Annotated in this window: 37 protein-coding genes, 1 tRNA gene and 5 pseudogenes; 20 read left to right on the plus strand and 23 right to left on the minus strand. The window is 69.0% G+C overall.

The window, feature by feature from the left end:
• Positions 1-288 precede the first annotated feature (288 nt).
• On the minus strand, positions 289-1,674 hold the full coding sequence (locus AB0C46_RS11460; protein WP_362827576.1) for an amidohydrolase: 1,386 nt from the start codon (positions 1,672-1,674) through the stop codon (positions 289-291).
• A 210-nt stretch (positions 1,675-1,884) separates the two neighbouring features.
• Here AB0C46_RS11460 and AB0C46_RS11465 point away from each other — a divergent pair, with 210 nt between their 5' ends.
• Together AB0C46_RS11465 and AB0C46_RS11470 are read left to right on the plus strand one after the other, a co-directional pair.
• Positions 1,885-2,916, plus strand: a complete 1,032-nt coding sequence (locus tag AB0C46_RS11465) for a methyltransferase (protein WP_362827577.1) — start codon at positions 1,885-1,887, stop codon at positions 2,914-2,916.
• Between the two features lie 145 nt (positions 2,917-3,061).
• A pseudogene (locus AB0C46_RS11470) lies at positions 3,062-3,244 on the plus strand (low temperature requirement protein A); the annotation flags it as partial.
• Between the two features lie 482 nt (positions 3,245-3,726).
• On the opposite strand, the gene AB0C46_RS11475 reads toward AB0C46_RS11470, so the two are convergent.
• Complete coding sequence (locus tag AB0C46_RS11475) at positions 3,727-4,635, minus strand: radical SAM protein (protein ID WP_362827578.1); 909 nt, start codon at positions 4,633-4,635, stop codon at positions 3,727-3,729.
• 906 nt (positions 4,636-5,541) lie between these two features.
• Here AB0C46_RS11475 and AB0C46_RS11480 point away from each other — a divergent pair.
• Positions 5,542-6,756: a helix-turn-helix domain-containing protein gene (locus tag AB0C46_RS11480; protein WP_362827579.1), complete on the plus strand. Its 1,215-nt coding sequence runs from the start codon at positions 5,542-5,544 to the stop codon at positions 6,754-6,756.
• 1,659 nt (positions 6,757-8,415) lie between these two features.
• Here the strand turns inward: AB0C46_RS11480 and AB0C46_RS11485 are convergent.
• The 3 genes from AB0C46_RS11485 to AB0C46_RS11495 form a co-directional block, all read right to left on the minus strand.
• The gene (locus AB0C46_RS11485) at positions 8,416-8,916 is read right to left on the minus strand and encodes a hypothetical protein (protein WP_362827580.1); all 501 of its coding nucleotides are present in this window, start codon (positions 8,914-8,916) and stop codon (positions 8,416-8,418) included.
• A 1-nt stretch (position 8,917) separates the two neighbouring features.
• Complete coding sequence (locus AB0C46_RS11490) at positions 8,918-9,154, minus strand: hypothetical protein (protein WP_362827581.1); 237 nt, start codon at positions 9,152-9,154, stop codon at positions 8,918-8,920.
• A gap of 1,077 nt (positions 9,155-10,231) precedes the next feature.
• A complete protein-coding gene (locus tag AB0C46_RS11495) occupies positions 10,232-11,986 on the minus strand; it encodes a recombinase family protein (RefSeq protein WP_362827582.1) in 1,755 nt (584 codons plus the stop codon).
• Between the two features lie 250 nt (positions 11,987-12,236).
• Between AB0C46_RS11495 and AB0C46_RS11500 the strand changes: the two are divergent.
• The 3 genes and pseudogenes from AB0C46_RS11500 to AB0C46_RS11510 form a co-directional block, all read left to right on the plus strand.
• Positions 12,237-13,205: pseudogene (locus AB0C46_RS11500) on the plus strand (low temperature requirement protein A); the annotation flags it as partial.
• Between the two features lie 454 nt (positions 13,206-13,659).
• The gene (locus AB0C46_RS11505; RefSeq protein WP_362827583.1) at positions 13,660-14,493 is read left to right on the plus strand and encodes a hypothetical protein; all 834 of its coding nucleotides are present in this window, start codon (positions 13,660-13,662) and stop codon (positions 14,491-14,493) included.
• Entirely contained in the window at positions 14,486-15,607 is a 1,122-nt protein-coding gene (locus tag AB0C46_RS11510) for a P1 family peptidase (RefSeq protein ID WP_362827693.1), read from the plus strand. The genes AB0C46_RS11505 and AB0C46_RS11510 overlap by 8 nt, the downstream gene beginning before the upstream one ends.
• A 349-nt stretch (positions 15,608-15,956) precedes the next feature.
• Here the strand turns inward: AB0C46_RS11510 and AB0C46_RS11515 are convergent.
• Positions 15,957-16,672, minus strand: a pseudogene (locus tag AB0C46_RS11515) (VIT family protein).
• An 83-nt stretch (positions 16,673-16,755) separates the two neighbouring features.
• Between AB0C46_RS11515 and AB0C46_RS11520 the strand changes: the two are divergent.
• Entirely contained in the window at positions 16,756-17,379 is a 624-nt protein-coding gene (locus tag AB0C46_RS11520) for a YIP1 family protein (protein ID WP_362827584.1), read from the plus strand.
• Between the two features lie 187 nt (positions 17,380-17,566).
• Here AB0C46_RS11520 and AB0C46_RS11525 read toward each other — a convergent pair whose 3' ends face one another.
• Positions 17,567-17,932, minus strand: coding sequence for a hypothetical protein (locus tag AB0C46_RS11525; RefSeq protein ID WP_362827585.1), 366 nt, complete (start codon positions 17,930-17,932; stop codon positions 17,567-17,569).
• A 294-nt stretch (positions 17,933-18,226) separates the two neighbouring features.
• On the opposite strand from AB0C46_RS11525, the gene AB0C46_RS11530 reads away from it, so the two are divergent.
• The gene (locus AB0C46_RS11530; RefSeq protein WP_362827586.1) at positions 18,227-19,561 is read left to right on the plus strand and encodes a CaiB/BaiF CoA-transferase family protein; all 1,335 of its coding nucleotides are present in this window, start codon (positions 18,227-18,229) and stop codon (positions 19,559-19,561) included.
• A gap of 82 nt (positions 19,562-19,643) precedes the next feature.
• The gene (locus AB0C46_RS11535) at positions 19,644-20,990 is read left to right on the plus strand and encodes an Ig-like domain-containing protein (protein ID WP_362827587.1); all 1,347 of its coding nucleotides are present in this window, start codon (positions 19,644-19,646) and stop codon (positions 20,988-20,990) included.
• Positions 20,991-21,156: 166 nt separating this feature from the next.
• Here the strand turns inward: AB0C46_RS11535 and AB0C46_RS11540 are convergent.
• The 3 genes and pseudogenes from AB0C46_RS11540 to AB0C46_RS11550 form a co-directional block, all read right to left on the minus strand.
• A pseudogene (locus AB0C46_RS11540) lies at positions 21,157-21,539 on the minus strand (Scr1 family TA system antitoxin-like transcriptional regulator); the annotation flags it as partial.
• Positions 21,540-21,821: 282 nt separating this feature from the next.
• Positions 21,822-22,568 (minus strand): hypothetical protein, encoded by a 747-nt coding sequence (locus tag AB0C46_RS11545; protein WP_362827588.1) that lies wholly within the window; start codon positions 22,566-22,568, stop codon positions 21,822-21,824.
• 199 nt (positions 22,569-22,767) lie between these two features.
• Complete coding sequence (locus tag AB0C46_RS11550; protein ID WP_362827700.1) at positions 22,768-22,965, minus strand: hypothetical protein; 198 nt, start codon at positions 22,963-22,965, stop codon at positions 22,768-22,770.
• A gap of 251 nt (positions 22,966-23,216) precedes the next feature.
• Between AB0C46_RS11550 and AB0C46_RS11555 the strand changes: the two genes are divergently transcribed.
• Complete coding sequence (locus AB0C46_RS11555) at positions 23,217-23,678, plus strand: NUDIX domain-containing protein (RefSeq protein ID WP_362827589.1); 462 nt, start codon at positions 23,217-23,219, stop codon at positions 23,676-23,678.
• Between the two features lie 94 nt (positions 23,679-23,772).
• Here the strand turns inward: AB0C46_RS11555 and AB0C46_RS11560 are convergent, their stop codons facing one another.
• From AB0C46_RS11560 to AB0C46_RS11585, 6 genes and pseudogenes are all read right to left on the minus strand, one after another.
• The gene (locus AB0C46_RS11560; RefSeq protein ID WP_362827590.1) at positions 23,773-24,879 is read right to left on the minus strand and encodes a helix-turn-helix transcriptional regulator; all 1,107 of its coding nucleotides are present in this window, start codon (positions 24,877-24,879) and stop codon (positions 23,773-23,775) included.
• A gap of 77 nt (positions 24,880-24,956) precedes the next feature.
• Positions 24,957-25,967, minus strand: coding sequence for an IS481 family transposase (locus tag AB0C46_RS11565; RefSeq protein WP_362827591.1), 1,011 nt, complete (start codon positions 25,965-25,967; stop codon positions 24,957-24,959).
• Entirely contained in the window at positions 25,964-27,142 is a 1,179-nt protein-coding gene (locus AB0C46_RS11570; protein WP_362827592.1) for a Cmx/CmrA family chloramphenicol efflux MFS transporter, read from the minus strand. The genes AB0C46_RS11565 and AB0C46_RS11570 overlap by 4 nt, the downstream gene beginning before the upstream one ends.
• A gap of 1,000 nt (positions 27,143-28,142) precedes the next feature.
• Positions 28,143-28,388, minus strand: a pseudogene (locus AB0C46_RS11575) (PfkB family carbohydrate kinase); the annotation flags it as partial.
• Complete coding sequence (locus AB0C46_RS11580) at positions 28,385-29,167, minus strand: DeoR/GlpR family DNA-binding transcription regulator (protein WP_362827694.1); 783 nt, start codon at positions 29,165-29,167, stop codon at positions 28,385-28,387. The gene AB0C46_RS11580 and the pseudogene AB0C46_RS11575, both read right to left, overlap by 4 nt.
• A 261-nt stretch (positions 29,168-29,428) precedes the next feature.
• Complete coding sequence (locus AB0C46_RS11585) at positions 29,429-30,430, minus strand: sigma-70 family RNA polymerase sigma factor (protein ID WP_362827593.1); 1,002 nt, start codon at positions 30,428-30,430, stop codon at positions 29,429-29,431.
• A gap of 186 nt (positions 30,431-30,616) precedes the next feature.
• Between AB0C46_RS11585 and AB0C46_RS11590 the strand changes: the two genes are divergently transcribed.
• The 3 genes from AB0C46_RS11590 (at position 30,617) to AB0C46_RS11600 (ending at position 32,555) form a co-directional block, all read left to right on the plus strand.
• Positions 30,617-31,297, plus strand: a complete 681-nt coding sequence (locus AB0C46_RS11590; protein WP_362827594.1) for an N-acetyltransferase family protein — start codon at positions 30,617-30,619, stop codon at positions 31,295-31,297.
• Positions 31,298-31,428: 131 nt separating this feature from the next.
• Positions 31,429-31,992: a hypothetical protein gene (locus AB0C46_RS11595; protein ID WP_362827595.1), complete on the plus strand. Its 564-nt coding sequence runs from the start codon at positions 31,429-31,431 to the stop codon at positions 31,990-31,992.
• 50 nt (positions 31,993-32,042) lie between these two features.
• Complete coding sequence (locus AB0C46_RS11600) at positions 32,043-32,555, plus strand: PPOX class F420-dependent oxidoreductase (protein ID WP_362827596.1); 513 nt, start codon at positions 32,043-32,045, stop codon at positions 32,553-32,555.
• Positions 32,556-32,591: 36 nt separating this feature from the next.
• Here the strand turns inward: AB0C46_RS11600 and AB0C46_RS11605 are convergent, their stop codons facing one another.
• Positions 32,592-33,146 carry a pyridoxamine 5'-phosphate oxidase family protein gene (locus AB0C46_RS11605; protein WP_362827597.1) on the minus strand — a complete coding sequence of 185 codons (555 nt, stop codon included), beginning with the start codon at positions 33,144-33,146 and terminating at the stop codon, positions 32,592-32,594.
• Between the two features lie 297 nt (positions 33,147-33,443).
• On the opposite strand from AB0C46_RS11605, the gene AB0C46_RS11610 reads away from it, so the two are divergent.
• The gene (locus tag AB0C46_RS11610; protein ID WP_362827598.1) at positions 33,444-34,493 is read left to right on the plus strand and encodes a questin oxidase family protein; all 1,050 of its coding nucleotides are present in this window, start codon (positions 33,444-33,446) and stop codon (positions 34,491-34,493) included.
• Between the two features lie 328 nt (positions 34,494-34,821).
• Positions 34,822-35,319: a MarR family transcriptional regulator gene (locus AB0C46_RS11615; RefSeq protein WP_362827599.1), complete on the plus strand. Its 498-nt coding sequence runs from the start codon at positions 34,822-34,824 to the stop codon at positions 35,317-35,319.
• Between the two features lie 318 nt (positions 35,320-35,637).
• Here AB0C46_RS11615 and AB0C46_RS11620 read toward each other — a convergent pair whose 3' ends face one another.
• Positions 35,638-37,176: an MFS transporter gene (locus AB0C46_RS11620; RefSeq protein ID WP_362827600.1), complete on the minus strand. Its 1,539-nt coding sequence runs from the start codon at positions 37,174-37,176 to the stop codon at positions 35,638-35,640.
• Positions 37,177-37,467: 291 nt separating this feature from the next.
• Positions 37,468-38,130 (minus strand): helix-turn-helix domain-containing protein, encoded by a 663-nt coding sequence (locus tag AB0C46_RS11625; protein ID WP_362827601.1) that lies wholly within the window; start codon positions 38,128-38,130, stop codon positions 37,468-37,470.
• 490 nt (positions 38,131-38,620) lie between these two features.
• Here AB0C46_RS11625 and AB0C46_RS11630 point away from each other — a divergent pair, with 490 nt between their 5' ends.
• Positions 38,621-39,868: a M6 family metalloprotease domain-containing protein gene (locus AB0C46_RS11630; protein ID WP_362827602.1), complete on the plus strand. Its 1,248-nt coding sequence runs from the start codon at positions 38,621-38,623 to the stop codon at positions 39,866-39,868.
• A 60-nt stretch (positions 39,869-39,928) separates the two neighbouring features.
• Here AB0C46_RS11630 and AB0C46_RS11635 read toward each other — a convergent pair whose 3' ends face one another.
• Positions 39,929-40,597: a TetR family transcriptional regulator gene (locus AB0C46_RS11635; protein ID WP_362827603.1), complete on the minus strand. Its 669-nt coding sequence runs from the start codon at positions 40,595-40,597 to the stop codon at positions 39,929-39,931.
• Between the two features lie 103 nt (positions 40,598-40,700).
• Here AB0C46_RS11635 and AB0C46_RS11640 point away from each other — a divergent pair, with 103 nt between their 5' ends.
• The 3 genes from AB0C46_RS11640 to AB0C46_RS11650 all read left to right on the plus strand — a co-directional run bounded on the left by AB0C46_RS11640 (position 40,701) and on the right by AB0C46_RS11650 (position 41,467).
• Positions 40,701-40,865, plus strand: coding sequence for a hypothetical protein (locus AB0C46_RS11640; protein WP_362827604.1), 165 nt, complete (start codon positions 40,701-40,703; stop codon positions 40,863-40,865).
• Positions 40,862-41,176: a hypothetical protein gene (locus AB0C46_RS11645; RefSeq protein WP_362827605.1), complete on the plus strand. Its 315-nt coding sequence runs from the start codon at positions 40,862-40,864 to the stop codon at positions 41,174-41,176. The genes AB0C46_RS11640 and AB0C46_RS11645 overlap by 4 nt, the downstream gene beginning before the upstream one ends.
• Before the next feature lie 215 nt (positions 41,177-41,391).
• A tRNA-Arg gene (locus tag AB0C46_RS11650) sits at positions 41,392-41,467 on the plus strand.
• A gap of 158 nt (positions 41,468-41,625) precedes the next feature.
• Here AB0C46_RS11650 and AB0C46_RS11655 read toward each other — a convergent pair.
• The gene (locus tag AB0C46_RS11655) at positions 41,626-42,276 is read right to left on the minus strand and encodes a response regulator transcription factor (protein WP_362827606.1); all 651 of its coding nucleotides are present in this window, start codon (positions 42,274-42,276) and stop codon (positions 41,626-41,628) included.
• Complete coding sequence (locus AB0C46_RS11660) at positions 42,273-43,433, minus strand: histidine kinase (protein WP_362827607.1); 1,161 nt, start codon at positions 43,431-43,433, stop codon at positions 42,273-42,275. The genes AB0C46_RS11655 and AB0C46_RS11660 overlap by 4 nt, the downstream gene beginning before the upstream one ends.
• A 131-nt stretch (positions 43,434-43,564) precedes the next feature.
• Here AB0C46_RS11660 and AB0C46_RS11665 point away from each other — a divergent pair, with 131 nt between their 5' ends.
• Positions 43,565-44,326, plus strand: coding sequence for a methyltransferase domain-containing protein (locus AB0C46_RS11665; RefSeq protein ID WP_362827608.1), 762 nt, complete (start codon positions 43,565-43,567; stop codon positions 44,324-44,326).
• A gap of 154 nt (positions 44,327-44,480) precedes the next feature.
• Here AB0C46_RS11665 and AB0C46_RS11670 read toward each other — a convergent pair whose 3' ends face one another.
• Complete coding sequence (locus AB0C46_RS11670; protein ID WP_362827609.1) at positions 44,481-46,877, minus strand: excinuclease ABC subunit UvrA; 2,397 nt, start codon at positions 46,875-46,877, stop codon at positions 44,481-44,483.
• Between the last annotated feature and the right edge of the window lie 40 nt (positions 46,878-46,917).

The raw sequence follows: 46,917 nt of genomic DNA on the forward strand, positions 1-46,917 counted from the left end.
CGTCGCGCGGCGCCGTGCCCCCGCTTCCGTCCACCCGACCGCCCTCCTCGCGCGGCGCCGTGCCCCCGCTTCCGTCCACCCGACCGCCCTCCTCGCGCGGCGCCGTGCCCCCGCTTCCGTCCACCCGACCGCCCTCCTCGCGCGGCGCCGTGCCCCCGCTTCCGTCCACCCGACCGCCCTCCTCGTACCGGACGCCTCGCCCGGTACGGCCGATGCTGGGGCTTGCCCCAAGGACAAGGTCAACGACTGCCGCCGGCGCGGTCGGCCCGGCCTGCCCCGCCGCCGCCGTCACCTCCGCGGTATCGCCGTCTCCGCCGCGTCCGTCGAGTCCGTCGCCCCCGTCGCGTCCGTCGCGTCCCTCGCCTCCGTCGCCGCGGGAGCCAGCCGGTTGAGTGCCGCGGCGGTCAGGGCCTCGACGCCCGTGGTGAGGGTCGGCCGGACCACGGGGACGAAGTGCGGCGAGTGGTTGGACGGGATGTCCTGTGCGAGCCGCCCGGCCGCCAGCGCCGTCCGGAACTCCTCCGGGTCCCAGCCGCCCAGCCACCAGTAGTAGAGCGGGGCCCCGGCGGCGGTCGCCAGCAGTCCGGCGTCCTCGCTTCCGGTGGCCGGTCCGTAGGTGAACAGCCGCTGCTCACCGAAGAGTTCGGTGAACTGCTCATTGACCGCCCGCAGGGTCGTGGAGTCGTTGACGGTGACGGGGAAGGAGTCCAGGACCTCGGTGTCCGGCGCGCGGTCCGCCCCGGAGGCGGCGGCCTCGGCACGCGCGATGCGGTCGATGGCGGCCAGCACGGCGGTGCGGACCGTCTCGTCGAAGGTGCGGACGCTGAGCCGTACGACGGCCCGGTCGGGGATCACATTGGCGGTGTCCCCGGCGTGGAAGGAGCCGACCGTGACCACCGCCTGGTCCTTCGGGGCGACCTCGCGGGCCACCACGGACTGCACCCGCTGGACGAAGGACGCCGCCATCAGGATCGGGTCGACGGTGGTCTCGGGGCGCGAGCCATGGCCGCCGGTGCCGTGGAAGGTGATCTCCAGGCTGTCGGCGGCCGCCATGCAAGGGCCGGGGCAGTAGGCGATCAGCCCGGCACCGAACGGGGCGACATGCTGGGCCAGCACCACATCGGGGGTGGGGACCAGGTTTTCGCTGTAGAGGCCGGCGTCGAGCATGGCGCGGGCGCCGCTGCCGACCTCCTCGGCGGGCTGGAAGAGCGCGATCAGGGTGCCGGACCAGTGGTCGCGGCCCGCCGCGAGCAGGTCGGCGGCGCCCAGCAGACAGGTCACATGGACGTCGTGCCCACAGGCGTGCATCCGGCCGGGGACCGTGGAGGCGTAGTCCAGTCCGGAGTTCTCGGTGACGGGCAGCGCGTCCATGTCGGCGCGCAGCAGGACCACGGGTCCCGGGCCGTTGCGCAGTACGCCGACGACGCCGGTCCCGGCGATGCCGGTGGTGACGTCATAGCCGCTGCCGGTCAGCCGGCGGGCGGCCTCGGCGGCCGTACGGGTCTCCTGGAAGCCGAGTTCGGGATGGCGGTGCAGGTCTTCGTAGAGGGCCACGAGGTCCGCGAGGCGGTCGTCGAGCGGGGCCAGGACGGCGGCGGCGGGGGCGAGGGCGGGGGCGGCGCTGCCGCGGGGGCCGGCGCTAGCGGTCGTGCCTGTCGTGTCGCTGTCGCTCATACACGCATTCGACCATGAACGGCCACCCCGCAACGAGCGACGGCCCCCGGCATACCCCGGAACCTTCCCCTAAGGGCGCCCCGCCCGTTCCTGGCCGGACTTCGCGGTTCCCACTCCCCCCGTCCGTGACACCGGGGCCCGCGGCTGCAACCGTGGATCACCGCCTGCGACCGGGACCAGCAAGCCCAAGCCGATGACTGGAGGCTGACGTTGGCCACTTCACCCAACCGACCGACCGGCGAGCCCCGCGACCTCACGGCTCATCTGATGGACCAGGCCATGGGCCATCTCTTCTCCGCCGCCCTGCGCACCGCGGTGCGGCACCGCATCGCCGACCATCTCGCCGAGGGCCCGCGCACCGCCGAGCAGCTGGCCGCCACCACCGGCACCCACGCCCCGCATCTGCGCCGCGTACTGCGCTATCTCGCCACCCGCGGCATCTTCCGGGAGGACGCCGCGGGCGCCTTTCAACTGACACCGGGCGCCCAGCCCCTGCGTACGGACGTCCCCGATTCGCTGCACGCAGCCGTGCTGATGATGACCGACGAGCTGTTCCTGCGGACCTCGGCCGCCATGCCGGAGGCCGTGGAGCACAGCGGCGCGTCCTTCGAGCGGATCTTCGGGGCGCCCCTCTTCGAGCATCTGCGGTCGGACCCGGCCACCCGCCGGCTCCTCGACGACGGGATGTCGTCGCTGTCCGCCCCGGTCGACGAGGCGGTGGCCGCCACCTACCCCTTCCCCGCGACCGGCACGGTCGTGGACATCGGCGGCGGCCGCGGCGGCCTGCTGCGCGCCGCGCTGCGCCGCCACCCGCAGCTGACCGGGGTGCTCTTCGACCAGGCGCCGCCGCTGGCCCACCACCTCCTGGACGGCGACGAGTTGAAGGGCCGCTGGCGCACCCAGGAGGGGGACTTCTTCGAGTCCGTACCGGAGGGCGGTGACCTCTATGTCCTCAAGCACGTCCTGCACGACTGGCCGGACGAACCGTGCCGGCGCATCCTGCGCAGCTGCCACCGGGCGATGGCGACCGGCAGCCGGCTGCTGGTCATCGACTCCGTGCTGCCGCCGGGCAACGGCCCGCACTTCGGCAAGACCATGGACGTCGCGATGATGGCGGTGGTCGACGGGCAGGAGCGCACCGCGGAGGAGTTCGCCACGCTGCTGTCGGCGGGCGGGTTCCGGCTGACGCGGGTGCTGCCGACCTCGGCCTTCCCGTCGATCGTGGAGGCGGTCGCCGAGTAGCCGCCACCCCGGGGCGACACTCCGCACCTCGCTCCCCTCGTGGCGACACGCCGCGCCTCGCTCCCCTCGTTGGCCGCACCGCCCGCCCGCGCTGTACTGAGGGCGGCCGCATCGGCCGACGAGAGGAGCTGACGTGCCGGTCCTCATGCGGGCGCGCCGCCGCGACGAGGAGCACCGCGCCGCCACCCCGCTGGAGCTCTTCTTCGACCTGTGTTTCGTCGTGGCGATCGCCCAGGCCGGCCGCCAGCTGACGCATGCGCTCGCCGAGGGGCAGCCGGGGCACGGCATCTCCGGCTATCTGATGCTGTTCTTCGCCATCTGGTGGGCGTGAACCAACGCAGCAACACGTTACCTCGCACAGGTCACCAACGACTACAAGCCAACATGCAGAAGCCCCGCCCATGCGCCACGGGGGCAGCGCACGGACGGGGCCGCTCTGGTCAGTGCGTGGGGTGCACTGGGGGGTTCTGGGCTCGCAGCTCTGCCAGTCTCCTTTGGTACAGGGGTCCGGCAACGTGTGCTGCCCGTGCCTCAGATGGGGCCGCCTCTTCAATGAGGTGATGCGCAATGGCCTTGAGGTGAGCCGACCACGCCAACACATGCTGCTGAGCACCCCGGCCGCATTCCTGCGGCTCACCCGGAAGGCACAGGGGCAGGTCCGTGCTCAGCTTGTTCGCAGCGTGTCGCACGTATCGGGCGATGGCCAACCACTGCTCCTCAGACCGCTGAACACCCCCGTGCCCCTCCTGAAACCACCGGCCGAAGTCGTCTCCGTGGTCGTCCATTTGCGCGCTCCTGCGGGCCTCTGAGTTATGCGGGTGCGGCGATCGTAGCCGCACCCACCGACGCGTCTGCCTCTCTCGGGTCACAGTGACCCACGGAAGGGGGACAAGGACCGCACGGCCCGCACATGGGGAGGAATTGCGGGGGCGTGCACCGTGCGCGTCCCTCCCCGTGCACGGCGGTAATGTCAGCCGTCACCTTGGCCATTTGCGCGCCGCCCCAAATCTCGGAAAGCGGGGTGACCAGCACATTGCCGATGTTGAGGAACCGGCCGAGAACACACGGCCACACGTCGCCGTTCGGACCGATTGCACATTTCTCATGTGCGCAGTGTCCGCACAGGTCGGCGATAGTCGGGGAAGCCCCCTTGCTGGCACGGCCGAAGGCCCGTGTCCGGTCTCCGCCGACCATGCCCACACCGAGCGTTTCAAGGTCCCGTGCAGCCTCCTGGACGCGCTGCCCGGACTGCACAGCTACGACACCGCCACGCAGCGGGATATCTAGGCTTAGTGCCTTTTCGACGTTCGCCCGGGTTTTCCGGTGTGAACCCCGGAGCCTGGTCACACTGTCGTGCTCCTCCGCTGTGTCGGAGTAGTACGACGTTGCGAGCTTGACCCCGCAGTCCGTGAAGGTCTCCCACAGGTCGTCCCGGATGTGGGTCATGTTGGAGAAGACTTCCACGGAGAGGCCGGAGCCGTGCGCGTGCCGGATGAGTTCCGGCAGATGCGGGTACAGCGTCGGTTCTCCGCCGATGAACTGGACGTCGCGCGTTCCCATTTCCGCAAGCTGATCAATGGTGTGCTGCCAGTTCACCATGGTCATGGTTCCGTGCGTCCCCTTGGGCGACGAGTCCGCGTAGCAGTGATCGCAGAACTCGTTGCAGAGCCCCGTCACTTCGAGCCACGCGAATAACAGTCGGTTTGCGGTAGCCGTCATTGTGCTCTCCTTGGTTGGCGGGAAGTGGGCCGGTGGGGCTCACCATTTGATGCGCTCCGCGTCTCCGCCGACGCATACAGGGCAAGGGCGTTTTCGGCTCTGTTTGCACTGGGCACACCCAGTGAACCCGCAGCATCCGTCACACCAAATCTCGCGGTGGTCGGCGCACATTCCGCAGTAGGACGCTGAGCTAGTTGGCTCTGCGGGTTTAGACGTTGGCACCTTCTGGGGTCGTCTCCGGGGCCTATTCGGGGCCAGTGGCACCTAGTGCCCCTCGGGATGCTTCCGCAGGTATTCGTTGCAGTAATGCACGCTGGTGGCGTCACCACCGGTTCGTGCACGGTCCCGCGTTTTCGCCAGCTCCAGACAACCGGCACAGCCGGGCACAGGCATGGGCTCCAATTGGCCGACCAGCTCCGGCAACGTCTTCTGCACTTCGCTGCGCTCTACGGCCATTGCAGCGCCCCCGGAAGATCCACACCTGTGGTGGCCACAACGAGCCCTTGCCGACGCTTCTGCCGCAGTGCCGCCACGCGCCGCTCGTGAGCGACTAGGTAGGGCCGGACAAGCCCAATGTCCTCACCCCTCAGCGCGGGAACGCGGGGCCTGCTGGCGGGCTCAGCGGCCGGGGCTCCGGTCGTGACCCGATGACGTCCCTCAGCGGGCAGTAAGAGCCGCAGCACCAGCCTGAGCAATCGAGCTGTAGCGTGGAACATGTCGTCAACCTCCCGGGGTTGATGGCCACGCCCCCGGACGTTCGCCGCGTCGCGGGGGTACTTGCATCGGCCCACGGAACCGTGCGAGCCAGGGCAGCGCCACAGCAGAAAAGCCGCAGTCATGCCGCAAGTTGGCCGCACTGGCTACGCTGACCAGGGCAGACACCCGGACGGGAGAGGACGGGCCAGGATGACCAGCAAGCGGCGTCGGTTGGCAGAGTGCCGGAAAGCATGCGGATTTAATCAAGAGGAATTCGCGGAAGCGGTCGGAGTGGACCGTTCTACCGTTCAGCGCTGGGAGAACGGAAAGACCGACCCTCAACCTTGGCAAAGGCCAAAGATCGCTAAGGTTCTGGAAATCTCCGCTAGCGCACTCGACGCACTACTGATCCCGGACGCTTATGCGCCGCCGCAGCCTCCTAACACCTGGCTTGCCGTGGCCCCTCCGGCCAGCGATGACGAATTCGAAGCCTATGAACTAGCGCGACGAGTGGGAGCAAGTAATGTAGGCAAGGAGACCTTGAGGCGACTCGAAAATTCCTTTGACGAGTTGGCCATGAAGTATCCAGTTTCTCCGCCCCAAGAATTGCTAGAGCGCGTGCGGAAGCACTCCACCTACGTGGCGCAGCTCATGGACGCACGTATGACCATCGCTGAACAGCGACGCCTATATATCGTCGGTGGCTGGTTTCAACTCTTGGGCGCCACGCTCCATATCGATCTCAACCAGGATCACGCGGCTACGGCACGATTGCAGACAGCCGCCACGCTTGCCCAACACGCCGAGTTCCGAGAAATTGAGGCGTGGTGCTACGAGACGGACGCTTGGCGAGTTCTCACGGATGGTGACTATAGTCGCGCGCTCGAACTATCCCAGGTAGCTCAGCAGCTAGCCCCATCAGGAAGCTCGGTCGCCATTCAGGCGACTGCCCAAGAGGGAAGGGCACGAGCACGTCTCGGAGAAAGGGCGGAGACTTACGCTGCTATAAACCGCGTCCAGCAAATGTCGGGGGCACTGACTCCGCGAAAGAGAACGGAGCACCATTACCAGTACGACCCCGGCAAGTCATTGGCGTACACCGCAACCACTCTCGCATGGGTCGGAGATCCGACAGCAGAGACCTACGCGCGAGAATTGATTGCCAGACTTGCCCCCACTGATGACATTCACAAATGGCCGCGTCGTGTCGCGTCGGCAAATATCGACCTGGCTCTAACTTTGCTAGGTGGCGACCGGCTAGACGAAGCGTGCGACGCTGCCCAGCGCGCTATTCTGTCCGGCCGCATCGTGCCGTCCAACTATTGGCGTGCGCTGGAGGTCGTCAAGGCTGTGGAGGCCCGGCAACTGCCCGAATCGTCGGATCTCCGCGAGGCATACCAGGGGCTCACGGCTCTTGAGGGCTAGCCTCAGCAGCGATCACGTTGCGTATACGGCATCCTTCAGCCGGCCGGGGCCTCATGGGCAACAATGTCCGTTTCTCTACCACGCTGCGTAATCGGAACGCCGAAAGCCCCCGACGACCACCCAGCGCGGGCAGTTATAGGGGGTGGGTTCAAAATTGCTGAGACAGATTTCAGTACGAACTGGTCCGGCAGACTCGCCCCCTGCGCTGCGATCAGCCTCCACATCAGTCTTCGTCATCATCGCCCGACGAATGGATTCCCGCGCGAGCGCTCAGCCGGTCACGGTCGGGCGACCGCCACGCAATACTCAATGACTGTCTTTCGCTGCGGGTCGCTGAGAGCAGCGGAATGCACCAGGGCGGGAATCGTCCCCGCCCACACGTCCGCAGCCTTTTCCCGCACGCCTTCGGCGGAGTCGCCCGGCAACAGCTCGGACCAATCTGGCTCGACCGGGGGCACCGGGGCGAACGTCGCCCCCCTCCCGGAATTGGGAGCAGGGCAAAAGGTGCCTTCCCTGACAGCCGTATATGCGGTTTGGGATTTTTCCCAGGAACAGCCTCGGAATGTCACTCCACAGAAACAGTCTAATTGACCATGAGAGTTTTTTGCCTCCCTGCCGTTCTGGCAGGCGAGGGGAGGGGGCCACCCCCCTGGTCGAGCTGTGCCCTATGACCGAATTGGCTTCGCATTCGCAGCAGCCCAACCGCCCGGTTGCCGCGTAGCGGTCTCGCGGTTGTGGCACTGCGTGCACAGCGGACGCAGACGACTCGACGCGTCAGGATCGGCGACCCCTTGCGCCACCAACTCGCGTCGCGACAAAGGGAAATGGTCAGCGACCGTCGCCATGCGACCGCACAGCAGACACCACGGGTTCCGGTACAGGTACGCCTTACGGATGCGCTGCCACCGTGTCCCGTAGCCGTTGGCGGCACTCGTTCCGCGCTGCTGCTCTGCCTCGCGTCGGTGCGTCTCGCAGCGCCCGCCCGTGGTCAGCTCGGGGCACCCGGGGACAGAGCACGGGGGGCGGGGCTTTCGGGGCATGAGGGGATCACCTCCGGTCGGGGGTCTCTCCGAGGGGCGACGTGTACGGAACAGTCGTGGTCTCGCTGTTCACGCCTTTTCACGTATCCGGCGCCAATTCACGGCTCTCACGCCCTAGCCGTCTAGTGCAGTCGGCACTGCCCCGGTGGGATACAGGCATGGCAACCAACAAGAAGCGAGCACCCGTCTTTGAACTGCGCTGCGGTGGACTCCACTTGACGATTCACCGCATCCCGGGATGGCTGGTGGCAGTACTCGCCACAGCCGTGGGAAGCGGGCTTACGGCATGGATCACACATCGATGATGGTTGCTGAACCGCACCGTTCTGCCCCCTGCCATCAGACTCGGGGCAACCGGGTATCGGGCAGGGGGCGGGGCTTACGCGACGTGAGGGCCCCTCGGTCGAATGACTGGGGGGTCAATGGGAGTTCCGTCCGGGTGGCGGGGCGTGAGGTCGAGAACCGTGAGCCGGCCAGCGTGCCGCATTCGCTCCCCCCCTGGGCATCACGGTCTCCGCGTCCGTTGCTGTATCAGCCCACGCGGGCCGCCCGTGCTCATCACGGGGGAAGTACGGGTAATCGCCGTCCGGTCCGGGGTCGAGTGCGTCAACCGCCACCATCAATCCTTGCTGTCCAGGAACTCATCCCGCTTCTCCCGCAGTTCCGAGGAGAACGCGGCGGCCTTCTCATGCGCCATCTTCTCGGCGTGGTCCTCGATGTCGCTGAGAATGGCTATAGCGTAGAAACGCTGTTCAGGCACCGTAACCTCTTCCCGCGATGCCCTCTGTGCGCGCTGCGCTTCGTCAAGTACGTTCCTGCGCTTGTGACGAGCTGCCCGGTATTCAACGTAGGCGGCAAACCAGGGTTCAGCGGTCAGCAATTCATAGAAGCGCTTGTGCGCATCGTCACCAGAGTTTGCGGCTTCGTCGGCTCGGTCGCGCCAGGTCGTCGCGAACTCGCGGTCATACACCGCGCCGCGCTCTGCCTTACGGGCCGCTTCGGCTTCCTGCGCTGCCTCCAACTGAGCTTGTGCGTCAGCGAGTGGGGCGGAGATTTCTTCAGCCTGCGCCCGGAGCTTGGCCACGCGCTCCGCAGCCTTCTCGATCTCGTTGGTGGTCATATCAGTTGGCACCCTTCGTCACGTCGCGGCCGTGCTCGGCTGCAATCTTCTTGTCATTCTCGTAGTAGCCGAGGCTCATCCGGATAGACGTGCCGAGCGTTTCGAATTCTTCGGGGCGCGAGTCGCGCAGTGCGGCGAGTTCTTCCATGCGCTCGTCCCGCTTGAAAGCGTCGGCGCGGATCTGGCCCTTTTTCCGGGGACCGTCCAGGAACCCGGTGCGGCTAAGAATTTCACTCATGGCCTATTCCTTGCTGTGTGTTCGGGCATGAAAAATCCCCCGTGACTCATCAGGGGGGAGAACTAGTTTGGCTATGGGGATTGTTGGGATCTGCGCTGACGATAGTCGGCCTGTTTGCAGCGCGAGGAACAGAAGCGTCTAGGTCGGCCTCTGCCGCTCCATCCGGCTGGCTCGCCACAGTAGGCACAGCGGGCGTCCTTCCGATCCTCTGCGGCCAACCAGGCGGCTTCCTCTAGGTCATCCTGCGCGGTCATGCAGTCGGTCCCTGCTTCCTCGGCATAGTCGCAATACTTCTGCCGAGGACGTAGAGGCTCGAAGAGTTCACCGCACAGTGGGCAGGGCTTCATGTCTGGGCGGGCGGGTCGGTTACGGGCACGATGTGCGGCTTGCCGACAGGCTCCCGAGCAGTAGCGCTCTTGTTGGCCTGTCAGGTATTCGCCGCAGCGGTCGCAGCGGTCGCACTGCTCAGCGGGAGCGTAGTAGCCCACTCGGTCCCTCCTTGGACAACGATTCGGGGTGGTGGTGTCACGGCCTCCGGACTTTTCTAAAAAGTCTTAGTGTTTTTTCTCTTTTGTTACGTCGAAAAAATATAAGTAACTCGTCACTCCTCAGCCTCCCTTCGCTGATTGCCGGGCACGGCGGGCGGTCCACTGTCGGCAGGCTGCCGAGCAATACAGCGGGCGCCGTCCACGCCCCTCGTAGACCACGCTGTTAGTGCAGTCGGAACGGGCGCACCGGGGGCCGTCGTACGGGCTCTGAGCGGCTCGCAGCGCCTCGCTGACGAACTGGTGCGCTTCCGCTGCCCGGCGGTCGCCTTTCGCTGCCAGGGCGTTTGCTCTGCCCTGCGCCCGTTTCAGCAGGCTGACGAGTGAGTCATGTTCGATGTTCATCGCGCCCCCAGGGGTGTCGTCCGTCGGTGAACGGGGAATTTCGCCTATCGGCCTATACGGAGGGCAGAGCTTGCCCGTGACCTCCCGCAGCGATCCTGCAACGGCCTTACGCGACCGTCTGCGGGCAGGAAAGAGCCCCGGCGGTCTCCATGGACCTTCCGGGGCTCCCGAGGACTCTCAGGCGGCTCTACGCTGTCGCGCTCTCCAGCCGCCTAGCGCGGGTCTGCGCCACGCTTTCCAAATACATGCCGCGAGCCGCGAGGTTGACGGGGTCGCTCTCTTCTCGCCACTGAGGAACAAGCCTCTCGCTGATGGGCGTCCGGTCGCCCCGGCTCTTCGGCGGCAGCAGTATCACACTCTTGAGCGCTGCCTTAATCAGCGCTCTACGCCCCTCGATCCCGGCACCCTCCCAAAGAAGAGACAAGGCCTTGGCATCCATCAGCGGGGAAAGATCAGGCTCCCTGCCCAGTTCAGCAAGTTCCGCCTTAAGGCTCGCTATCTGTGCTTCGAGATCAGTTCGCAGAGAGTCATACTGCGTCTCATCCATGCCGCCTCCAATGAAGAACTCTTTCTTGAGTTTCAGTTCACGAGAGGCCGCGTTGTCTAATGCGGCAGACACAGCCTGTTTACGAGTCTCCTTTTCCGGGTCCTGATAGGAAAGCCAGCGACGCGCAATAGAATGAATTGTGTCCGAATCAGGCGCGAGGCTAAGGATGTGGTTCGTCCAGAGTTCGGCCATGGCATCGTCTACCCGCTGCCGCATTGTGGCTATTCCCTGACACACCGACGCGCCTTGATTTATCCGGGCGAGACAACGGTAATTGCGACCCCCGTTCCCCATTGGGCCTTTGCAGTACGGGCAGCGAAGAATACCCGTCATGATCGTGGCCGCCTTACGAACTCCCCGCGTCCGATCGCCGATTGCCGTACCAGGGCGCGCCCGCTCCGCAATAATGGCATTGATCTTCGTCCATTCCGCGAACGTGACGACTCCTTCGCCTGCCTTAATAGGGTGCCCGTCCGCACCCATCAGCGGGTTACCGCCCCGGTGCCACTTATCGAGTGGGTTTCCGAACTCGTCCTTTTGGCGCTCACGATCCGGAATGAGACCCGCCCAGCTGGGCGACTGTGCCAGATGAATGATGGTCTGCGCCCGCCATTGCTTTCTCTTGCGAGTCGGAATCTTGCGCTCATTCAGATCGTTGGCTATCTCTGCCGGGGTTACGCCACCCAACAGCCTTTCTGCGATAAGAGGGCGGGCGTACTTATATTCGGCCGGATTGTGGCGCAGCTTGCCCGATCCTTTGGGGCACTCAAGCCCGTACGGCGTGACTCCCCCGGGCCAGCGCCCGTCCGCCTTATGCGCATCTCCACCTACCTTTGTCCAGTGTGCAATATCGGCGGCCTGTTCTCTCGCCTGTTCACTCAGAATCGCGAGAACCATTCGCGAACCCTTGGAAGAGTCGATTTTCTCGACAGTCACGACGATGCGGGCACGCCGCTGGTCAAATTGGTCCAGTAGTGTGCCGACCTGCCCCATTCCACGACGAGAAAGGCGGCTCGTTTTATAGACGTAGAGCGTCTTGGAGAGTCCGGCGATTACGGCAGAAATCGCGTTGTCGAACTCTTCGCGGCGCACGTGCGCTTTGCTGGCAGAGCGTTGTTCAAACCAAACACGCCGAACCCGCTTCCCCTCTCCGTCGGCGTGTGCACACATTTCCCGCACTTGCTGACGGAGACTGGAAAGCGTGTCCTTCTTCTTGCTGCGCCGGACGTACATCTCTGCCAAATCGACAGGAGTGCCGGTCGCTGCCTCCAAGAGGCCAAGATCCGTCAGTTCCTCGTCTTTAAAGCCCATCGCGCGCAGCGTTGACAGGTCTTCACGTTCCATGATCATCCGTTCGCCGAAGGTGACCACTGCTTGTTCGGCGGATGGGCGCACGTCTCGGAAAAGGTCCGTTGTCCCCGTGCTCTCCGTTGTGGGGGGCAGGGCTTGCCCGCGACCCCTTACACGGTGATGTAGGGGCCAGCGAGTTCCCGGATGTAGTGGAGAGCGAGGGTTTCCCAAGGCCGGGGACGGAGTACTTCCCTGGTTACAGGGGAGAGCGAGGGTTTCCCACGGTGGGGACGGACAGGTTCCGATAGGTACGTTTCCGCAGTTCAGGCGTGGTGTTGCTTCGTTGGCTCACGGGTGGGCCTGGATGAACTTCAGCTGGTTCGCCTCGGCGTACGACACCGACGACGCGCTCTACCGCGTGGTGACGCTCGTCCAGATGGCGGGGGTGCTGGTCCTGGCCGCGGGCGTGCCGCGGGCCTTCGAGCACAGCGACTTCACCGTCATCTGGTTCGGGTATCTGGTGATGCGGCTGGCCATGGTCACCCAGTGGCTGCGGGCCGCCGTCGGCAGCCGGGGTGCCGAGCGGCGCACCGCGCTGCGCTACGCCTTGGGGGTGACGGTGTGCCAGATCGGCTGGCTGGGCCTGCTGGCTCTGCCCGAGCACGACATCCCGTGGGTGTTCGTGGTCGTGGGCGTGCTGGAGCTGGCGGTCCCCGCGCTGGCCGAGCGGGAGCGGCAGACGACCTGGCATCCGCATCACATCGCCGAGCGCTACGGCCTGTTCACCATCATCGTGCTGGGCGAGACGATCGCGGCGGCCACCCTCGCCGTGCAGTCGGCGCTGGACAGGAACGAGGCGCTCGGCACGCTGCTGCCGATCGCGGGCGGCGGGCTGCTGCTGGTCTTCGCCGCGTACTGGATCTATTTCGCGGTGCCCATCCACCTTCACCTCCGCTCGAACCGTCAGGCCTTCCTGTGGGGCTATGGGCACTACCTCGTGTTCGGCTCGGCGGCCGCGGTCGGTGCGGGCATCGAGATCTCGGTGGAGGAGTCCTTCGGCAGGGCGCATCTGTCGGCGTTCGCGGCGGCCGCCTGTGTCACGGTGCCGGCGGCGCTGTTCATGCTCACGGTGTGGCTGATCCACTCCCGGCACCAGAAGCGGGGTCTGGCCCAGCATCTGGTGCTGCCGGTGTCGGCGCTGCTGGTCCTGGCGTGCACCTTCGCCGGACACGGCGCGGTCCTGGCGACCGGGCTGGTGGCCTCCGCCGCGGTGGCGGTCGGCGTCTCCCTCACTTCCCGTCAGGGCACCGCGCTGGTGGAGTAGCGGGCCCCCGTCACCCATCTCGACGAGCACCCCGGCACCGATCTCATCGACGGTGCGCCGCCCGTCCCGGCGAGGCCTCCGGCGCCGCCGCGCCCCTCCCCCTCGGCGGACCTGACGACCCGTCCAGCCCCGCTCCAGCCCCGCTTCCGCCCTGATCCCGCCCTGATTCCGCATCAGATTCGGCCATCTTCACGTTCCGCCGGACGAGGCCCCCCTCACCAGCGCGGGCGCCACACGCGACCCACCCCATTGCCCGTCAATTACCCACCAATGGACCCCACTTCCCGCCACTTCGTCCTCTTGTTCCCCACTGCTCGCAAGGACCAGCGGAGGCGCGCGGACGCTGAAGCGGTAGGGTGCAGATTGCCCTTTTTATGACAGGGGGTGCCCCTGTGGGAGACCCGCAGGAAGCCCCGGGCACCGACCGCCGTCCGTACCTGAGGAGACGCCAGCCATGGCCCGCCACGCTCAGTCCCGCGCGCGGACGAGACTGTCCCGGCGCAGCAAGGCCGTGAGCGGTCTCGCCCTCTCCACCCTGGTCGGCACCGCCCTGTGGGCGTGGCCGGCCTCGGGCGACGACCACAACAGCGGGACCGACGCCAAGAGCACCATGTCGACGACGGCTTCCGGCCCGGACACGCCACGTACGCCCGTGTCCGCGCCGAAAACCGCCCCGAACGCCGCACCGAACGCCCCGGCCGCACGGCCGATCCCGGGCCTCAGTGACGCGGCCAGGAAGCGGATACCGGCCGACTCCCGACAGGTTCTGGTCGTCACGGGCAAGGACATGGACTCCTTCCAGTCCCGGGTCGTCCTCTACACCCGCGAGGAGGGTTCGGACGACTGGGAGCCGGGCGCCACCTGGCCCGCGCACAATGCCGCCCGCGGGTGGACCGACGACCACCACTACGGCGATCTGCGGTCGCCCATCGGGGTCTACCCCCTCACCGACGCGGGTGGCCTGCTGGCCGCGCCCGAGGGCACCAAGCTCCCCTACGACCGCAACGGCAGCTTTGTCGCCGACGGCACCGGCGTGGAGGGCGAGCCGCTGGCCGGCGCCTTCGACTACGTCATCGCCATCAACTACAACCGGGAGCCGGGAACCTCCCCCCTGGACCAGCAGCGCCCGTGGGGCGTCGCCAAGGGCGGCGGCGTCTGGCTGCACGTCGACCACGACGGGCCCACCCAGGGCTGTATCAGCCTCAAGCCCAAGGTGATGCGGGAGCTGCTGCGCACCCTCGACCCCGACCTGCACCCGGTCATCGTGATGGGACCGGCCGATTACTGAGCAGCCGGCGGGTACGCCGCACCCCACGGGGCCGCAGGACGCCCTCACCGACGTCCTCGGCCTCCGGGTCGGCCACGCCCAGCGCATCGGTGACGGGTATCTGACCGGCACCACCGTCGTCCTGGCTCCCGAGGGCGGCGCCGTCGCGGCCGTCGACGTACGCGGTGGCGGCCCCGGCACCCGGGAGACCGACGCACTGGACCCGCGCAACCTCGTCCAGCGCGTCGAGGCGCTGGTGCTGACCGGCGGCAGCGCCTTCGGCCTGGACGCCGCGTCCGGTGTCACCGCCTGGCTGGAGGACCAGGGCCGGGGCTTCCGGGTCGGCCCGGACCCCGCCCAGGTCGTCCCGGTCGTGCCGGCCGCGGCCCTCTTCGACCTGGGCCGCGGCGGCAACTGGCGGGCCCGCCCGGACGCCGCCCTGGGCCGGGCGGCGGCCGACGCCGCGGCGGGCACCGAGCCCGGCGCCCCGGTGCCCCGGGGCAACACGGGCGCCGGCACGGGCGCGGTGGCCGGCGGCCTCAAGGGCGGCATCGGCACCGCGAGCGTGGTCCTCCCCTCGGGCGCCACCGTCGCCGCCCTGGCCGCCGTCAATGCCGCGGGCTCCGTCACCGACCCGCGCACCGGCGCCCTCTACGGCCATCTGTACGAGGACCCCACCGCCCTCCCGGCCCCCGAGGTGCACGCCGCCGCCCTGCGCCGACTGGCCGAGGCCCGGGAAGAGTCCGGGACCCGTTCGGCAGCGTCCGTCCGTCCGCCGCTCAACACCACGCTCGCCGTGGTCGCCACCGACGCCGCCCTCACCCGCGCCCAGGCCCACAAACTCGCCGGCACCGCCCACGACGGCCTGGCCCGCGCCGTCCGCCCCGTCCATCTCCTCTCCGACGGCGACACGGTCTTCGCGCTGTCCACCGCCACCCGCCCGCTCGCCCCCGAAGAGTCCCTCGCCGACCCCGCCTTCGGCATCCACGCCGAGGCCGGCGCCCTCAACGAGATCCTGTCCACCGGCGCGGACGTCCTGACCCGCGCCATCGTCGACGCGGTCCACTCCGCAGAGACGGTGCGCGGCCCCGGCGGCGTCTTCCCGTCCTACCGGGACCTGTACGGAACGACCTGAACGGCAACGGACACGGACACGGACACGGCTACGGCCACGGACACGGACACGGCCGGACGCCCCTGAAGCGGCGACGGCAAACGGACGGCGGAAGAGCGCCCCGCAGGCCGTGACGGCAACGGGGACGACGGGGTGACTGGGCGAGGGGGCGAGGGGGCGACCGCCCACGTCCGAGGCCGGAGGGGATGCCCCGTGCCCTGCCCCCACGGGACGACGGAACGAGGGGACGACGGGTCAACGGGTCAACGGGTCAACGGGTCAACGAAACAACGAGACAACGGAACGACCGCCCACGTCGGAGGCCGGAGGAGATGTCCCGTGCCCCGTGCCCCGCCCCCACGGACCACGCTCAAACCCCCGCCGCCCCCAACACCGACCCCGCCGCATACGTCACGCCCATCGCCACCACCCCACCGCCCACATTCCGCACCATCGCCCGCCCCACGGGCGCGAACCCCAGCCGTGCGCTGCCCCACCCACACACACCCAGCGCCACGACCACGGCGAGTACCGTGATCCACAACCGATGCGAGGCCGGCAGCAGGACAATCGCCAGCAGCGGCAGCACGCCCCCGCCGTGAACGCGAGAAAGCTCGCACCCGCCGCATGCCATGGGTTGGTGAGTTCGTCGGGGTCGATGCCCAGCTCCACCTCGGCATGGGCCCGCAGCGCATCGTGCTCGGTGAGCTGCTCGGCCACTTCCCGGGCCAGCTGCGTGTCGAGCCCCTTCCCCTCCAACATCTCGGTCAGCTCGATGAGTTCCGCCTGCGGCTCGGTCGCCAGCTCCCGCTTCTCCTGCGCCAGCGCGGCCTTCTCCGAATCGCGCTGGGTGGAGACCGATACATACTCGCCGGCCGCCATCGACAGGGAACCGGCCAGCAGCCCCGCCAGCCCCGCCGTCAACAGCGCGCCCCGTTCGTCGGTGGCTCCGGCGACCCCGACGACGAGTCCGGCGGTGGACACGATGCCGTCGTTGGCGCCAAGGACCGCCGCCCGCAGCCAGTTGAGCCGGCTGCCGAGCCCGCCGCCGTGTGCCTCGCCGTGCTCCGGTGTCTGCAAGGTCATCGCAGGAGCGTCTCACCCGTACCGGCCGTGCCCCGCTCGACGCCCCCGCGCCACCCCGGATTGGCCGGTGGTAGAAACGGCTCATGTCCGCACCGCCCCCCTCACCGCCTCCCCAGCCCCCACCGCCCACGCTCGTTCAGCCGGCCCCCCGCAAGCCCGCGCCTCGGCGCCGACTGTGGTGGCACCGGCTGATATTCGGGCTCTGGTACCGCCCGGTGGAGGTGCTGGACGAGGCGCGGGACCGCAGCGCCTGGAGCGCGGCGGTGCTGCTGTCGCTGATCAGCGGCGCCATCGGGGTGCTGTCGGTGGACGCGTTCCACACCCAGTGGGCCGTCGACCGCACCGCGGGACTCAAGCTCATCGGGCTGGCCGAGGCAGGGGTACTGATCGCCAGCCTCGTGCTGGGCGCGGTCGCCCATGCGATCGCCCGCACCCTCGGCGGCATCGGCCGCTTCGCACCGACCGCGAGCCTGTTCATCGTGCTGTTCTGGGTGACGGATCTGCCGCGGCTGGCGATTGCCGCCTGGCTGCCGACCGATGCCACCTTCGTGCAGGCCGCGACCTGGACGACCTGGGGCTTCGGCTATGTCCTCGCCATACTGCTCATACGTGGCCAGCACCATCTGTCGACGTGGAAGTCGGCAGCCGCGGTCTCCGTACAGATGCTGGCCGCACTGGCCCTGCTGAGGCTGGGCCCGGTCCGCTGAGATGGGACCCGGTCCGCTGGGGCTGGGCCCGGTCCCGCTGAGGCTGGGCCGGTCCGCTGAGGCTGGGCCGGTCCGCTGAATCCGGAGCCGGTCCGCTGAACCCGGGGCCCGTCCGCTGAACCCCGGGCCGGTCCGTGGGGCCGTCCTCGCGACACCGGGCACCTACGACCGGTCGGCTGCGGCCGCCTCAACTACGGCTGATCAGCCGCCGTACGAGCCCCTCGAACGCCGCCCGCTCGGCGGCGCTCAGCTCCACACACTCCGACGGCGGCCCGTCCGGCCCGGTCTGTCGCGGCACCGATCCGAGCAGCTCCGGCTGTGCGGGCAGCCCCGCCTGGGGCAGCCCCTCCGGGCCGCGCGCTGAGAACGAGCCACCCGGTGCGAACCACTCACGCGAGGCGTACCGTGCCCGCATCTCCCGCTGGTCCCGCCGCAGGGCGGCCTCGTACCGGCCCCGTCGCAGCAGTCTGGTGATCCCGACGGCCCAGACGGCGCCCACAGCGACGAGTACGCCGAGGCCGATCTGCTGCAGAATCGAAGCGGAGGGAAGCATGTGGTCCTCCCGGACGGATGGGGCGCTGGGCCAGGGCTTGTCTTCGGATCGGTCCAGGAGCCAGTAGACACCACCCTTCAGGCCTTCCGACAGGAGATCTTGGGCCAAATGTCCCGAAGTGACACATCTCCTATGACATTTCGCCACATTTCCGGCACGGCCCGTGAAGGCGCCACCCCAAGAGGCCGCCCCGGCAGGATTCACCCCGCCCCGTTGGACACCGCGGAGGCTTCCCCCGACGAAGATCGTCGCGGACGATGACGGCACCTCGTCCGCGACGTGAGGAGTACGCACGTGCCGCAGCCGCACCGGCCGCAGCCCCGGCCGCCCGCCGACGCCGCCCCCGAGCCCACTTGCACCGGGTCCACCGGCACCGGGTCCACCGACGCCGGTCCACCCGGCGGGCCGCCCGCCCGCGCCCTGGACGGCATCCTCGTCGCGGACTTCAGCCGGGCGCTGGCCGGGCCGCTGGCCGCCGCGACGCTCGCCGACCTCGGCGCCGAGGTGATCAAGGTGGAGCGGCCGGGCACCGGCGACGACACCCGCGCCTGGGGCCCGCCGTTCGTCGCGGACCCCCCTTCCGGCGAGGAGCCGGCGCCGGGCGAGGGCGGCGCCCCGCAGCGCGGGACGGCCGCGTACTTCGACGCCGCGAACCGCTCCAAGCGCGGCCTGACGCTGGATCTCGACGACCCGGACGATGCGGCCGCGGCCCGCGAGTTGGCGCGCCGGGCCGACGTACTGATCGAGAACTTCCGCCCCGGCTCGCTCGCCGCATACGGCCTGGACCCCACCGCCACCCGTGCCGCCCACCCGGGCCTGGTGCACTGCACCATCACCGGGTTCGGCTCCGGTGCGGGCGCCCGGCTGCCCGGCTATGACTTCGTCGTACAGGCCGTCGGAGGGCTGATGAGCCTCACCGGTGAGCCCGGCGGTACACCACTGAAGGCGGGCGTCGCGCTGGTGGACGTGCTGACCGCGAAGGACGCCACCACGGGCATCCTCGCGGCGCTGCGCCACCGCGACCACACCGGCGAGGGCCAGCTGGTCGAGGTCAATCTGCTGTCGTCGCTGCTGGGCTCGCTGGTCAATCAGGTGTCCGGCCAGCTGGCCACCGGCCACGATCCGGGCCCGATGGGCAATCGCCATCCGAGTATCGCCCCGTACGAGACGCTGGCCTGCCGCGACGGGCAGCTGCTCGCGGTGGCGGTGGGCAATGACCGTCAGTTCCGGGAGCTGGCTCGGGCACTGGGCGCCCCGGAACTGGCCGAGGACCTCCGCTTCGCCCGCAATGAGCATCGGGTACAAAACCGCACAGATCTCATCAAAGCGCTGGAGAACCGGCTGGCCTCCGACACCCCACACGGCTGGACCGAGCGGCTGACCGCCGTGTCCGTGCCCTGCGGTCCGGTCAACACCGTCTCCGAGGCCCTGGAGTTGGCGGCGCGCCTCGGTCTCGATCCGGTGACACCGGTCGGCGAGGGGCGCGTCCCCCAAGTCGCCAGCCCACTCCGCCTTTCGGGGACGCCGGTGACCCAACCCTTCGCCCCACCCCGCCTGGACGAACACGGCACGGCACTGCGAACCTGGCTGTCAGGGTCGGCCGACCACCCTCTGCCGCCACGCATGTGACCTTCATCACAAGACAGTCGTACCCGCAACCAAATCCGCCCGCTCGTGCTGTTTACCAGCACGGAACCACAACACCCCTGTTATGGAGCAGCTCGTGACAACGCCGGACAACCTCGCGCCCGCTCGGTCCCGCACCCCGCACCAGCTGCTCCCGTCGGTCGAGCAGTCGGCGCCGGGCGCGCCGCGCCGTCACCGGCGGATGCGCCGCACGCTCGCCGTGACGGCTCTGTTCGCAGCGGGTGCGCTGACCCTGTCCGCCTGTGGCGGCGACGCCTCGGCCGGCGGCAACGACGACGGCAAGAACGGCCAGGCCGGCGCGGACGCCGCGGCCGCCAAGAACGCCTCCGCCGTCAAGATCAAGGTCTCGTCGGACGACGGCGCCACCAACGCCAGCATCAACGACACCGGGGTGAAGGCCACCGGCGGCAAGTTGACCGAGGTGAAGCTCACCGAAGCCGACTCCGGCAAGGACGTCGCCGGTGCCATATCGTCCGACGGCACGTCCTGGAAGCCCGGCGCCCAGCTGGAGCGCGGTACCAAGTACCGGATCGTGGCGAAGGGCAAGGACGCCAAGGGCCGGGCCGCCACCCAGAACGCCACCTTCACGACGGTCTCCTCGGCCAACAGCTTCATCGGCAGCTACACCCCCGACAACGGCAAGACCGTCGGCGTCGGCATGCCGGTGTCCTTCAACTTCGACAAGGCGATCACCAACAAGAAGGACGTCCAGTCCCACATCACGGTGACCTCCAGCAGCGGCCAGAAGGTCGTCGGCCACTGGTTCGGCACCCAGCGCCTGGACTTCCGTCCCGAGGACTACTGGAAGGCCGGCTCCAAGGTCACCATGAAGATCGACCTGGACGGGGTGAAGGGCGGCCAGGGCATCACCGGCGTGCAGTCCAAGACGGTGTCCTTCACCATCGGGCGCTCGCAGGTCTCCACGGTCGACATGGACACCCAGCACATGACGGTCAAGCGGGACGGCAAGACCCTCAAGGACATCCCGATCTCCGGCGGCAGCCCCGAGAACCCCACCTACAACGGCCAGATGGTGATCTCGGAGAAGTTCGAGCAGACCCGCATGGACGGCTCGACGGTCGGCTTCAAGAAGAAGGACGGCAAGGGCGAGTACGACATCCCTGACGTCCCGCACGCCATGCGGCTGTCGGCCTCCGGCACCTTCCTCCACGGCAACTACTGGGGCTCCCCGTCCATCTTCGGCCAGGCCGGCACCAGCCACGGCTGCGTCGGCCTGAAGGACAACAAGGGCGGCGGGGGCGACACCGACGGCAAGTGGTTCTTCAACGAGTCGCTGATCGGCGATGTCGTCATCGTGAAGAACTCGAAGGACGAGACCGTCAAGCCGGACAACGGCCTCAACGGCTGGAACATGCCCTGGTCCGAGTGGCAGGCGGGCAGCGCGGCCTGACGGACGGCGTTCGCGACGCACATCTGAAGGCGGTGGCCGGTCCCTGATAGGGGCCGGCCACCGCCGTTCTGGTCTTCGGGCGGTCTCCTGGGACCGGGGGCGTCAGGCGCCGGGAAGTCCGCCGTTTTTCACTGCGGTGACGAAGGAGGCCCAGGCGGACGCCTCGAAGTAGCCGGTACGCGTACGTCGCCGTCTGGAGCAGCCCCGGCACCACGCCGGGCGAGTGCTGCTGAATGCCCGCCGCCTCGGCCTCCAGCGCCATGAAGCGCCGGTATCGCTCCTTGAACTGCGTAGGATCCCCCGCCGCCAGCTCCCACAGCGTCAGCAGCAGTCCGGGCGTCCCGTAGTGCTGGTCCAACGCCTGCGCGACCTCCGGGCCGCCGAGGGTCTCGCCCTTCTCCATCTTGCCGAACAGGGACCAGCCCCAGCCCAGTACGTCGCCGAGGTGCCGGAGGCTGTCGCCTTCTGGGCCCGTAGTCATCGCAGCTCTTCGACGTAGCGCTGGCGCGGCTCCTGGCTCCGACCGGTGACCGCTCGCCTCGGTGGCATGGCGACCTCCTCCGTGGAGGGTGTGGAACTAACGGTGCGGGGCGGCGAAATACGGCCTATGAGCAGCATTCGCCCGCCTTTTCCGGCCGCTTCTCGTAAGGGCCGGAACACACGCGGTAGTTGCGCGCCGGTCCCCCAGGCAGGGAAGTGGCGGACAGGGGGAGGTACTGGGGGCGGTACTGGGGGCGGTACTCATGATGCCCGCACAACGGGCGGCGGCCGCCGGATGCTCCGACGGCCGCTGAACCGGTTGTGCGGGGACGGTGGGGCCCCGCTGGGACCTTACGGGTGGTAGCGCTCGGCGATCTTCGTGGCGGCGCCGTGGTCCACGGTCACCCGGACTGTGACGCTGCCGAGCTTGGCCGCCTTGCGCAGGTCGGCGAGGGTGCACGGGAGAGTGCCGTAGCCGGAGCCGTCCATCTGGACGTTGCCGTCGGGGGCCCCGCAGAGCGCCGCCGCACCGAGCACCTTGGTGCTGTCGAGAAGGTGGAAGGCCTGCTCGCTACCGTTCTCCGGGGCGACCGTGAGCTTGTAGTCGGTGAGCCACTTCAGCTTTCCGACCCAGGTGCCGCTGACGCCCTGCCTTCCGGCGGACGCACCACCCTGCCCACCGGAGCCACCCGTCGCGGAACCCTGGCCTCCGTTTGTGCCCGTACGCGACGCGCCCTTCCCCGTTGCGGCCCCGGAGCCACCGCCCGTCTGCTGCCCACCTGTCGAGGACGAGCCCGCGGAGGAACCGCCCGAGGAGCCACCCGAGGAGGCACCGCCGGACGCAGAGCCGCCGGACGAGGAGGCACCCGACGCGGAGTCCCCCGCCTTCGAGCCGCCGTCGGGCGCTGCCTGGCTGCTCGAAGGGGAGGGTGCGGCCGACGCCTTGTCGTCGCCGTTCTGGCAGGCGGTCAGCGAGAGCGCCGCGGCGGCGACGAGCGAGGCGACGGCAAGACGGCGACCGCGGCGCAGAGTGGCGGTGGCGAGCGGCATGAGGATTCCCCCGAGCTGGTGAGTGGTGCCCTTCGGTACGACGCCCATGACTCTCGTCGGCCCGGCTAAAGATCCCCTAACGCACGGGTAACTTCGCCTCACGTCCCGTCAGAGCGCGTCCGGCACCGGGGTGGAGAGCCAGGCGAGCCGAGGCCTCCACCGTGCGAGCGGGCGCGCCGATGCCTCCACCGGGTGCGCGGTGGAGGCATCGGGAGCGCCCTTGGGACTGCTCGTGCGCCGGGCGGGATCAGGCGGCGACCGTCACCTGGGACTCGTCGTCGGCCGGCGAGGGCGCCGGGTGGGTGGGGGACGGCTTTCGCAGGCCCTTGAGGAGGATCACCAGGGCCGTGCTGACGGCCGTACCCGCGGCGATGGCGAGCAGGTAGATCGTATGGGCGCCGGCCCGGCCTTCGACCACTGCGCGCTCCACCGTGGCGGCGCGCAACAGCCGTGTGCATACGTGCGTGCGCAGGCGAAGGCCTTGAGCGAGACGACGGAGATTGCCACAAGCAGCTTTATGGCGATGCCAGGGCAGGAGCGTCCGAACCCGACTATCGTTCCGTCTCAACGTGACCTTGAGGTCAGGGGGATGGTGGCCGCAACGGCTCAATAGGGCTTTCGCACGTGCGGGCGACTTGAGCCGGCCCCCGTGAACTTACCGATTTCGTTGTACGCGACCAGGAAGAGGGGCATTCCGTGGCGATTGAGCGCGGTGTCTACATGATCATGGTGCGGAACCGGAAGGTCCTGGCCCTGCGACGGATGGAGGATGAGGATCCGTTATTCAAGGGCGTTCTCGACTATCCGGGTGGACGGATGCACGAGGGTGAAGAGATGGTTGAGGCTGCCCTTCGCGAAGGACTGGAAGAGACCGGCCTGAGGGTGGAGCAGATCGAGTTCCTCCGGGAGTGGAAGCATCTCTGGGACGACGGCTCCTCCTTTCATGTCACCACCTTCATCGGCTGGGAGCCGGAGGGCGAAGTGCGCCTGAGTGACGAGCACTCGGAGTATCTGTGGTTGTCGCCCGCAGATGTGCTAGCCCAAACATGCTCGGCTGATCAACGTCAGTCCGAGATCTTCATGTCATGGCTTGAGGGGTTCCGTGAGGACACCCGCCTCGTCGAGCGCAAGATCGACGCTTACGACGCCAGTGGCTGATCGCAGCCATCGCACCAACATCCGCCAGGTAAAGACTGTCCTGCGAGTCACAATCGGAGGCGCGTGAGCCGGCCACACGCCCCGTCGGGCAGAGTTATGCGCTCTCCACTTCGCTCATCAACATACGAAGCGTAAGAGAATGCTTCTCGGGCGGCAGCTCGTCTAGTGCTCCCTGTGCGTACTGAACACCACCCACCTTGTCGCCTGCTTTGGCGATCATCAAACCGCGGTGCATCTCTAGGTGTGTGGCGAATCTCGGCAAGGTTGCAGGCAGTTCGAGCCGCGCGGCTTCTTGGGCTCTAATTGCCCCTCGCTCGTCGCCCAATCGAGCCAAAAGCAAGCTCAAGAAGACGTTCATGCGCCACCACGGAACCGCGTAGTCCGAGGTCTGTTCGTATGAAGCCGCCGTGTCGAACACTCGCCGGCCCTGAGCTGTCAGGGAGCGCGCAGACGCCAAGTCACCACGAAGGGCTGCTGCGTGCGCCTTGCCCATGATGGCGTTGAGCAGGCCCAACGACGGCTTGTCACTGATCGCCATTGCTTGATCGGCGAACACATCCGCTACACCGAGCGCGGCCCCCTCATACCCAAGGGCGATCGCGGCACGCCCCCGGACCCACACGCGAGAATCCAGATCTCCAGACTCATCTGCTGCGGCTGCGGCCATCCGGTACCAGTTGACCGCCTTCGCGCCGTCGCTACCAGGGAAGGTCTTGGCGTACAGGGTCATCAGTCGAGCAGCCACGGACCAGAGCCGAGGTGCGTTCAACTGCTGTTGGACGACCACGAGTTCACCAGACACACGGCGCTGAATGTCCCCGGCCCCCATCGACATGTAGTCAGTGCCGTAGGTGGCCAACTTGCCTTCCCAGTCGTCAGCAGACGGGCCACCGGCAAGCCGAGTGGCGAACCCGGTCGCGAGCAAGTCGGACGCCACCACAGGAGCTATCGCGGTGGCGGCGGTGCTGAAAAGGAACTTTCGTCGGTCCACTTCACCCTCAAGGGCGGCCAGGGGGACATCTAGGACGACTGACAGGCAGCGCAGATAGAACGAACCGGGTTGGTTCTTGCCGCACTCCCACCGGCTCACGTACTCACGCGTCAAGGTGGTGTCGAACGTTTGGTTGACCTCGTGAGCCAACCGCCCTTGGCTCCATCCTCGCGCTTCCCTCAGGTCCTTAATCAAGTCGCCGATGGTCATACGCCATCTTGCCCCTAGGAACGCCCCTACGGGGCCCAACGATTCGGTCGCCTTAGCACTTGCCCCTAGGTATGCCACTAGCTGTTGCTGGCCATGACGTTGGTGACGCTCGCGTGGAGGCGTGAGGCTGGAGGACGGTTTCCGGCGGCGGTGTGAGGCCGGTGATAGTTGTAGTGGACGTTCCAGACCGCGATCGCCCGAGCTCGTTCTGCTTCAGAAGTCCACTGCCTGGCGTAGAGGAGTTCTTCGGCGAGGATGCGCTGGTAGCGCTCGACCTTGCCGTTGTGCCGGGGCGTGTAGGGCTTGGTCCGCTGGTGGCGGGAGGCCCACGAGATCAGGGAGCGTACGAAGACCGTGGCGCGGTAGTTGGCGCCGTTGTCGGTGACCACGCGCACGACCCGGTGGATACCGTGGGCGGCGAAGAACGCGCGGGCGCGGCTGAGGAACCCCACGGTGGTGGCGGCCTTCTCGTCGGGAAGGGGCTCGGTGTAGGCCAAGCGGGAGAATCCGTCGACGGCAGAGTGCAGGTAGATGTACCCGCCCTTGGCGCCACCGGTCTTCGCGCGCTGTGCGGCCCTGGCCTGCTCGGAGCCGCGTCCGTGGGCCCGCCACCCGCCGCCGTCGGGGATCCGTCCGACCTTCTTGACGTCCAGGTGGACCATGTGGCCCGGATACCGGGCCACGATCCGTTTCGACGGGCGCCTGTTGGCCGAGCCGTCGGGGTCGAGGAACCGGCGGTGGTTGATGCCCAGGCGCGCCAGCCACCGGCCTACGGTGCGCTCGCTGATCCGCACGCCTTGGTTCGCGAGTTCGAGGGTGATCCGGCGGGCGGACCACTTGTTGTCCCGCCGCAACCGCTCGATCCGTTCGACGACATCGGGTGGGGTCTGGGTCGGTGAGGATCGCGGGACGCTTGGGCGGTCCTGCAGCCCGAGTTCCCCGTACTGGTCGTACCGGTTCTTCCATTTGGACAGGCAGGCGCGGGAGACGCCGGCCTCGGCGGCGACGTGCGCGATCGGACGGGTGCGGCAGCGCTCCACGAGCCTTCGGCGTCCCTCGATGTTCAAGGGGGCGTTCGCATGTGTCACTGGAGCACCTCGGTGCTCCGGCCGGCGGTGATGGCGGTGAGGAGGGGGAACGCGATGAGCAGCGCGACCGCGACGAGGAGTCCACTCGCCCAGAGCGGACCGAGGTCCCCGGCTTCGGTGCTGAGGGTGGCCGCAGCGATGACGGGGCCGACGGCGGCGCCCACGTTGAGCGCCGCGGTCGCATACGAGCCGGCCATGGTGGGGGCTCCCGCGGCCTCGTAGAGGACTCGCGTAATCAGTGTGCTGCCCAGCGCGAACGACAGTGCGCCCTGCACGAAGACGAGGATGAACAGGGCGACCGGCTCGTTGGCCAGCATTGCCAGGGCCGGCCAGCCGATGAGCAGCAGTGGGCCGCCGACTGCGATGACTGGACCGGGACGCCGGTCGGACAGTCGGCCGGCGACGGTGACGCCCACGAAGGAACCGGCGCCGAAGAGCACCAGAGCGACAGAGATCCACAACTCGCCCAGCCCGGCGCTGTCGGTCACCACGGGGGCGAGGAAGGTGAGGCTTCCGAAGGTTGCCGAGTTCACCAGCGCACCGAGCAGCATCACCAGGATCAACCGCGGCCGTGTGAGCTGGCCGAGCTCCGCTCGCAACGCCGGCCTGCCAGTCGCCTTATCCTCATCACGTCCTGCTGGAATTCCCTTCAGGATGCCGAGAGCTGCAGGCAGGCAGAGAGCGGCGACAGCCCAGAATGTGGCCCGCCAGCCGAGCACCGCGCCGAGCACCGAGCCGCCAGGGACACCGGCGATCGTGGCCACCGTCGTGCCTGACAGCAGCACGGCCAGCGCACGTCCCTTCTTGTCGGGTGAGACAAGCGTGGCGGCAGCTGTCAGAGCGACGGCAAGGAACCCTGCGTTCGCGAGCGCGGCGACGACCCGGGTGGCGAACAGGACCGGGAAGCTGGGGGTGATGGCGCCCACGGCATGAGCTGCCGCGAAAGTGAGGATGAACCCGAGAAGGCTGGAGCGCCTGGGCCAGTTGCGGGCAAGCGCAGCCACGAAGGGGGCACCGACGATCATGCCGACCGCGAAGGCCGAGGTGAGCGTTCCGGCTGTCCCGACTGTGACATCGAGGTCTGAGGCGATGTCCGGCAAGAGGCCAGCGAGCATGAATTCCGAGGTGCCCATGGCGAAGACCGCCATGGCAAGCAGGTACAGCGGGAGAGGCATCGAGTGGCTCCGAGGTGAGGAGAAGCACGAGAAGGTCATCTCGTCACCGCGGCCAGCCCCAAGGGCACCCTCGCCCGGCCGCAGAATGCGGCGCGACGACGGGGCTACGAGCTCAGTGGTTCAGGGGGCTGACGGCGTGACCGAAAGCCCCCACCTTGTCTGACTCAGGACTCGACATGGCCGGCACGCTACCCGACCGATGCCCGTCGAAGCATCTTGGTTTCCTGACATCGGCCTGTGTCACCAACGTCATGTCCCGCAACAACTAGCCGCCCCATCCGCTTGGTCACATGGTGATTACCGCCAGAAACGCTGAGTAGCCATGTGATGGGGCTGGTGCATCCATGAAGACACGCAGCGACCGACCCGGAGAGTCCGAGGGGACACCGGCTGTGGGCACGCTCCTGCACGACAGCTACGAGGACGAGGTGGGTGAGTTCCGTGGTGCTGTTGGGGGGATGTGGCAGCTCCGCCCGCCCGGTGGCGGCAAGGAGTGGGGCGCGGACCCCGGCACGGTAAAGCCGGCGGGTACCACCGATCGCATCCGTGCTCTGGCATTGGAACACAATGCCCGATGCCGGAACGCTCGCTCATGAGCACCACTTCGACGCGCACCTACTGGTGCGAGGCAATCGCTGAGGGGCCAGCCAACGGCGAATGGGTTCCGATCACGCTTGGCACCTGCCAGACGATCTCTCCGAAACTGGCACTCCGATGGCTCCGAGAGCAAGCGCACCGCATCGCCGACGGTCTTGATCCGTCCCCCAGATCCGAGTGGATCAAGGGACGCGTACTCGTGCGTGTTCCTCCCGATCTCCCAGATGCGCCGGCCGAGTTGCGGCTGTGGAGCACCGATGCCGAGTCACAGCGGAGTGCGCAACAGCATCTCCGTGACGGTGCGCCCCTTACCTTCACAGCGGCCGACCACACTGGACGATTCTCCCTGACTGCCTGGCCCGTGAACGTGCCGGTCCCCACCTTGCCCCCGGCTACGGGCAGCCGGCACCTCCGCCACCTCGATGCCCTCGGTGCCCAGCAGCCCGGCCAGCGCCGCACCGGCGGGACCGCCCAGCGGCAGTACGGCGACGGTGCGATGCCCGGCGGCGGCGACCGCGCGCGAGACATTGACGCCCTTGCCGCCGGGGTCGATCCGGTCGGCGGTCGCCCGGAGCACGGCCCCGCGGTCCAGCGCCGGGATCTCGTACGTACGGTCCAGGCTGGGGTTGGGGGTGACGGTCAGGATCATGCGCGTACTACTTCCGTGCCCGCACGCTCGATGGCGAGGGCGTCGTCGGGGCTCAGGCCCGTGTCGGTGATGAGCAGGTCCACATCCGACAGCTCGCCGAAGCGGGCGAAGTGCTGCTGCCCGAATTTGGCGGAGTCGGCGAGGAGGACCACCCGGCGGGCGGCGGCGATCAGCGTCCGCTTGACGGCGGCCTCCGCGAGATCGGGCGTGGTCAGGCCGCCGTCGAGGGAGAAGCCGTTGGTCGCGAGGAACAGCACATCTGCGTTGATCTCGCGGTAGGCGCGCAGCGCCCAGTCGTCGACCGCGGCCCGCGTACGGTGCCGGATGCGGCCGCCCACGAGGTGGAGGGTGAGCCCGGGGTGGTCGGCCAGCCGCGCGGCGACCGGCAGACCGTGGGTGACGACGGTCAGCTCGGCCTCCAGCGGGATCTCGGCGGCGAGCCGGGCGGCGGTCGTACCGGCGTCCAGAATGACGCTCCCGACACTGCCGACGCCGCCTTCGCCGCCGGGAAGCTCGGCGAGCGCGGCCCGCGCGATGCGCTGCTTCTCGTCGGCGGCGACGGCGTCCCGCTCGGCAACGCCGGGCTCGAAGTCCAGCCGGCCGGCCGGGATGGCGCCGCCGTGCACCCTGCGCACCAGACCGGCCCGGTCCAGGGCCTTCAGATCGCGCCGCACGGTCTCGGCGGTGACCTGGAACTCCTCAGCGAGGGAGAGCACATCGACCCGCCCGCCTTCACGGGCGAGCCGCAGGATCTCCTGCTGGCGCTCCGGTGCATACATCAGCGTGTGCGTCCGTTCCATGCCCGAGCCTGTGGTTTCGGTGCGAGGCTACGCCCGGATTTCGGCAAAGTAAACAGACCCGGGCTTCAGTCAGACTCAAACGGACATCCACTGCGACTGCGAGGTGCGGGTGCGACTGCGAGGTGCGGGCGCTACCGCGCAGGCTCCAGAACTCGACGGAGCCCCGATGCCGGAAGTGGCATCGGGGCTCGTCCGTCACAGACCGGGCCTCGGAACTCGGCGGGCGCACCCGCCCGCTCGCTACGCGGCCGCGTCGAATCCCGTGTCATGCGCCATCCGCTTCAGCTCCAGCAGCGCATGCTTCTCGATCTGGCGGATCCGCTCGCGGGTCAGGCCGTGCTGCTTGCCGACCTCGGTCAGCGTGCGCTCGCGGCCGTCCTCGATGCCGTAGCGGGCCTTGATGATCGAAGCGGTGCGGTGGTCGAGACGGTCGATCAGGTCCTCCAGCTCCTCACTGCGCAGCAGCGTGAGCACGGACTGCTCCGGCGAGGCCGCGGAGGTGTCCTCCAGCAGATCACCGAACTGGGTGTCGCCGTCGTCGTCCACCGACATGTTGAGGCTGACCGGGTCGCGCGCCCAGTCGAGAACATCGGTGACGCGGGCGGGCGTGGAGCCCAGCTCGCCGGCGACCTCCGCCGGCTCCGGGTCACGGCCGTTCTCACGGTTGAACTCGCGCTGCACCCGGCGTATCCGGCCCAGCTCCTCGACGAGGTGCACGGGCAGCCGGATCGTGCGCGACTGGTCGGCGATGGAGCGGGTGATGGCCTGGCGGATCCACCACGTCGCGTACGTCGAGAACTTGAAGCCCTTGGCGTAGTCGAACTTCTCCACGGCACGGACCAGACCGGCGTTGCCCTCCTGGATCAGGTCCAGCAAAGGCAGCCCGGCGCGCGGGTAGCGGCGGGCGACCGCCACCACCAGACGGAGGTTGGAACGGATGAAGACGTCCTTGGCCTTGTCGCTCTCCTCGACCAGCGCCGCCAGCTCCTCGCGGGCGGCGCCCGCGGCATTGCCGTCGGTGACCTCACCGTCCAGGATTTGCTGGGCGTAGACGCCCGCCTCGATGGTCTGGGACAGCTCGACCTCCTTGGCCGCGTCGAGCAGTGGCGTACGCGCGATCTCGTCGAGGTACATGCCGACCAGGTCGCGGTCGGCGATCTCCCCGCCTACGGCTCGAACGCCCTTGGCCCCGTCGGAACCGCTGCTGCTTTCCTGACGGCGGGCGACGGCACGGGTTGCCATGCGTGTACTCCCTTTGCGATGAGTCGGTCGCGGGACGGTGGGCGGGCCGGGTAGCGGCACCGAAACCGATGCTTGCCCGAGTGGCCCGTCCGAAGGAAACAACGGCTGGAATCCGGACAGAATTCCCGGGCCGCCCCGCTATTTTTCTGATCATGCAGTACCCTGCGCCCCCATCTAGGAGGTCACATGCTGCAACAACACGGGGAAGTGCAGGTCAGAGCGGGCGCTGAAGCGGACCTTCCAGCCCTTACTGATCTTTACAATCACTACATCCGCGAGACCTGCATCACATTCGATCTGGAGCCCTTCACTCCGGAACAGCGTCGCCCGTGGTTGCTCTCCCACCCCCAAGACGGCCCGCACCGTCTTCTGGTTGCCCAAGAGGCGACAGACCGGATGAAAAACCCGCACAACGGGCCGGTGAGAGATCCCTCCATGGGTGGGCCGGTGAGCGGCCCTTCCACAGGCGGGCCGGTGAGCGGTCCCTCCACAGGCAGGCCGGTGAACGGTCCCTCCACGGGTGCGGCGGCATCCGGGGCCGGGCATCCGGAGGGTGCGCTGCTCGGTTACGCGACCAGTAGCGCGTTCCGCCCGAAGGCCGCCTACGCCCCGTCCGTCGAGGTCACCGTCTACTGCGCCCCGCACGCCGCCGGCCGGGGTGTCGGCACGCTGCTCTACAAGGCCCTGTTCGAGGCACTGGCCGATGAGGACGTGCATCGCGCCTACGCCGGGATAGCCCAGCCGAACGAGGCCTCCCACCGCCTCCACACCCGTTTCGGCTTCCGGCACATCGGTACGTTCACGGAGGTGGGCCGCAAATTCGGCCGCTACTGGGACGTGGCCTGGTACCAGAAGGATCTGGGCTGAACCCGCCGGCCACCGGCCACGGCTCCCCGCACCGCCCCTGACTTCCGTGCCCGCCGTTCCGGTTGCCGCGGGCGGCGCCCGGGTGTCGCCTGGACAGGAGGGGCAGCGGGGGAAACCGAGAGGAGCCCGCCATGGACCAGCACGCCCAGCGGCACGGCGCGAGGGCCGCCCGCTCCCACGGCACCGTCGAACCCGAACACGGCGCGACGACCGCCGCCCGTCACCCGGAGCTCGCCCCGGGAACGTCCGGGATGAAGGGGCGGGCCAGGCACATCCCGGCGACCGTGTCGCTGCCGATCATCACGGCGCTCGCCTTCGGCTGCTTCATCATCTTCCGCACCCACACCGCCGGCATCAAAGGCGGCCCGGCCATGCTGTACGGGCTGGCCGGGGCCGTGGTGTCGGGGGCGCTGGGGCTGGTGGTGGCCCACTTCCAGTCGACCCTGATCACCGAGACCCGGGCGTCCGCCTACGGTGCGCTCTTCGGCTGCTCGCTGGGCTGGGTCTACAGCCTCGGCGGCGAAGCCATCCTCAAGTCGTGCGCCTTCGGGTTCACCATGGGCGCCGTGATGTTCGTCGCCGCCCTCTACGTCTTCCGCACCCACCGCACCCGCGAGCCACACGGCCTGCACCGGCCGCACAAGACCCACCACCGGGACGACCGGTCGCACCGGTTGCCGGCGGCCACCCACTGAAGCCACCACCCCTTGACCTCAACCGCAATTGAGGTCCTAGCGTCCACAGCATGACAACGCCCTCACACCACGCGGCACCGAAGCCCTCGGCATCGGACGCCTCGACGCCGGACGCTTCGGTGGTGCCGGCGGTGGACGCCGCCGCGGACGTCCTCACTCCCACGGAGCGCGCATACCTCGCCGGCCGGCCGCTGGCCCGTCTGGCGACCACCGGGCCGAACGGCGGGCCGCAGGTACGCCCGGTCGGCTTCGTCCTGAACGACGACGACACCGTCGACATCGGCGGGCCCGCGCTGCGCCGCAGCCAGAAGTACCGCAACGCCCAGGCCCGCCCCGAAGTCTCCCTGCTCATCGACGACATGGCGCCGGCCGACGACCCGATCGCGCCCGGCTGGGGCCGCGGTGTGGAGATCCGCGGCCGTGCCGAACTGCTGACCCTCGACGCGCCTCCGATGGCCCCCGACTTCTTCAGCAACGACGTGATCCGCATCCATCCGCGCCGCATCATCAGCTGGCACCTCGAACCGGACGACGGCCGCACCGGGGCCCGCAACGTCGGCTGACCCCAGGGCCGGCCCCTGCCCCTCCCCTCCCCCTCCTCACTCCACCTGCTGCGCCGCACCGTTCGACGTCCGCCGGATGGTGCGCAGCGCCCGGCCCGGCGCCCAGGTCTCCACCACCACATACGGAGCCTCGACGTACGTACGCACCACCTCCGTCAGCACCGCCAGGAACAGATGAAACGGCTCCGGCGGCTTCACCGCTGCGGCATAGCGCGCGACCACCTCGGGGTCGGTCACCTCCACGGCCCGCCCGGACACCCGTACATCGCTGTCGGCCAGATCGGTGCCCGGCCCCGGATTGGCATGCAGCGAGAACCGGGGGTCGCGCCGCAGGTCGGACACCTTGCGCGAGCCGACCATCATGCCCAGCCACAGTTCCCCGTGGCGGAAGTCCGCCTCCAGGCCGGTGAGCCGTGGTGCGCCGTCCTTCCGCACGGTCGCCAGGACGTGGTGCCGGTACGCCCCGAACCGCTCCCGCACCCGCCCGGCGAGTTCCGGTACCGCCGCCTCGGCCACCGACCAGCCGGCCGCGCCGCCGTCGCCGCCCGCACCACTCCCGATGCCTGCCACACCTCTGCTCTCACTCGTCATGGCAGCACCCTCCCCGCAATACCCGACACCTCTTGTCCGGTATGGATACGCGAAGGGATATCGGTACGGCGGTCGGCCCGCTCGCCCCGTACGGCGGACCGGCCCGCTCGACCGGAAACGGCGGACCGGCCCGCTCTCCGCCGCGGAACCGGTGACGCCCCTCGACACCGCCTCCACCTGCGACCTTACGACCAGCGCTGTAAGCCGCAGCCGACCAGCGGAGTAGGCCGCAGCCGACCAGCGGTGTAGGCCGGAAGCCCGTTACGCGACGCCTCCCCGCCGACCTAGCCTCGGGCCATGGATACGACGAGCGGCACACTCGACGAAGCCCTGTCACGCCTGCACACCTCCGGCCCCGAGTTCAGGGGCTATCTGAGCAATCACGGACCGATGGCCGTCGAAGCCATGGTCCGCAACGGCCAGGCCCACACCGTGCACCGCTGGCTCGACGCCTACGCGGACAAACTGGAGGACGTACCGGCCGCCCGGTCCCGTATCACCGACGCCAACTGGCAGCAGGCGCTGGGCGATCCGAGCCGGGTCACCGACTGGACGCGGTACTTCACCGGGCAGGTCGCCGAGCGCCCCTGGCGTGAGCTCCTCGCCGAGTGGTGGCCGCGGCTGCTGCCCGGCATCGCCGGCGCCGCCACCCACCCCGTCATCCGCGTAGGCCATGCCGTCCGCAGCCTGCTGACGGAGGGTGAGGACGCCGCCCGGCTCGCGGAGTTCGCGCACGCCCTCGGCTACTGGGGCGCCCGCCATCTGCCCCTGCCCGCCGCGGTACACCCCACCGGCAGCGCCACCCCGGCCGAGGCGCTGTCCGCCCTCCCCCGTATCGCCGAGCGTCCGGCGACACCGCTGAACGGTTACGAGCAACTGCCCGGCACCCCCGGCTGGTTGAGCACCACCGAGTCGCTGCGCCTCCCCGACGACCCCGAGGCCGCCCGCGAGGGCCTGACCGCTCTCGTACGCGCCGCCACCCTCAACTACGCGGACCACGGCCACGGGAACGGCATCATGCTGGTGCACGCCGCCACCGCGCCGAACGCGGCCCTGCGCACCCTGCCGGCGCTCCCCCGGGACCTCTGGGTGAGCTCGTTCGCGGTGGCCTGGGCAGCGGCCTCGGCGATCACCACGCTCTACGCCGCGGACACCCCGCGTCCGGCGCCGGACGCCTCCGCGGCCACACCCGAGGAGGTCTTCGAACGGGCGGTCGCCCACGGCAACGAGCACGCGATCAAGTTCGCGGACACCGCCCTGGACGTCGCGGCATCCTCCGCGGACGGCGACACCCGCGCCCTGTCGGCGGCCCTGAACGCGGTGGAGCTGATCGACCCCGACGACTGACGGACAGAACCGCACCCCGGCCCCGCCCCGCCTCGCCTCGCCCCGGGCAGAGACGGGCAGAAGGCGGACGGGAGGCGGACGGGAGGGTCCGCAGGGGTCCGAAAGGGTCCGGGAAATCTCCGCCAGCGGGACATCCGCACCGTGGCTCAGATAGAGAGCCGGAATTACGGACATCACCACTTCACGGCGTCACACTTGGCAGTAGTCGGCGTGTGTGCCCGCAGCACCGAAAGAACCAAATACTTGAACATTCAAGCGTTAGAATCTGGCCATAACCCGACGTTGTTAAAACTTAAATAACTCTCCGAGTGGTGAGAGAGTGGATGGTATGAGCAACGAACCCGCAGCCGAGCCGCGCTGGCTCAGCGACGAGGAGCAATTCGCTTGGCAGTGCTACCTCCACGCCACCACGCTCCTGGAGGATCACCTCGACCGCCAGCTGCAACGGGATGCCGGGATGCCGCATGTCTATTACGGCCTGCTCGTCCAGCTCTCCCGTGCACCGCGGCGCCGGATGCGGATGACCGAGCTGGCTCAGAACGCCAAGATCACCCGTTCCCGGCTCTCACATGCGATCGCGCGCCTGGAAAAGAACGGCTGGGTGCGGCGCGAGAACTGCCCGTCCGACAAACGGGGCCAGAACGCCCTCCTCACGGACGAGGGGATGCGAGTCTTGGAGAAGGCCGCCCCCGGACATGTCGCCGCCGTACGCTCCGCGATCTTCGACCGCCTCTCCCCGGAGCAGGTCGGCCAACTGGCCGAGATATGCCAAGTGATGACCGAAGGACTGCAGCCGAAAGGCGCCGACCTCCCCTGGCTGCGCTGACGGATCAGCGGAACCGGAGGAGGCCGACGCCGGTGTGAGCGAGGGAGCCGGACAGACCGCGTCCGGTGCGGGCGTACGTAATCCGCAGCGCATGCAGTCCGCAGCGCATGCAGTCCACAGCTCACGAAGTCCACAGCACACGAAGTCCACAGCACACGAAGTCCGCAGCGCCCGGCGCCGGGGCGGCCCGGCCACCGCCCGGGGCGGCGGGATGCCGGCCCGACCCGACCCGGCCCGCCCCGGCCTGACCCGACCTGACCCGGCCTGACCCGACCCGCAGCGGGATGCCGTACGCCCCCCCGGCCCGCCCCCGACGACTCAGTGCACCATCACCGGAACCTGGACCTCGCCGTCATTCTCGGACGAGCCCAGGACCGTGCTCTCGCCGTCGGCAGAGGAGGCAGCCGGCGAACCGGCGTCCGGCCGCCCGGTGTTGATGAAGGTGTAGGCGATCACGCCCGCCAGGACCAGGATGCCGACCGCCCACCAGATGGCGGTGGTGTAGCCGTGCACCATCGACTGGAGCTTGAGCAGGTCGGCCGAGCGCGCACCGGCCGCGTGCGAGGTGGCGTACGCGGTGGTGGCGCTGGCCGCGATGGAGTTCAGCAGGGCCGTCCCGATCGCGCCGCCCACCTGCTGCGAGGTGTTGACCATCGCGGAGGCGACACCGGCGTCGCGCGGCTGGACGCCGTGCGTGGCCAGCGACATGGCCGGCATGAACGCCGTACCCATGCCCAGGCCCATCAGCAGGAAGCCGGGCAGGATCAGCGCGGGGTAGGACGTGTCCAGATCGATCTGGGTCAGCACCAGCATGCCGAGCGCGGCGACCGTGAAACCGGGCGCCATCAGCAGCCGCGGCCGGACGCGGGTCATCAGCCGGGCGCCGATCTGCGTCGAGCCGGTGATCATGCCAACGATCATCGGGAGGAAGGCCAGACCGGTGGTGACCGGCGTATAGCCCTTCACGATCTGCAGGTAGTAGGTCAGGAAGAGGAAGAGACCGAACATGCCGATCACGGCGAGGCCCAGCGACGCGTAGACACCGGCGCGGTTCCGGTCGGTGACCACCCGCAGCGGCAGCAGCGGGGCCTTCACCTTGGACTCCACCAGGACGAACGCCAGCAGCAGCACGGCGGCCGCGACGAACAGGCCGAGGGTCGGGCCGGCCAGCCAGCCGTCCGACTCGGCGCGGGTGAACCCGTAGACCAGCGAGACCAGACCGAGGGTGGCCAGGATGACGCCGGGGATGTCCAGCCGGGAGGGGTTACGGCTCCCCGCGGGCTCGCGGATGACCAGGTACGCGCCGGTCGCGGCGATCACGGCGAACGGGATGTTGACGAAGAAGGTCCAGCGCCAGTTCATGTACTCGGTCAGCACCCCGCCGAGGATCAGTCCCACGGCACCACCGCCACCGGCGATCGCACCGAAGATGCCGAACGCCTTGGCGCGCTCCCTGGCCTCGGTGAAGGTCACCGCCAGCAGCGACAGCGCGGCCGGTGCCAGCAGCGCACCGAAGACACCCTGCAGCGCACGTGCGCCCAGCAGCATCCCCTGGTCGGCCGCGGCCCCGCCGAGCGCGGAGGCGACCGCGAATCCGACGAGCCCGATGATGAAGGTCCGCTTCCGTCCCCACAGGTCGGCGACGCGCCCGCCGAAGAGCAGCAGACCGCCGAAGGCCAGTGCGTAGGCGGTGATCACCCACTGCCGGTTGGCGTCGGTGATACCGAGATCCTGCTGGGCGGAGGGCAGCGCGATGTTCACGATGGTCGCGTCGAGAACGACCATCAGCTGGGCGAGAGCGATGAATATCAGCGCTTTCCAGCGCCGGGGATCGACGTATGGGGCGGTTTCAGGCATGGCGGGATCCACCTACTGGTGCAGTGAGCGAACAGGAGCGAAGGACGGGACGGGTGAGGCGGCCGTCGGCACAGCGACGGACCGGACACAAAAAGACGCGGGGGACGGAACGGACGGTGACGGACGGGAGGGCGGGGAGGGCGGGAGGGATGGGAGAGGCGGGACGGATGGGAGAGGCGGGAGGGGACGGGCCGGGCGGATGAGACGGGGCGGGACCGGACGGGACGGGAGAGGCCGCCACCGCGTCGCGCCCCCACCGCGTCGCGCCGCCACCGCGTCGCGCTCCCCGGTTTACGAGCGGCGCCTCAAATCGTCCAAAGTGGCGGCGGCGCCAGGGAGTTCGGATCGGGCTGGTGCCTGCAGACCGTCCAGGAACAGTTGCAGATGCCGGTGCACGAACTGGTCGAAGTTCAGACAGCGACTGCCCGGCAGCGGCCGGGTGAGCTGGGTGATCGCGACCATCAGATCACCGACGGCGATGTCGGTACGCAGCTGGCCGCTGTCGCGCCCGGCGGCCATGACGGCCTCGACGGCCGCCTCCAGCCGTACCCGCTCCGCGACCAGATCGGGGTGGTCCCGATCGACGCCGTCGGAGAGCAACGGGCACAGCGCCCCGATCCGCTCCTCCACCGCAGCGTGCACAAAGCGCCTCAGCGCCTGGAAGGCATCGGACTCCTCGGCGAGGGCACTCTCGGCGCAGTCCGCGGTACGGGACATGACGGAGAGCGTGACGTGGTGGATCAACTCCAGGCGGTCCGCGAAGTGACGATAGAGCGTCGCATTGCCGACACCCGCGCGGCGAGCGATTTCATCGAGCGGGACCTCGGCCCCGAACTCGACCATCGTCTCGCGGGCGGCCGCGATGATCCGCTCCCGGTTGCGCAGGGCATCGGCCCGCAGCCGGGGCTGCTGCCCCTCCCTCCCGGATTCCGCGCATGCGGCGACGCCGGTCACGACAGCTGACTCCCCTCATCCCTCTCTCGGCACTTCTCGAAGCCTGACTTCTCGAAGCCTGACTTCTCGAAGCCTGACTTCTCGGTGCCTGACTCCCCGGATACCGCTCCCGGCGCCCGATCCGGTCACCCCACTCCGGCGACCGATCCGACACCCGGCACGAACCGGGGACAAGCTCCCCGTTTCATCCGGACGTCCGCATAAACGGGGAACCCCTCCCCGGATATTTCACGCCCCCATGTGACCTGAACCACACCCCACCGCCGTCTCCCCTCCCCGCGCACACCAGGCCGACCTCCGACCCCACCCAAGCCCAGCCCGCGGGCGGCCCGACTCCGGCCTCACCCAAGCCCAGTCCAAGCCCTGCTCAGGCCCAGCCGCGCCCCGGCCCCGGGCGTACCTCAGGCCGCCGCCCCATCCGGCCCCGACATGACTCCAGTTGATGTAACCCCGCGCGCGAGCGATCACCCGCCGACACAAGGTGATCAATATGAAGCACAAGGTATCCGCGGTTCTGGCCGCAGGTGCGGCCACCGCAGCCGCGGCGATAGCCCTGGGCTCACCGCCCAGCGCCGTGGCGATACCCTCCGCGCCCGGCGCCCCGCCGAGCGGCCCGTGTGCGCTGCGCGGCATCAGCGACGACGTCGCCGAATCCGCCGACACCCCCGCCGGATTCGCCCGCTCGTCCGGCGTCGTCCAGGCGCTCACCGTCTTCATCGACTTCCCGGACGCCCGCGCCACGATGTCCCCCGGCGCCCGCTTCGCCGAATTCTTCCCGGCCGCGACGGACTACTTCCGCACCAGCTCGTACGGCAGGCTGACCTACCGCCCCCGGCCGCTGCTCCAGTGGATCCGCATGTCACGGCCGCTCGCGGCGTACAGCATCCAGCGCGGCGCCGGCTTCGACCCGGCCTCGGACGGCGGCTATCACGCCCTCTCCCGGGAGGTCGTACGCGCCGTCGACCCGCTCGTCGACTTCCGTGACTACGACGTCATCAACATCATCGCCACCCCCAACGCGGGGCCGCCCGCCACCCGTACGGTCCTTTCGGTCACGTTCAGCGGCGGCGACATGGGACTGAAGACCGCCGACGGGGTGCCGTTCCGGAACGCCTCCTTCATCTGGAGCCGGCAAACCGGGGCGAGCGCCTTCCGCGTCCTCAACCACGAGAACGCCCACAGCTTCGGCCTGCCCGACCTCTACTTCACGGACGGCCGCGGCGCCCCGCCCCCCGTAGGGCACTGGGACCCGATGGACGAGGACTGGGGGCCGAGCAATGACTTCGTCGGCTGGCACAAGTGGAAACTCGGCTGGCTCTCCGCCGATCAGGTGCACTGCGCCCCCCACCGCGGAACGCCCGGCGAACACACCCTCACCCCGGTGTCCCTCCCCGGCGGCACAAAGATCGTTGTCATACCGACCTCGCCGCACACCGCCCTGGTCGCCGAGGCCCGCACCCGCGGCCTGCTGGACCCAACGGTCTGCCGGCCCGGCATCCTCATCTACCGCGTCGCCACGCACGTCCCCTCGGGCCGCGGCCCGCTCCGCATCGTGGACGCCACCCCGCACAGCGGCGGCTGCTACCGCGACAACAAGTACGTCGACCCGGAACTGACCGACGCCCCCTTCCGCCCCGGCGACACCTACACGGACCGCACCACCGGCGCGGCCATCACAGTCCTGACGGAAAACCCGGACGGCACCTATCGCGTACGGGTGACACCGGCACGCGCCTGATCACCTCGCCCGAGACCGCCCTGACACTGCCCCCTACTCCATCTCCCCCACCTACACCACCTACACCACCTCTCCCGCCTTCCCCGCCTTCCCCCTCCCCTCCTCCCGCCAGTGCCGCCGCCCGATGCTGATCAGCCGCAGCTGACGACGCGCCACCCGTACGACCTGCTCGGCCGCCCCCTCCTCGCCGTCCGCCTCGGCGTCGAGCAGCGCCGCGGCCGTCGTCACCAACCGGTCCACATACAACTCGGCGAGCATCCGCACATCGTCATCGCGCCAGCCCTCCGACACCGGCTGGGACTTCAGCGCCGCCGCGACCTCCTCCGCGAACCGGTCCAGCTCACCCGCAATGGCCTGCCGCACGGCCCGCACACCGCCGTGCCGCTCGCGCGCCACGAACCGGATGTGCAGCGGATGCTGACGCACATGCTGCTCCACGACCGCGACCGTGCGGTCGATCCGCTCCTCGGCCGCGTCCTGCTCGGCGAGAATCGCCCGCACCATCACATGCAGGCTCCCCAGCGCCTCCTCGACCAGGGCGACGCCCAGCTCCCCCATGTCCCGGAAGTGCCGGTAGAACGCGGTCGGGGCGATCCCCACCACCCGCGTGACCTCCCGCAGCCCCAGACTGCTCAGGCTCTGCTCCTCCAGCAGTCCGAGCGCCGCATCGAGCAACGCCTGACGGGTCTTCTGCTTCTGGGCCTGCCGGACTCCAAGACTGTGACTCATGTCATCCAGTAAACAACCGTTCTCCGAACTACTCCACCCGGCGACGGTCGTAGACTGAAGGAACTGAGTGAACAACTGTCCTCTGGAATCGGAAAGGAAGATCATGCTCTTCCTCGTCGCAGCCCTCCTCCTGATGGGGATCATGCTGGGTACCGCGGCACACCTCCCCGTCCCCGTCACCCTCGTCGCGGCCGCCGTCATCGCCGGCTGGCTGCTCATCTTCTTCCTCCGCGAACGCCGCCACCATGACGAGGTGACCTCCCGATGACCACGCTCAGCGCAGCCATGCGGACGACTCCCACCACGCCGACCAAGGCCGCCGGCCCGACCACCTCCCGCCTCCGCTCCCAAGCGGACGGCATGGCCGTGGCCTCCTTCATCCTCGGCCTGCTCGGCACCCTCGTCCTCAACCTTCTCCTCGGCCCCTGTGCCCTGATCCTCGGCGGCCTGGCCCTGGCCCGCGGCACCAACCGCCGCGGCCGCGCCCTCCTGGGCATCGCCCTCGGCGCCGCCGACCTGCTCCTCCTCGCCCTCCTCGTCACGACGGACGGCACAGTCAGCTGGCACATCGGCGGCTGACCCCCGAACCCGGGCCCCCACCACACCACTCGGCCCGCCCCCGAACACCACGATGGCGGTGGTCACCACCCGACCACCGCCATCCCCAATCCCCGCCCCACCCCCACCTGCTCCCCCACCCGCTCCCCCACCAGGCCACGCCCACCACCCCACATCCCCAACAGAAGCAATCTGCAGCGAACAGATCAGCTACCCTGTCAGGGGTCCAATCCCCTGCCTCCGTAGCTCAGGGGATAGAGCACCGCTCTCCTAAAGCGGGTGTCGCAGGTTCGAATCCTGCCGGGGGCACCAGCCAAAAGGCCCCAGACTGATCATGGTCTGGGGCCTCTGACGGCACCAATTGACGGCAGTCCCGTCCTAGCACACCCCGGGGCGCCCTCTGCGAGAACGGCAGCAGGCGTCCAATGACGGCGTACACCGGCGGCCTTGAGCGCCTCGTAGGCGCGGCTTCAGCGCGTCAGCCCGGCGTCCTTGGCGCACAGCGCCGCCTGCACCCGGTTGTCCACCTCAAGGGCGGCCAGGATGCGGCTGACGTGCGCCTTCACCGTGCTCTCCCGCATCCCCAGACCGGTGGCGATCTCAGCGTTGGACGCACCGCCGGCCAGGAGCCCGAGCACGTCGGTCTCGCGCGGCGTCAGGCGCTCTACCCGGGTCCGGGCGGCCGCCGAGGCTCCGCGCGCGGTGTGGTGATGGTGCGCGATGAGCCGTCGGGCGGCGGAGGGGTGCAGCATGGCCTGGCCGTCGGCGACGACCTCGACGGCCCGGATGATTTCCGAGGGGTCGGTGTCCTTCAGCAGGAAGCCGACCGCGCCGGCGGCCAGCCCGTCATAGACGTACTGGTCCAGGTCGAACGTCGTGAGCATCACGACCTTGGGCGGTTCGGGCAGCGCGCTCAGCCGCCTGGTGGCCTCGATGCCGTCCATGTGAGGCATCCGCACATCCATCAGCACGACGTCCAGGCGCTGCACGGTGGCCCGTTCGAGGGCTTCCCGGCCGTCGGAGGCCTGTGCGGCGACGGTGATGCCGGGGGCGTCCTCCAGGATGTCGGTGAGCGCCAGCCGTACCAGGCTGTCGTCGTCGACGATCATCGTCCGGATCATGCCGCCCCCCTGCTGCGCTGGTCATCGAGCGGAATGGTGGCGGCCACCCGCCAGCCACCCGCTCCCGTAGGGCCGAACTCCAAACGGCCGTGGAGCGCCGCGACCCGCTCGGCCAGTCCGACCAGGCCAAAGCCGGACCCCTCGGCCGCGGCCTCGGACGAGGCGCCGGACGCATTGCGGACCACCACCATGGACTGCGGCGGACCGTAGCGCACCTCAAGCTGCGTGGTCGCTCCGGTGGCGTGCTTACGGGCGTTGGTCAGGGCTTCTTGCGCAAGACGGTGAATGGCGAGCCGATGGCTGGCCGGCAGGGAGCCGGGGTCACCCTCGATGAGCGCTTCGACCTGCTGTCCGGCCGCCCGTGCCTCGTCGATCACCGTCGAGAGTTCCGGCAGACCGGGTACCCGTGAGGCCGCCGTCTCCCCGGTGTCGTGGCCCCGCAGCACACCCAGTACGTCCCGCAGATCGCCGAGCGCCTCGGTGGACGCGGTGCGCAGCAGGCCGATCCGGTCGGCCACCGGCTCGGGGAGATCGGCGACCCGCCGCTTGAGAGCGCCGGTGTGCAGGGCGATGACCGTGAGCCGGTGGGCGAGCACATCGTGCATCTCGGCGGCGATCCGGGTGCGCTCCTCCAACCGGGCCTGCTCGGCCCGGAGCTCACGCTCCACCCGCAGACGGTTGACCTGTTCGGCGAGCGAGGCGACGTGCCGGCGGCGGTTGCCCGTCCACAGTCCGATGACCACCGCGAGCAGCAGCACCATCAGCGGCCCGTATTTGCGGGTCATCCACAGGCTGTTCCCCGGATGCGCCAGCGAACTGCCGATCATCGCGACCACCACGCACAGCCCCTCGAAGACGAACCGGCCGCGGGCGGCGCGGTGGAAGAGCACGACCAGCAGTGGGAAGAACGATCCCAGCAGCACCGCGCCGGCGACGGTGCACACCGCGGCGAGCACCGGCAGGCGGTGCCGCAGCAGGACCGAGAGGGCCAGCGCCACGGCCAGCCCGACGCGGGGGCTGAGCAATGTGCCGCCCGCACCGGTATACGCCTCCTGCACCGTTCCCGTGCCGACGACGCAGATCATCAGCACCTCGGCCCACCACGGCCAAGTCCGGCCCGTCACCTTGCCCACCGTCCGGCCCGTCACCTTGTTCACCAATTCAGCATAGGTAAGCAACACCCCTTTCACATCGGCCAGTTGGCGGCCACCACCCCCTACTTTCGTACGGGGTGGCCGCGGCGGAACGGCCGATGGAGCGGGTTCGGCCGCTGCCTAGCGTTGCGGACATGAACCCGACACCGGCCACCGCCGCAACCGCTCCCGCGATCACCGCCCCGACCGGCCCCCTACGACACAACGGCGCCACCGCGTTCCTCCGGGAAGCAGTCCGTTCCATGCGCACCACCGGCGCGGTCGCGCCGAGCGGATCCCCGCTCGCCCGGCAGCTCGCCGTGCCGCTGCCCGCCCCCGGCGGCCGCAGCCCCCTGCGCGTCCTGGAGGTCGGCGCGGGTACCGGTACGGTCACCCGCGCGCTGGCCGAGCGCATCGGGCCGGGCGACCGGCTGGACACCGTCGAGATCAACCCCCGGTTCGTACGGCTGCTGACCGAGGCGCTGCGGACGGACCCGGCGCTGGCCGACGCGTCCGAGCGGATCCGGATCGTCCCGGAGTCGATCTGCGAAACGCCGCTGCCCGAGAACGGCTACGACGTGATCGTCTCCTGTCTGCCCTTTACGAACTTCACCCCCGACGTGGTGCGTTCCCTGCTGGAGCGGTACCTGACCGCCCTGGTCCCCGGCGGGCATCTGACCTTCTTCGGCTATCTCGGCACACAGTCCTTACGAACCCTGTTCGCAGGCCGCACCGAGGCCGCCCGGCACCGCGCGGTGGCGGCCGTGCTGGCCGAGTTCTCCGCCCGCTACGGCGGCGGGGGTGGTGGCAGCATCGTATGGCGCAACCTGCCCCCCGCCCGCGTCTCGCACCTGAGGGGGCCCCAGCGGTGTGTATGTGTCGCGGACTCGGATTCTGTCGGTCAGCGATCACGATGACGCCCGGCGACCTGCTGACAATGGTGCCGCCGCCGGCCGCGTACCCCGTGATCACCGCGCCTGCTGGACTGCCGCTTCGTGCCACTGGTCCGCACCCTGGCATCGAGGTATCCAGATGAGAGAACTCGTCTCACAAAGGTGGCCGCGGCCTCGGTCAGGTGCCGACGTAAGCCGCCAGGTGCTCGCCGGTGAGGGTGGAGCGGGCGGTGACGAGGTCGGTGGGGGTGCCCTCGAAGACGAGGCGGCCGCCGTCGTGGCCGGCGCCGGGGCCCAGGTCGATGATCCAGTCGGCGTGTGCCATGACCGCAGGGTGGTGCTCGACGACGATGACCGACTTGCCGGCGTCGACGAGCCGGTCGAGCAGGCCGAGCAGTTGCTCGACGTCGGCGAGATGGAGGCCGGCGGTCGGCTCGTCGAGGACGTAGACGCCGCCCTTCTCGGCCATGTGGGTGGCCAGCTTGAGCCGCTGCCGTTCGCCGCCGGACAGCGTGGTGAGCGGCTGGCCGAGGCTCAGGTAGCCGAGCCCGACGTCGGCGAGCCGGCCGAGGATGCGGTGCGCGGCCGGCGTGCGTGCCTCGCCGTCGCCGAAGAACTCCTCGGCCTCGGCCACCGACATCGCCAGTACCTCGCTGATGTCGCGGCCGCCGAGGTGGTGGTCCAGCACCGATGGCTCGAACCGCTTCCCCTCGCACTCCTCGCAGGTGGTGGCGACACCGGCCATCATCGCCAGGTCGGTGTAGAGGACGCCGGCGCCGTTGCAGGCGGGGCAGGCGCCCTCGGAGTTGGCGCTGAACAGCCCCGGCTTCACGCCGTTGACCTTCGCGAACGCCTTGCGGATCGGGTCGAGCAGTCCGGTGTACGTGGCCGGGTTGCTGCGCCGGGATCCCTTGATGGCGCCCTGGTCGACTGACACCACACCGGATCCGGCGGGGATCGACCCGTGCACGAGCGAGCTCTTGCCGGAGCCTGCGACGCCGGTCACCACGGCAAGCACCCCGAGGGGGATGTCGACGTCGACGCCCTGCAGGTTGTGCGTCGTCGCGCTGCGGATCTCCAGGGTGCCGGTGGGTCTGCGCACCGTCTCCTTGAGGGCGGCCCGGTCGCCGAGGTGGCGGCCGGTGACGGTGCCGCCGGCCCGCAGCCCCTCGACGGTGCCCTCGAAGCAGACGGTGCCGCCCGCCGTACCGGCGCCGGGGCCGAGGTCGACGACGTGGTCGGCGATCGCGATCGTCTGCGGCTTGTGCTCGACGACGAGCACCGTGTTGCCCTTGTCCCGCAGCCGCAGCAGCAGGTCGTTCATCCGCTGGATGTCATGCGGGTGCAGGCCCGCGGTGGGCTCGTCGAAGACATAGGTGGTGTCGGTGAGTGAGGAGCCGAGGTGGCGGATCATCTTGACGCGCTGCGCCTCGCCGCCCGAGAGCGTGCCCGACGGCCGGTCGAGAGCGAGGTAGCCGAGGCCGATCTCCACGAACGAGTCGAGGGTGTGCTGCAGCGCGGTGAGCAGCGGTGCCACCGACGGCTCGTCGAGGCCGCGGACCCATGCGGCCAGGTCGCTGATCTGCATCGCGCAGGCGTCGGCGATGTTGTTCCCGTCGATCCGTGACGACCGGGCTGCCGCACTGAGCCGGGTGCCGTCACACTCGGGGCAGGCGGTGAAAGTGACCGCCCGCTCCACGAACGCCCTGATGTGCGGCTGCATGGCCTCCTTGTCCTTGGACAGGAACGACTTCTGGATCTTGGGGATCAGCCCCTCGTAGGTGAGGTTGACGCCCTCGACCTTCACCTTGGTCGGCTCCCGGTAGAGGAAGTCCTGCATCTCCCTCTTGGTGAACTTGCGGATGGGCTTGTGCGGGTCGAGGAGGCCCGACTCGGCGTAGACCCGCACGGTCCAGAAGCTGTCGGACTTCCAGCCGGGGATGGTGAACGCGCCCTCGGCGAGCGACTTGGTGTCGTCGTAGAGCTGGGTGAGGTCGATGTCGGAGACGCTGCCCCGGCCTTCGCAGCGCGTGCACATGCCGCCGGTACGGGTGAAGGTCTTTTTCACGGTCCTGGTCTTGTCGGCACCGCGATCGACGGTGAGCGCACCGCTCGCCCGGACCGAAGGGACGTTGAAGGCGAACGCGCTGGGTGGGCCGATGTGCGGCTGCCCGAGCCGGCTGAAGAGGATGCGCAGCATCGCGTTGGCGTCGGTGGCGGTACCGACCGTGGAGCGGGGGTCGCCACCCATCCGCTGCTGGTCGACGATGATCGCGGTCGTCAGCCCTTCGAGGACGTCGACCTCGGGCCGCGCCAGCGTCGGCATGAAGCCCTGTACGAAGGCGCTGTAGGTCTCGTTGATCAGCCGCTGCGACTCCGCGGCGATCGTGTTGAACACCAGCGAGCTCTTGCCCGATCCGGAGACGCCGGTGAACACCGTCAGCCGGCGTTTCGGGATCTCGATGCTGACGTCTTGGAGGTTGTTCACGCGCGCGCCGTGCACACGGATCAGATCGTGGCGGTCGGCCGCGTGCAGCGCAGGCGACTGCGGGTCCGTCTTCGGGGCCTTGCTCATCGTGTCTCCATCTGTCACGCGGGGCGCCTTCGCGGTCTCC

Source organism: Streptomyces sp. NPDC048637 (genome assembly GCF_040650675.1).
Lineage (GTDB): Bacteria > Actinomycetota > Actinomycetes > Streptomycetales > Streptomycetaceae > Streptomyces.

Excerpts from the sequence above, each read along its gene's own strand:
- AB0C46_RS11610 (WP_362827598.1), top strand. The coding sequence starts at position 33,444 with ATGGATACGACGAGCGGCACACTCGACGAAGCCCTGTCACGCCTGCAC.
- AB0C46_RS11585 (WP_362827593.1), bottom strand. The coding sequence starts at position 30,430 with ATGGCAACCCGTGCCGTCGCCCGCCGTCAGGAAAGCAGCAGCGGTTCC.
- AB0C46_RS11460 (WP_362827576.1), bottom strand. The coding sequence starts at position 1,674 with ATGAGCGACAGCGACACGACAGGCACGACCGCTAGCGCCGGCCCCCGC.
- AB0C46_RS11505 (WP_362827583.1), top strand. The coding sequence starts at position 13,660 with ATGGCCCGCCACGCTCAGTCCCGCGCGCGGACGAGACTGTCCCGGCGC.
- AB0C46_RS11490 (WP_362827581.1), bottom strand. The coding sequence starts at position 9,154 with ATGAGTGAAATTCTTAGCCGCACCGGGTTCCTGGACGGTCCCCGGAAA.
- AB0C46_RS11485 (WP_362827580.1), bottom strand. The coding sequence starts at position 8,916 with ATGACCACCAACGAGATCGAGAAGGCTGCGGAGCGCGTGGCCAAGCTC.
- AB0C46_RS11590 (WP_362827594.1), top strand. The coding sequence starts at position 30,617 with ATGCTGCAACAACACGGGGAAGTGCAGGTCAGAGCGGGCGCTGAAGCG.
- AB0C46_RS11475 (WP_362827578.1), bottom strand. The coding sequence starts at position 4,635 with ATGACGGCTACCGCAAACCGACTGTTATTCGCGTGGCTCGAAGTGACG.
- AB0C46_RS11535 (WP_362827587.1), top strand. The coding sequence starts at position 19,644 with ATGGAGCAGCTCGTGACAACGCCGGACAACCTCGCGCCCGCTCGGTCC.
- AB0C46_RS11615 (WP_362827599.1), top strand. The coding sequence starts at position 34,822 with ATGAGCAACGAACCCGCAGCCGAGCCGCGCTGGCTCAGCGACGAGGAG.
- AB0C46_RS11670 (WP_362827609.1), bottom strand. The coding sequence starts at position 46,877 with ATGAGCAAGGCCCCGAAGACGGACCCGCAGTCGCCTGCGCTGCACGCG.
- AB0C46_RS11600 (WP_362827596.1), top strand. The coding sequence starts at position 32,043 with ATGACAACGCCCTCACACCACGCGGCACCGAAGCCCTCGGCATCGGAC.
- AB0C46_RS11645 (WP_362827605.1), top strand. The coding sequence starts at position 40,862 with ATGACCACGCTCAGCGCAGCCATGCGGACGACTCCCACCACGCCGACC.
- AB0C46_RS11560 (WP_362827590.1), bottom strand. The coding sequence starts at position 24,879 with ATGACCATCGGCGACTTGATTAAGGACCTGAGGGAAGCGCGAGGATGG.
- AB0C46_RS11635 (WP_362827603.1), bottom strand. The coding sequence starts at position 40,597 with ATGAGTCACAGTCTTGGAGTCCGGCAGGCCCAGAAGCAGAAGACCCGT.
- AB0C46_RS11620 (WP_362827600.1), bottom strand. The coding sequence starts at position 37,176 with ATGCCTGAAACCGCCCCATACGTCGATCCCCGGCGCTGGAAAGCGCTG.
- AB0C46_RS11630 (WP_362827602.1), top strand. The coding sequence starts at position 38,621 with ATGAAGCACAAGGTATCCGCGGTTCTGGCCGCAGGTGCGGCCACCGCA.
- AB0C46_RS11520 (WP_362827584.1), top strand. The coding sequence starts at position 16,756 with ATGTCCGCACCGCCCCCCTCACCGCCTCCCCAGCCCCCACCGCCCACG.
- AB0C46_RS11480 (WP_362827579.1), top strand. The coding sequence starts at position 5,542 with ATGACCAGCAAGCGGCGTCGGTTGGCAGAGTGCCGGAAAGCATGCGGA.
- AB0C46_RS11570 (WP_362827592.1), bottom strand. The coding sequence starts at position 27,142 with ATGCCTCTCCCGCTGTACCTGCTTGCCATGGCGGTCTTCGCCATGGGC.
- AB0C46_RS11605 (WP_362827597.1), bottom strand. The coding sequence starts at position 33,146 with ATGACGAGTGAGAGCAGAGGTGTGGCAGGCATCGGGAGTGGTGCGGGC.
- AB0C46_RS11665 (WP_362827608.1), top strand. The coding sequence starts at position 43,565 with ATGAACCCGACACCGGCCACCGCCGCAACCGCTCCCGCGATCACCGCC.
- AB0C46_RS11640 (WP_362827604.1), top strand. The coding sequence starts at position 40,701 with ATGCTCTTCCTCGTCGCAGCCCTCCTCCTGATGGGGATCATGCTGGGT.
- AB0C46_RS11580 (WP_362827694.1), bottom strand. The coding sequence starts at position 29,167 with ATGTATGCACCGGAGCGCCAGCAGGAGATCCTGCGGCTCGCCCGTGAA.
- AB0C46_RS11595 (WP_362827595.1), top strand. The coding sequence starts at position 31,429 with ATGGACCAGCACGCCCAGCGGCACGGCGCGAGGGCCGCCCGCTCCCAC.
- AB0C46_RS11545 (WP_362827588.1), bottom strand. The coding sequence starts at position 22,568 with ATGGGCGTCGTACCGAAGGGCACCACTCACCAGCTCGGGGGAATCCTC.
- AB0C46_RS11655 (WP_362827606.1), bottom strand. The coding sequence starts at position 42,276 with ATGATCCGGACGATGATCGTCGACGACGACAGCCTGGTACGGCTGGCG.
- AB0C46_RS11525 (WP_362827585.1), bottom strand. The coding sequence starts at position 17,932 with ATGCTTCCCTCCGCTTCGATTCTGCAGCAGATCGGCCTCGGCGTACTC.